A 45,834-nucleotide genomic window follows, 5' to 3' on the forward strand; every position below is an offset into this window, starting at 1 on the left:
GAGGCTAGGACTTTTGTCCCAGCCTCTTTTAGAATGTAAACAAACTGTTTTTTACATAAAACAAGCTAAGTGATGCAGAATAATTAAAACTGATACATACCAATAGTCTCATTCAAACATGCACTGAAACTTTCCGCAGTGAGAAAAGTGCTAGAAATAGGATTGTTTCTAGCTCTCGGGAGTTTTGAAACTTTAGGTTCAAAACTAAGTCATGGAACTTCTTCGAAGTTCGCTGACGTCCGTACTCACCTAAGGAAAGTTTCTAAGATGACTTTGTCTTCAATCTGAAAACGAAAACCTTGTCTTAGTTCTTTTATTTTCTCAATTCTTGTAAGAGTGTTTGTGCCTTTTCTAAATTAAAGGATTTGTTTTCAAGGAGTTGGCTGACCAATCGGGGAACTTCCTCTTCCTTAGCTCCTGCTAGAAGGGCTAGGGAGCGTGCTTGGAGTTTCATATGTCCTGCTTGGATCCCTGTGGTGACAAGGGCTTTGAGGGCCGCGAAATTCTGCGCCAAACCGAGCGAAGCAATGATACCTGCTAATTCAATAGCAGAAGGCTCTCCTAGCAAACGGTGGCTGACTTGAACCGTTGGGTTGAGGCCAATCGAGCCTCCTTTTGTCGCAACCGGCATTGGTAGGGTGATCTCTCCATAGAGTTTTTTCTCTTCCGGCTGACTTGTCCAGTGACTCAAACCCTTGTAAGAACCACTTTGTGCAGCATAGGCATGGGCTCCTGCTTCGATGGCCCGCCAGTCATTGCCTGTCGCAAGGACTAGGGCATCAATCCCGTTAAAAATTCCCTTGTTATGAGTGGCTGCACGGTAAGGATCCACTTGGGCCAGTTGGCTAGCTAGCTCCATCCGGTGGGCAATTTCAATAGCTTCATCAGGATTTCGACTCAGTGCTTTAAAATCGATGGCACACCGTGCACTCACTAAAGAGCGAGTAGCCAAGTTGGATAAAATTGCCATCAAGGCCTGACCACCAGAGAGTTCCTGGATGTGATCGGTCAGAGCTTCTAACATGGTATTGAGCATATTGGCCCCCATGGCTTCTTTGGGATCGACAGCCAAGTAGACAATAAGAAAGTCCCCCTTGTTTTCGACCCAAAGATCCCTCGCTCCACCTCCACGCTTAACGATAGAAGGATAGGCTTCATTAGCCAGCTGAAGAAGGGTTTCCTTGTCTTCGAGGATGCGCTTGCTAGCAACTTCCATGTCTTCAACATCCGTCAGAGCAATCTCACCGATCATTTGGCGTTGGTGCACCTGGGTGGTGAAACCGCCTGAACGTTGAATGAGCTTAGCCGCAAAGCTGGCAGCTGCTACCACGGAAGGCTCTTCTGTGACCATGGGAAGGACATAGTCACGACCATTGATCAGGAAATAAGGAGCAAGGCTAAAGGGCAAGTCAAAAGTCGACAAGACATTTTCCGTCAATTGATCTGCAATAGAAAGGGGAAGTCCCTTTTGTTCTTTTAAGATCTGTGCTTCATCCCAAGTTAAGAGGCCTTCCTTCAGTAAGGCCTCTATGCGTTCTGTGGGCGAAAGTTTTGCAAAACCTGGTAATCGTGCCATTATTTTTCTACTTTCTGATAAATGCGTTGGTGTTCCTTGATCTCTGTCAACGCAAAAATTTGATGCGTAGCAGGCTCAAACACTTGATTGCCACTAGGATCTAGATCTACTTCCTCATAAAAGAGTCGTTCGTAGTCAGTAACACTAAGAACCGTACGTTGGTCCAGTCTTTCCATGCGTTTGTGATCTAAGAGTTGCTCAAAACCAGGAACGAGATTGGCGCTAAAGATCTCAGAAACCGCTCCACTTCCATAGCTAAAGAGGGCGATTCGGTCACCAGCTTTGAGTTGGGGGTCATTTTCCAGTAGTGACAGCAAGCCTAGGAAAAGAGATCCAGTGTAGATATTTCCCACGCGTTGGCTGTATAGAATCGATTGATCAAAGTTGTATTGTAATTGATCTTTTTTCTCTTCCGACACCGACTTATCCAGGATTTTTTTCAAGCCCTTGAGAGCTAATTTCGGATAAGGCAAGTGGAAGCAGACGGCCGCAAAGTCTGTTAAGACAAGGCCAGTTCGTTTCTGGTATTCCGCCCAGGTTGTTTTCAGAGAATCTAGATATTGTTGCGTTGAATAAATCCCATTCACGAAGGGAGTTGTCGCATAATTTGGACGCCAAAAATCCATGACATCGCGTGTTTGGGCAACATTGTCATCGTTAAAAGATAGAATACGAGGATTTTGGCTGATCAGCATAGCAACCGCTCCAGCCCCCTGTGTTGGTTCTCCAGGAGTTCCGATTCCGTATTTAGCAATGTCACTGGCAATGACCAAGACCTTACTTTGAGGGAATTTTTCAACATGGAGTTTAGCATAATCCAAGGCAGCAGTCGCAGCATAGCAAGCTTCTTTCATTTCAAAAGAGCGAGCGAAAGGCTGGATGTCTAGTAAGCCATGGACAAACACAGCAGCAGCCTTACTCTGGTCAATTCCAGATTCTGTCGCAAGAATCACCATGTCGATCGCTTCTTTATCTTCGTCTGTTAAAATATCATCTGCTGCAGTAGCAGCCAATGTGACGATGTCTTCTGTGATCGGTGCAACACTTTGTTCTTTTAAGAGAAGACCCTTGCTCAGTTTTTCGGGATCAGTATCACGAGCAGCAGCCAAATCTTCTAAACGCAAGACATAAGGGCTCGTCGCAAAACCAATCTTATCAATCCCAATTGTCATTCTTAACCTCTTTTTTATTTGATATCTACTAGTATATTTCGTTACTATTTTACCATATTTAAGGGTAAAACTCCCTTGAAAAAGCTAGATCAGCAAGGAAATCATTCTCGGGACCGATTTTGCAATGTTTCAAAGAAAAAATAGAAAATCTATAAAAAAAGCCATCCTCAGATGACTTTTCAAATCTTATGTTTAGCTATCTTTTTTAGGGTTGCTCATGATTCGTATGAAGAGTTCTTTGCATTTGTCTCTTAGAACTTTTTCGTAGAAGACGAGTATAGCGATGTTCACAATCATAAAGTTCAAGGTCAGATAGAACAAGTCAAATGAATTGCGGGCATAATCAGTCGCTAATAGATAGGAGGAGAGGGCTCCTAGAATCATATAAGGAAGATACTTGATATACTTGTTTATCATCCTACAGCACCTCGCATACTCTAAAGGATTTGTTTTTTCACTTTTATTGTAGTCCTTTTAAGTAAAAATGCAAGCAAGGACACTTATAAAAATTGAACAACCAATGCTAGTTGGCATTGGTCATTTTTCTTTTTTGATGGCGTTGATAAGAATGGTAAAGTTTCAAGACAACAGAGCCACTAGCCATCCCGATGGAGATCACCAAGGCCAGAATAACCACCAGGGTCACGCTGGTCACTGCCTGGCGATATTGGCCACTGACAAAGAAGGAAGTGGTCCGATAGGAAATATATCCAGGAACCAAGGGCGCGAGAATGGACAACATAAAGACCACGACAGGCGTCTTGAGGACGATACTTAAAATCTGACTGATACAGGAGCCGACAATGGCTGCGATGAAGGTTGCAACGATGACATTGGTAGGCCCTTTCAGGATATAGTAAAGTAGCCAGATGCCCATACCTAGGATTCCTCCAGGAATCAACATGGAGCGCTGCACATTTAGGACGATTAAAAAGGTGATGATGGCAATCAAACTGGCCACCGCTTGGATTAAAAATTCAGTTAGGTTCATCATTTTATTTCATAAGGACGAGGGCGACCGTTGTACCGGCACCAAGTGCAAGAGTAATGAGGAGAGTCTCAAAGAGTTTGCTCATCCCAGAGTTGAGGTGGTAATTCATCAGATCTCGGACGGCATTGGTCATAGCGATTCCAGGAACGAAGGGCATGACACAGCCTGCGATAATGAGATCGGTATTGGAAGGAAAACCACTATAGCGCGTCCAGATATGGGCCAAAAAACCAAAGACAAAGGCGGCCGCAAAGGCAGTGACAAAAGGAATGCGAACGTATTTCTCAACGACAAGAGAAAAAGCAAAGGCAAAGACAGTCGCAATACCCGCTCCAATCGCATCATAGAAATTTCCTCCAAACATGATGGAGAAGAAAGGCGCACTGAGGGTTGCCGCAATGGTCAACTGGAGATTGGTATAAGGAACGCGCTTCATTTTCAACTCGCTCAGGGCTTGGTAGGCTTGCTCGAGATCGATCTCTCCAGAGACAAGTTGACGAGAGATCTGATTGACGTCACAGACCTTTTCGATATTGTAATTGGTCCTCAAGATCCGTTTCATGCGCGTGACATTGGCATTCTCAATTGAAAAGAAAATAGCGACTGGCATCGCTAAAACATTGCAATCGACGATTCCCTGTGAATGGGCGATCCGGATCATGGTATCTTCGACCCGGTGAATCTCAGAACCGCTCTCGATCAGGAGGGTTCCAGCTAACATCAGGACGTCGATCACTTGGTTGATCTGTTTTGACTCTTCCATAATTTCCTTCTTACTAAATAATCTGTTTCTATTATAGCAAAAAAGGACCAGAGACAGAACTAAAATCTGACAATTCTAGTTTGTTTCTTATCCTTTCTGAATTCGTTTAGAATATCTATTGTTTAGGCTTATCATTCGTTAACTCGGGTGGTGGTGCTGCACGGTGCTATCCTGGACGAGAAGGGTTGCTAAAAAGATCAGTGCAATCAGGATAAAGAGCCAAATAATAGCGAAAATAAATGTTAAAAACATAGGATCACCCCTTCTATCTTATTTACAGCTCTACTATAACACTTGGAGAAAGCGCTGTCAAACTCTATATAGTAGGCTCTTAAACTCTTTCAAAATTCAGAATACTCTTGCGATGGGGATGAAAAAACCAGCCGTTTCCGACTGGCTTTTAAGACCTATTTGAATCTTAGTTCAAGGCATCATCCATTGAAAGAACTTCGTGGAAGACACGTTGTGTCAATTCAGTTTTTTGTTCTGGAGTGAGGTATTTAGTGTTTACACAGTATCCAGAGATACGAACGATAACGTCTTCACCTGACATGATCTTTTCGTAAACATCGTTCAAGTCCATAACGTTCAAGTTACAGTGTTGTCCACCGTTTTCGAAGTATCCATCAAGGATGGTTACCAAGTTATCAACTTGTTCGTCACGAGTTTTACCAAGAGCACGTGGTGATACTTGAGTAGTGAGTGAGATACCATCAGCTGCGTAACCAAAGTCAAGGCTAGCAAGTGAGTTCAAGTTTTGCAACCATCCACCTTTAGCTTTGTTAGATGGGTTAGCACCTGGTGAGAAGAATTCAAGTTTAGACAAGTTCACAGAACCATCTTCGTTAAGATATACCCCTTTGTGGACTGGAGAGTTACCAGTTTGTTTAGAGTAAGCAACGTTAGAAGTGATGGTAAGAAGTGAAACAGTTGCCTCAGCGTTCTTGTAAAGTTTGTGGCTACGAAGACGAGTAGTGTAAGCTTCGATCAACCATTCTGCCAATTCGTTAGAACGTGGGTCATCTTCACCCCAACGTGGGTATTCACCGATTGTTTCGTAGTCGTAGATGTAGCCATCTTCGTCACGGATTGGTTTAACAGTAGCATATTTGATTGCTGACAATGTATCAACAGTATTGGCAAATCCACAGATACCGAATCCCATGTTTGCGCGTTGGTGAGTTGGCAAGAAGGCCATTTGAACAGCTTCGTAGTTGTACTTATCAGTCATGTAGTGGATGATGTTCAAAGCATCTACGTAAGTGTCTGTCAACCAGTCAAGAGATTTTTCGAAGTTTGCTTTAACAGATTCGAATTCAAGAACTTCGTCACGGATTGGATCGATGTCAAATACTTTATAGTCTTTATGAACATCGTCGTAACCACCGTTCAAACCAGTAAGAAGAGCTTTAAGAACGTTAACACGAGCACCGAAGTATTGGATGTTGTGGCGTTGTTCTTCGTTTTCTGGGTCAAGTGGAGATACACAACATGAGATACAGCTCATTTCACCGTATCCGTCTTTGGCCATTGTTGTTACACCTTCGTATTGGATAGAAGAGTGTTTATGGCTCATGTGCATACAGTAGCGACGGAAGTTGTATGGCAATTTGTCAGTCCAAAGAACTGTCAAGTTTGGTTCTGGAGAGTTACCGATGTTGTCCAAAGTGTTCAAGAAACGGTAGTCCATCTTAGTAACACGGTGACGACCGTCGTTACCCATACCAGCCATTGATGTTGTGATGAAGGTTGGGTCACCTGAGTACAATTCGTCGTAAGCTTTTGTACGAGCAAATTTAACAGTACGCAATTTCATAACGAAATCATCAACGAATTCTTGGATTTCTGATTCAGTGTAAGTACCACGAGCCAAGTCACGTTCAGCGTAGATATCCAAAACGATTGGCACACGTCCAAGAGAAGTAGCAGCACCGTTGATCACACGGCAGACAGCCATGAAGGCGATGTTTGTCCATTGGATCGCTTCTTTTGTATCGAAGGCAGGACGACGTACGTCTACACCATAAAGGTCACCCAATTTAACAACTTCTTGAAGTGCTTGGTATTGAAGGTTTACTTCTTCACGAAGACGGATTGATTCTTCATCGATTTCAGTAATAGAGTTCCAGTCGTTTGCTTTTTCAGCCATCAAGTAGTCAGCACCGTAAAGAGCCAAACGAGCATAAACCCCGATGATACGTCCACGAGAGTAAGCGTCTGGAAGACCAGTTACAGTGTGAGCGTGACGAGCACGACGGATGTTAGAAGTGTAAGCGCGGAAGATACCGTCGTTTACAGTTGTAACGTATTTTGTGAAGATTTCATGAACTGCAGGATCTGGTTCGTATCCATTTTCTTTCAAAGTAGTTTCCGCCATACGGATACCACCACGAGGCATGAAGTTCAATTTGAACAATTCATCATTTTGGATACCGAAGATGACTTCGTTTTCTTTGTCGATATATCCAGCTGCGATATCAGCGATAGATGTTGGACGGTTATCGTATGGGAAACGAGTTTCTTCGTAATGAGCTTTTGTTTCTTCAACAATCTTCTTGATGTGAAGAGAACGTTCAGTTGGACCAGCTAGGAAGCTTTCATCTCCATCATAAGGTGTGTAGTTAGCTTGAACGAAGCGAGAAACGCTTGCTTTTTCTTTCCAATCTTCACCTTTGAAGCCTTCCCAGGCTTTGTCAAAAATATCTTGTGCTTCAACGACTGTTTTAACAACCATTTTTATTTTCCTCTATTGTCTTTCTAGCAACTATATCTGTTGCACTTACAATAGTAGTATACCATACAGAAACCGATTACACAAAGACAAATTGCGAAAAATAGCAGATTCTTTTATAATACAGTTTCAACTCTTCTGCGATACTGTACTACATTTTTGTAAATGAACACGAATTTCCATCAATTTTCATGTTTTTAGGAGGGGCCGATTTTTGCAATTCTAAAATTTTCTTCTTATAATAGAAAAAAGGAGGGTGAAAAATGCTGATATTTCCATTGGTGAATGATACGAGTCGCAAGATTATTCATATTGATATGGATGCATTTTTTGCTGCGGTCGAAGAAAGAGATAACCCTAGTTTAAAGGGGAAGCCTGTCGTAATTGGCCAGGACCCTCGTCAATCAGGAGGGAGAGGTGTGGTCTCGACCTGTAACTATGAAGCAAGGAAATATGGCATTCATTCGGCGATGAGTTCTAAAGAAGCACTAGATCTTTGTCCCCAAGCGATCTTTATCTCTGGAAATTATGAAAAATACCGAGAAGTGGGCGAACAGGTTCGTGAGATTTTCAAGCGCTATACAGATCTGATCGAGCCTATGAGTATTGATGAAGCCTATCTAGATGTGACGGAAAATAAAATCCAGAGCAAATCAGCTGTCAAAATCGCTCGCTTGATTCAGCATGCGATCTGGGAAGAGTTGCATCTCACAGCTTCAGCAGGTGTCTCTTATAATAAGTTTTTGGCCAAGATGGCAAGTGACTATCAGAAACCCCATGGCCTAACGGTGGTCTTGCCGGAGGATGCCGAGGATTTCCTTAGCAAGATGGACATTGCCAAATTTCATGGGGTAGGAAAGAAGACAGTCGAGCGCCTGCATGAGATGGGTGTCTATACTGGAGCGGATCTTTTAGCCATCCCGGAGATGACCTTGATCGATCGATTTGGGCGCTTTGGCTATGATCTCTTTCGTAAGGCGCGAGGCATTCACAATAGCCCTGTCAAGAGCCATCGTATCCGCAAGTCGATCGGAAAAGAGCGGACCTACCGCAAGCTCCTCTATGCTGAAGATGATATTTTAGAAGAAATTGCCAATCTGTCCAGTAAGGTAGCCAAATCGCTGGAAAAACATGGCAAGCAAGGAAAGACCTTGGTTTTAAAAGTGCGCTATGGAGACTTCACCACCCTGACCAAGCGGATGACATTGACGGAGCCAACACGAGAGGCTGAGCGGATCAATCGTTCCGCTCGCCAAATTTTTCAAGAAATCGAATCGACAAATACTGGAATCCGCCTCTTGGGTGTCACCATGACCAATTTCGTGGATCATACCGAATTGCCTTTGGTGGAAGAAAAAGAAAACGACTAGTTTGTTCACTAGTCGTATTTTTTGATGTCAAAAAAGGCTGCAATCTCTTCTTCTGTCAGTCCGATCATAGGAGAGATGGTGTGGAGATTGTCTTCTGTCAGTCGATAGACAGTCGGTTCATCAGGCTCAGTCTTCCTTTCAACAGTTTCTTCCTTGCTTCGTGCGGATTCGACTGTAGCAGAAGCCGTGGCAACGGCTGAAGAAGAGGCTTTGGTGACCTCGCTTCCATCCAGGTCCTTGAAGCGCTCCACCAAGTAGGTCTTGCGCGCAGTACCGGTATTTTTAGTGGCGTAATCAAAGGCGCTGTATTCTCCTAAGAGGATCAGTTTGCTCTTAGAGCGCGTGATGGCAGTATAGATCAAATTGCGCTGCAACATCCGGTGGCTTTGATTGGTAATGGGTAGAATCACCACCGGAAACTCGCTTCCTTGCGATTTGTGAATACTCATTGCATAGGCTAAGCGAATCTTGTACCATTCATTGCGCGGGTAGACGATTTCATTGCCATCAAATTGGATGGTCAATTCATCTTGCTTGGATTCTGTATATTTTCCTGGGAGAAGATCGGTGATGTAGCCAATATCTCCGTTAAAGACATTGCTTTCTGCATCATTGACCAGATGGATGACCTTGTCTCCATCGCGGTATTGGCAGTCTGGCGTGTCAAAAACAACCTGATCTTTGACAGCTGGATTGAGAAGGTCTTGCATGAGCGTATTGATATTGTCAATGCCGGCCTGGCCCTTGTACATGGGTGCCAAGACTTGGATATCTCGAGCAGGGATTTGACTACGAAGGGCAGCAGAAGTGATTTGTTCGATCATCTTAGGGATGTGTTCGCTTCCAGCTTCAAAATAAGAGCGGTCAGCTTTTCGTTCTGTGAAATCTTGAGGAAGCTTGCCCTGGCGAATATCTCCTGCTAGTGAGACAATGGTCGAGTCCTCACTCTGACGGAAAATATGTTCGAGTTTGGTCTGAGGGATGCTTGGGATCTGCAAGAGATCAGCCAAGACCTGACCAGGGCTGACGGAAGGTAATTGGTCGGCATCCCCCACAATCAAGAGTTTCGTATCTGTTGCGATGTTGCTAAGTAATTGATTGGCCAGCCAGGTATCAACCATGGAAAATTCGTCCACAATGATAAAGTCTGCATCCAGATAGTCCTCTAAGTGGCTGGTGTCATCATCCCCAGTCATCCCCAAATGGCGGTGGATAGTGGCGCTCGGAAGTCCTGTCAGCTCATTCATGCGCCTAGCTGCTCGTCCCGTTGGGGCAGCCAGCAGGATCGGCAGGTCTTTTTTCTTCCGAAGATCCAGCTGGTGGAGTTGGGCATAGACGCTGATCATCCCATTGATAACGGTAGTCTTTCCTGTCCCTGGTCCCCCGGTGAGGATAAAGACCTTGTTTTGGATAGCTTGGTGAATCGCCTCTTTTTGAATCGCATCGTAGCGAATCCCCAAATCTTTTTCAACATCCTCAATCGCCTGGTTGATTTTCTCAGGGTCAAACGAAGCTTTTTTACCCTTCTCCAGCAATCGGCCAATATGACTACAAATCCCTTCCTCCGCAAAGAAGAGGCTGTTGTCAAAGATCTTGGTGTCCACGTTTTGGACCTTGTCTTCCTCGATGAGGCGTCCTAATTCTTGGGCGACAGTAGAAGGATCCAATTCTACTGGACGAGCTGATTCTAAAAGGTCAATGGTATAGCGCAGGAGGTCCTTGGCTTCGATGTAGGTATTTCCAGTCTCGATAGAGTAGCTAAAAAGGCTGTGGATCAGACCCGCGCGGAAACGCTCAGGGGCGTCACTTGCAATGCCCAATTCTTCGGCTAGTTGGTCCGCAATTTTAAAGCCCATACCTTGGATATCTTCCACCAATCGGTAGGGCTGTTGCTCCACGATCTGGAGGGTTTCTTCTTTATAAAAATCTTGGATCTGAAAGGCCAATTTATTGGGAATGCCATAGTTGGCTAGTTGGGCGAGAATGCGCTCCGTTCCGTAATTCTGACGGAGTTTTTCCACAAAAGTCAGGCGGTTTTTCTTGGAGAGACCTGTGATTTCTTCTAATTTTTCAGGGGCCTCCAAAATTTTGTCAATGGTATCGTCCCCATAGAGGTCCACGATTTTTTGGGCTGTTTTGAGACCAATTCCTTTGAAGTGATCGCTGGAAAAATATTTCACCAAGCCCTTGCTAGAGGGTTTGGCACGTTCATAGCGACTGATTTTGAGCTGCTCTCCGTATTTAGGATGATGGACCAGCTCCCCCCAGAAGGTGTAGTCTTCGCCTTCCATGATATCTGCCATAGTGCCCGTCACAATAATCTCAAAATCATCAAAGTCTTCGGCATCTGTATCGCTGATGTCGAGCAAGAGGATTCGAAAAAAGCTGCTAGGATTTTCAAAAATAATACGCTCAATAGTACCAGAAAAATAATATTCCATCATTTCTTTCCTTTTTATAAAGCGAGGCTGGGACATACTTGTCTCAGCCTCAGTCTGTTAATCTATACTAATAAGTTTTGAAAGGGTAGATCGGCCATAGTCTAAAGACGGCTTGTCCTTTGATTTGTTCTTTCTTGAAAGCTCCGACTTGACGGCTATCTTTTGAAACGATCCGGTCATCTCCAAGTAGGAGGTATTCATCGTCGAGCAACTTCAAGGTAAATTTAGGATTGCCATCCTTGTCTACTGTATAAGCTTGGGCTGTATTGGCCAATTGGCGGAAGAGTTCTCCGTTTTCTTCGAACCCTTTTCCAGTGTAGGTCGATTGCAATTTATCTTTTTTGAAACGAGCGATGTAGTCTTTCAAATAGGGCTCATTGGTCTTTTTCCCATTGATGTAGAGGGTATCGTTGTCGTACTGAATGGTATCTCCAGGAAGACCGATGACCCGCTTGACGATGTCCTTGGTTTTGCCGTCGTCGTCTTTTTCATTGGCAACGACAATGTCGAAACGATCAATTGAGAGGTGGTTGACCACAAGGAGATACTCGCTATCTGCTAGGGTTGGATCCATCGAATGGCCGTCCACCTTGACCGGAGCCCAGAGGTAGATGCGAGAGGCGATAATGAGACCAACAATAATACTGAAGAGGCCCCATTCTTTAAGGAATCTCACCACTGGTGAGCTAGATGACTGTTTTGAACTTCTTTTTGACATAACTTATCTTTCTAGTAATTTCTTTGCTTTTTCTGTGTTTTTAAAATGGAGTTTGGCACAATAATCCAGAGCCTTCATCCCGTAGGTCTGAAGCAATTTAGCAGCGACTTGGTCTGACTTCGCTCCTGCTCCACTAGGGAGATTAAAGCCCAGTTCCTTGCCCAGATCTTCCAGATTTTGAAGGAAGAGATTGCGGGCGATGATGGAACTAACTGCAACCGCTAAATATTTACCTTCTGCTTTTTCTTCCAACTCAATGGCTTGGGTGACCTGATTTTTTTCAGCTTTCACGTATTTTTGGTAGTTTTTAGCCGTCGTAAAGGCATCGATCACAATTCGCTCTGCTTGGACTCCTTTATTTAATAGAAGATAGATGGCCTGATTGTGCAGGGCCACTTTGACCGAAACAGCATTGTAGCCAGAAGCAATGACTTCATTGTACTTCTTTGGAGACAATAAGAGCGCTTGATGGTGGATGTTTTCCTCAAGGAGAGGAGCCAATTGCTGAATTTTTCGATCATCCAAGGTTTTTGAATCTCCAACACCGAGCTTTTTGAGCCAGTCGTGCTGGTCAGGTGTGACAAAGGATGCAACGACGGTGAGTCCACCAAAATAAGAGCCGTTTCCAACCTCGTCGGTTCCGATCATGGCTAAATCTTGTCCTGCAGATGAAGTAGTAGAACCTTTAGGGTTCCCGACATCTTGCCCGAAAAAGGCCAGGTAAGGAGTAAGGTCATTGCCCTGAAGCAAGACTTTTCCAGACTTGTAGATCGAAACGGTCGCTCCCTCTAGTCGAAAGAAATAATCCATATGAGGGTTCTTGCTTTGAGAGAGAGAACTGCGATAGGTATGGACAAAATCAAGGATTTGCTCCTGTGTTGGAGTGAGTGTCATACTTTCCATAACCACTATTGTACCACAAATTCAGAGAGAGGGAGCAAAAAGAAAGAAAGAATCCACTGGAAAATCCCTGTGAAGAGGGGCTTTGCTACTGACAAAGCTAGCCTTTTTTGGTATAATACCGTGAGGTGATTTTTATGGCGAGCTTAAATAGATATAAATTTACATTTGGAAACAAAGCGCTCACTTTAACAACCAACCATGATAATTTGTTTATGGAAGAAGTCGAACGTGTTGCGAAAGAAAAATACCAAGCAATTAAGGAACAAATGCCAGAGGCAGATGATGAAACCATCGCGATCTTATTGGCAGTAAATAGTTTGTCCATGCAGCTGAATCGCGAGATTGAGTTTGACGACAAAGAAAAAGAATTAGATGATTTTCGTCGCAAGGCTTTAGACGACTTAAAGGATAAATCATCCAAATAAGAGGAGATACATGTTAACTTTCTTAATCTTATTGATTTTGGCATGGAGCTTTTATATTGGCTATGCAAGAGGGATTATCCTCCAGTCCTATTATTTTCTAGTGACCTTAGTGGCCCTCTTGATTGCAGGTGGTAGCTACAAGGGGCTGGCAAAGATTTTGTCTCTATGGGTTCCTTTTTCGAGTCCTACTCGGCAATCGGTGAATTATTTTTATGCCAACCGCTACCTATTTCAATTAGATGACATCTTTTATGCAGGTTTAGCTTATGTATTGATTTTTGCGATAGTCTATCTGATTGGTCGTGTGATCGGGATCTTTATGCACTTGGTACCCCAGCCAGAAAAACTGGAGGATCGCAAGTATCAAATTGTAGCGGGTGTGATCGCCGTCGTGATAACTCTCTTGGTCATCCAGATGGGCTTGACTGTCCTCTCAACGGTTCCCATGGCTTCCATCCAAAATAGACTAAATGCAAGTGGATTGATCCGCTTTATCATCCTTCATACCCCGATCAGTTCCAGTCTGTTCCACAACTTGTGGGTGACTGCGATTATCGGAGCTTAAGGAGCAAAAATGAAGAAAGGAGTGAGACAAGTCCGATTCAAGGAAGGACGCTCACTTTTTTTGTAGGAGAAACATGAATAAAAAAATCTTAGATATTCTGGAGTTTGACAAGGTCAAGCAACTCTTTGAACCCTATCTACAGACAGAACAAGGGGAGATGGAGCTAGCAGCCCTTACTCCAACTGATAAAAAAGAAAGCATAGAAACGACCTTTATGGAGCTAGAAGATATGGAACAGATCCTCTTGGAAGAGCCTCGCTTTGCCGTGTCGACCATTCAAGATGTCCGTCCAGTGGCCAAGCGTTTGGAGATGGAGGCATCCCTCAATATCGATGAATTACTAGCGCTAAAAGCTGTCCTTCGGGTGACACATGAGCTTAAGGATTTCTACGACAACTTGGAAAATGTCCGTCTGGAAAGGCTCAATCGCCTCTTTGACAACTTGGTGGATTTACCACGCCTACAAGGTGGGCTTCAAGCTATCAACGAAGGAGGCTTTGTCGAGTCTTTTGCCAGTGAAAAATTGGCCAAAATCCGCCGTCGAATCCAGGAAAATGAACACCAGGTCAGAGAGATTCTCCAAGACCTGCTGAAAAGCAAGGCCGATATGTTAGCGGATGCTGTGATTGCTAGTCGGAATGGCCGCAATGTTCTACCAGTAAAAAACACCTATCGTAACCGGATTGCAGGGGTGGTCCACGATATCTCAGCCAGCGGGAATACCGTTTATATCGAGCCTCGAGCAGTCGTCAATCTTAATGAAGAAATTGCCAACCATCGAGCCGATGAACGGTATGAAATCATTCAGATTCTGGAGGAATTGTCTGACACCCTCCGCCCTCACGCAGCAGAGATTGCAAATAACGCTTGGATTATTGGTCACTTAGACTTGATCAAGGCCAAGTATCGGTTTATGCGCGATTGTAAGGCAGTGGTACCAGAGGTAAGTAGCAATCGTTCCATTCAGCTCTTGCAACTACGTCATCCCTTGATTGAAAATGCCGTCGCGAATGACCTGCATTTTACCGAGGACTTGACAGAAATCGTGATTACCGGTCCCAATACAGGGGGGAAAACCATCATGCTAAAAACGCTGGGACTAGCGCAAATTATGGCCCAGTCTGGTCTTCCCATCCTAGCGGATCCAGGTAGTCGTGTGGGCATCTTCTCACAAGTCTTTGCAGATATTGGAGATGAACAATCGATCGAGCAGAGCTTGTCGACCTTCTCCAGTCATATGACCAATATCGTATCTATCTTGAATCAAGTAGATACTGCTTCCTTGATCCTTCTGGATGAGTTGGGGGCTGGAACCGATCCCCAAGAGGGGGCTGGCCTTGCTATTGCCATCCTAGAAGACCTGCGCTTACGCGGGATTAAGACCATGGCAACAACCCACTATCCAGAGCTAAAGGCCTACGGGATTGAGACTGCAGGAGTGCAAAATGCCAGTATGGAATTTGACACAGCGAGTCTACGTCCGACCTATCGTTTCATGCAAGGAGTTCCTGGCCGCTCCAATGCCTTTGAAATCGCCCGCCGTTTGGGCTTATCTGAGACCATTATCCAGGATGCCATGAAGATGACCAATACGGATAACGATGTCAATCAGATTATTGAAAAATTGGAGGCACAGACCTTAGAAAGTCGCAAGCGCTTGGATACCATTCAAGAGGTCGAGCAAGAAAATCTCAAATTCAATCGCGCTCTTCGAAAACTCTATAACGAATTGACCAGAGAGAGAGAAACAGAGCTCAATAAGGCGAGAGAAGAAGCCAAGGAAATTGTGGACATGGCCCTCTCAGAGAGTGACCGCATCCTTCAAGGCATTCACGCCAAATCCCAGTTGAAACCACATGAAATTATTGAGGCCAAGGCTCAGTTGAAAAAACTAGCTCCTGAGACCGTCGACCTTTCTAAAAACAAGGTCTTGAAAAAAGCCAAAAAGGCGCGTGCTCCTAAGGTGGGAGACGAAATCTTGGTTATCAGTTATGGCCAACGCGGAACCCTGGTCAAGCAACTCAAAGATGGCCGCTGGGAGGCGCAAGTCGGCTTGATCAAGATGACCTTGGAAGAAAAAGAATTCAACCTCATCAAGGCTGAAAAAGAAGCAGCTCAACCTAAGAAACGCCAGGTGAATGTCGTCAAACGCTCGAACACGAGTGGGCCGAGAGCGCGTCTGGACCTCCGTGGGAAACGCTATGAAGAGGCTATGCAAGAGCTAGATGGCTTTATCGATCAGGCCCTGCTCAACAACATGGCCCAAGTCGATATCATCCACGGGATCGGGACGGGTGTCATCCGTGAAGGGGTGACCAAATACCTCCGCCGCAACAAACATGTCAAAAGTTTTGAATATGCCCCCCAAAATGCAGGTGGTAGTGGCGCGACTATTGTTACGTTTAAAGGATAATCGAATCCTAGCTGTTTATCAGCTAGGGTTTTTAAAATTTTATAAAATGAAAATGATTGAAAGTTGTTGAAAAGGATTCGCTTTTAAATCTGATTTTCAGTAGGTCCTCCTTTTTAAAAGTGCTATAATAGAGGCAATGAATGATTTGGGAGGATACGCATGCGTAAACGTGAAAGTGCTGATTCGTGTACAACGATTCTAGTCGGAAAAAATGCTAGCTATGATGGTTCGACCATTGTAGCAAGAACAGAGGATTCTCAAAATGGCGTTTTTACGCCCAAGAAATTGATCGTGGTCAAACCGGAAGATCAACCGCGTCATTACAAGTCAGTATTATCAACTTTTGAAATCGACTTACCAGATAATCCAGTTCGCTATACATCGGTTCCAGATGCGATTCCTAAGGACGGGATCTGGGGAGAAGCTGGGATCAATATCTACAATGTAGCTATGAGTGAGACAGAGACCATTACGACCAATAGCCGTGTGCTAGGGGCAGATCCTCTTGTAGAGAGTGGCATCGGTGAGGAAGACATGCTGACCTTGGTCTTGCCTTATGTCAAGACAGCCCGCGAAGGGGTCTTGCGTCTCGGGAAGATTTTAGAAGAGTATGGAACTTATGAATCCAACGGGATCGCCATTTCAGATGTGAATGAAATCTGGTGGTTGGAGACCGTCGGAGGTCACCACTGGATGGCGCGCCGTGTCCCTGACGATGCCTATGTGACCAACCCGAACCAACTGGGAAGTGATTATTTTGAATTTAGCAATCCCGATGAGTTTCTTTGTGACCCAGATCTTGAACGTTTTGTCACAGAGCACCATTTGATTTTAGATCAAGAAGGGAAAGGTTTTAATCCACGCTATGCCTTTGGTAGCCAAAAAGACAAGGACCGACACTACAATACACCGCGGGCTTGGGCCATCCAGCATTTCCTCAATCCTGAAATCGAGCAGGATCCACGGAGCTTTGAGATTCCTTGGTGTCAAAAACCTTATCGCAAGGTGACGATTGAAGATGTCAAATATGTCTTGAGCAACCACTACCAAGACACTATCTACGATCCTTATGGTCCTGAAGGAGATCACGTGAGTCAACGGACCTTCCGGACGATCGGGATCAACCGGACTAGCCAGACAGCGATTCTGCAATTGCGTCCCAATAAACCACAAGAAACGACAGGCATCCAATGGATTTCTTATGGCTCCATGCCTTACAATACAGCCGTTCCTTTCTTTACCCAAGTGGATACAACACCAGACTACTTTGCCAATACGACGGCTAAGGTAACAACGGATTCCTTCTACTGGGCCAACCGGATTATTGCAGGACTAGCAGATCCTCACTATGCTCACCATGTTGGTGATTTGGACAATTACCAAGAAACGACAATGGCCTGGGGACATGCGCGCATCAATAAGGTCGATCGTGCACTTGCAGCAGGTGAAACCGTTGATTTTGAGGCGGAAAACCAAGCCATGAGTGATCAAATCCAGGAAGCGACAGATCAACTCTTGGACAAGATTTTGCTCGATGCTAGCAACCTCATGACCAATCACTTCTCCTTGAGCGATTAAAAATTTTGTATTTTCAGGTAATTTACAAGATATTTTCAGAAACGATTGACAAACTTTTGAAAATCGATTAAAATAGAGAAAATTACATACGACCGAATGAAGTTTGCAGGAGCGTGAGTGACTGTGAATGGACGGAACTCTGGAGAGACCAGAAATGGCACCGAAGGGGCAAGGTAGAGGATGCATCTACTCAAACTCTCAGGTAAAAGGACAGAGCGAACGATAGGGGAAGTTCCCTATTTTAAGCAGGACCAGAGTACATGTTTGACATGTGCTCTTTCTTTTTCTCTTTTCTGTCGAGCGGTCGATGAAAAAGGAGACAGAAAATGGATCATGTATTGCAGTTTTTTCAGCAGCTCGATAATCTAGTGTGGGGCGCCCCACTTTTAGTGCTTTTAGTAGGGACAGGGATCTACCTGACCCTTCGCTTGGGTTTGCTTCAGATCCGCTACCTTCCAAAAGCTTTTCGCTTGATCTTTACAGAAGATGAGGGACACGGGGATATCTCGAGTTTCGGAGCCCTTGCGACAGCCCTAGCAGCTACTGTAGGGACGGGGAATATTGTAGGGGTAGCTACAGCGATTCAGACAGGTGGCCCAGGTGCCCTCTTTTGGATGTGGATGGCAGCCTTCTTTGGAATGGCGACCAAGTATGCAGAAGGGCTCTTAGCCATTCGTTATCGGACCAAGGATGACAACGGTCATATCTCAGGTGGTCCGATGTACTACATTCTTCACGGGATGGGAGAGAAGTGGCGACCACTGGCTATTTTCTTTGCGGTTGCAGGAGTGCTGGTAGCCCTCTTTGGGATCGGAACCATGACCCAGGTTAATTCCATTACGGGATCCCTTCAAGCCAGTTTTGGAACAGCTCCAGAAGTGGCTAGTGTAGTAATTGCTCTGGTGGTTTCAACCATCATCTTTGGAGGGATTCACTGGATTTCCAAAGTCTCTGAAAAAGTGGTTCCTTTTATGGCTGCTGCCTATATCTTTGCGACTGTCACGATCATTGCCTTACATCTGGACCAATTGCTTCCAGCCTTAAAAGCAGTCTTTTCTGGTGCTTTTACAGGAACTGCAGCCATGGGAGGTTTTGCAGGAGCAACGGTCAAAATGGCTATCCAAAAAGGGGTGGCGCGTGGAGTTTTCTCCAATGAATCTGGTCTCGGATCTGCACCCATTGCAGCAGCGGCGGCGAAGACCAATGAGCCAGTCGAGCAGGGATTGATCTCCATGACAGGAACCTTTATTGATACCATTATCATCTGTAGTTTGACAGGACTCTCGCTCTTGGTTTCAGGTGAGTGGATGGCAAAGGGCAGCACTAGTACCTTGACTCAGGATACGTTTACAGGCGTCTTTGGCCCAGTCGGAGGAATCATTCTGACGTTATGCTTGGTGCTTTTTGCGACCACGACTATTCTTGGATGGTCTTATTACGGAGAGCGGTGTTTTGAATTCCTATTTGGTGTTAAACATATCAACCTCTATCGGACCTTCTTTGTTTTTATGGTTGGACTAGGAGGCTTCCTTAAGCTGGATCTGGTCTGGGTAATCGCGGATATTGTGAATGGACTCATGGCTTTGCCCAACCTGATCGCCCTTTTAGCTCTCTCCCCTGTCATCATCAAAGAAAGTAAAGGCTACTTTAAGAAATAAGAAAAACCAGATCGCAAGGTCTGGGTTTTCTTGTCTATTTGAGATAGGATCATTTAATAGCGTTTTTCTTTTGGCCAGCTACTCATTTCGGCGATGGCGGTGAAGAGCACATCTGTCGAAGAGTTGAGGGCTGTTTCGCAAGAGTCTTGGATGACCCCGATGATAAAACCGACGCTGACGACTTGCATGGCCAAATCATTGGTGATCCCAAAGAGGCTACAAGCAACAGGGATGAGAAGGAGAGATCCTCCCGCAACTCCAGATGCTCCACAAGCAGAGATAGCCGCTACAACACTTAGAATGAGCGCCGTTCCAAAGTCAACCTGAATGTGCAAGGTATTGGCAGCAGCTAGCGTCAAAATATTGATCGTCACGGCTGCGCCTGCCATGTTTACAGTTGAACCAAGTGGAATGGAGACAGAATAGGTGTCTGGATTCAGCCCCAATTCTTCACAGAGACGCATATTGACAGGGATGTTGGCTGCAGAGCTTCTGGTGAAGAAGGCTGTTACCCCACTGATACGGAGGCATTTAAAAACAAGGGGATAAGGGTTCTTGCGGATCATGAAAAAGACGATCAATGGATTGATGACCAGGGCTACAAAAGCCATGGTACCAACCAAAACAAGCAAGAGAATCCCGTAGTTACTAAGGGCACTGAGTCCTTGGCCAGCGATGGTCGTGAAGACCAAGCCTAAGATCCCAAATGGAGCTAGGTTGATAATCCACTCAACGATTTTTGAAGTGATGTCTGCTAGAGTTTGGAGGAGGTCTTTACTATGTTCACTCGCCTCTCTCATGGCGATCCCAAAGACAGTAGCCCAAGACAGGATTCCAATGTAGTTGGCTTGCTGCAAGGCGTTGACCGGGTTGTCGACGATCTTGAGCAAGAGGTTACTAATCACTTCGCCAATCCCGTTTGGAGAGGATCCTTCAGCGGCCTTTCCAGTCAGGGTAATGGTGATCGGGAAGATGTAATTGACCAAAACAGCAACGAAGGCAGCAGCAAAGGTTCCTAGGAGATAGAGGACGATGACTTTTTTCATATTAGTCTCTGTCCCTTTTTGGTGTTGGGAGAGGGCATTTGCGACGAGTGCAAAGACCAAAAGAGGTGCGATCGCACGGAGCCCCCCAACAAAGAACTCTCCTAAGAGTCCAATGCCAGTTGCTTTCGGAAAGAGAAGTGCTAGGATGACTCCAAGTACAATCCCGATTGCGATCCTTTTCATAAGGTTGGTTTTATTCCAAGTGGTAATCAATCGATGAATCATGTAAGACCTCCTTAAAAAATAATTAAGGAATATTATACGATAGTGAGGGGGGAAAAGCAATGAGATTTTTAAAAAATAGCCTTATTTCCGAATATTTGATATAATCATACTATTCTTTGGTAGAAAGGCCCGAATAAATGAGTCAAGCTTTCCAACGTTATTTCAGTAAAATAGACTGGACGAAGATTTTTGATGATCTGATATCAAAATGTATCTCTCTGATTTTTGTCTTTCTCTTATTTTTTATCGCTAAAAAGGCCATCCATAGCCTGGTCAAGCGGATCTTAACCCCTTCCTTTAAGTATACGGTGCAGGATGAAGCCCGTAAAAAAACGATTCTCCGTTTGGTTGAGAGCCTCTTAAACTATTGTTTGTATTTCATCTTGATCTACTGGATTTTGTCGATTCTGGGTCTTCCGGTCTCTAGTCTCTTGGCTGGTGCTGGGATTGCTGGGGTGGCGATTGGGATGGGAGCCCAGGGTTTTCTTTCCGATTTGGTCAATGGTTTCTTCATCCTTTTAGAACGCCAGCTGGACGTGGGAGACAATGTTCGTCTCACGAATGGGTCTATTAATATTGCCGGAATCGTCAGTAGTGTCGGGATTCGCACGACCCAGGTGCGGGATTTTGATGGAACTCTCCACTTTGTTCCGAATCGCAATATTACCGTCGTCAGCAATCTCTCACGTGGCGATATGCGCGTGCTAATCGATATTCCACTAGATGCAAATACCGATCTCGACAAGATTTATCAGGTGATTGCTCAGGTCAATCAGTCTGAACAAGATAAACACCCAGAGGTGTTGACAGGTCCTACGATTTTAGGCCCACAGATTGAAAAAAATGGCCGTTATTCCTTCCGCATTGCGATGACTGCGCAAAATGGAACCCAGACGACTGTCTATCATACCTACTATAAACTCTACCATGATGCCTTGATGGAAGCAGGGATTAGCCTACCGACAGGAAAGAATGGGATCATGTAATAAGAAAAGCTCAGAAATTAGAATGTAGATAAGATCCTCTTAGAAACTTTCCTTAGGTGAGAACGGACGTCAGCGACCTTCTAAGAAGTTCCATGACTTAGTTTTGAGCCTAAGGTCTCAAAACTCCCGAGTGCCTGAAACGTTATTGTTTCAGGCACTTTTCTCACAGCGGAAAGTTTAAGTAGACGATTGAATCATTCTATCGAATAAATTAATTTATGAACCAATTTTTTATATTTTTTAACACAAAAAAGAGGCTGGGACAAAAGTCCTAGCCTCTCAATTATCTTTGAATTGTCGAGCAAGACGCAGTGGTTGAGTGGGCTCTACTACGCTGATTTCATCAGTTTTTACAGCCCTACTCAACTGTTCGGAGGTGGGACGACGAAATCGAATTCTAACGAATTACCGATTTCTGTCCCACTCTCTTTTTTGCTCTATTTTAAGTGGCAGTATTTGAAATCCAGCTTTTTAATCTGGTCCCAATTTTTTCGAGCTTCTGGTGGCAAGACGATGAGTTGCTGGCGCAACATAGTCGTGATTTCAAGATTTAAGGATTCGATGGGGAGGGCAATGGCTACGGAACTTTTTGCCCTTTGGATCTTGTCCATGCAATATTCAATATGATGGCAAGCTGCACCGGTCTGTGATTGACGGCTAGATGCGATTTCTTGTCGCATATTGGAGAGTAATTGGACCAATTCAGACTTAAGGAATTTGATCGTATCTGATTTTTCTTGAGCTAAAAGAAACATAAGCACACCTCCTTTTGCTATAGTTTAATACTAATTTATTAAAAATGCAAGGGGGTAAAGTAAAAAAAATAAAATTTTTTTAGAAAAAGATACAGAAAAAGAGAGGGCTTACATCTCCCCACTACAGAAGGTTGAACCCCTTGTCTTAAAAATGGCTTTTCTCCCTTGGTCGGGTTGACTTGATAGAGGTCGGTAGCTGCAAAAAAACTCCTGAAACATACTGGTTTCAGGAGTTGAGAGGCTTTGACCCGAAGGTCTCAAAGAAAAATATCGATTGATTATACAAGACCTTGTGCAATCATCGCGTTTGCGACATTTTCAAAGGCAGCGATGTTGGCACCTGCAAGGTAATCTTTACCAAGACCGTAAGTTTCTGCAGTTGTTTTAGCAGTGTTGAAGATGTTGGTCATGATGTCTTTCAAACGTCCGTCCACTTCTTCGCGTGTCCATGAAAGACGTTGGCTGTTTTGGCTCATTTCAAGAGCAGATACAGCAACCCCACCAGCATTGGCTGCTTTAGCAGGTCCGTAAAGAATACCATTTTCTTTGTATACGTTGATGGCATCGATGTTACTTGGCATGTTTGCTCCTTCAGAGACAACTTTCACACCTTGAGCGACCAAACGTTTTGCAGCATCGCCATCGATTTCGTTTTGAGTTGCACATGGAAGAGCGATGTCATAGTTACCAGCATAAGTCCATACAGAACCTTCGTAGTAAGTAGCAGTTGGTTTTTCAGCAGCGTATTCAGTCAAACGTGCACGACGTTTTTCTTTGACGTCTGTAAGAAGGTCGAAGTCAATACCGTTTTCGTCGATCACGTAACCGTTTGAGTCAGATACAGAGATAACAGTTGCACCAAGTTCAGTTGCTTTTTGAAGAGCGTATTGAGCAACGTTACCAGAACCTGAGATCACGACTTTCTTACCAGCAAAGCTGTCGCCGTTGGCTTTGAGCATTTCTTCAGTGTAGTAAACCAAACCATAACCAGTTGCTTCTGGACGAATCAAGCTTCCACCGAAACCAAGAGGTTTACCAGTCAAGACACCAGCATCAAATTGGCGAAGGCGTTTGTATTGACCGTAAAGGTATCCGATTTCACGTCCACCAACCCCGATATCACCAGCTGGGACATCAAGAGAAGGACCGATGTGTTTTTGCAATTCAGTCATGAAGCTTTGGCAGAAACGCATCACTTCAGCGTCTGTTTTTCCTTTAGGATCGAAGTCAGATCCACCTTTACCACCACCGATAGGAAGACCAGTCAAGACGTTTTTGAAGATTTGTTCGAAACCGAGGAATTTCAAGATCCCTTGGTTAACAGTTGGGTGGAAACGAAGACCACCTTTGTAAGGACCTACAGCAGAGTTGAATTGAACACGGTAACCACGGTTTACTTGGATGTTTCCTTCACGGTCAACCCAAGGAACACGGAAAGAAATTACGCGTTCAGGTTCTGTAATACGAGCCAAGATGTTTTCTTCGATGTATTCAGGATGTTTTTCAAAAACAGGTTCCAAAGTGCTGAGGAACTCTTCAACAGCTTGAAGGAATTCAGCTTCGTGGCCGTTACGAGCTTTTACAGTTTCGAAAGTGCTTTGTATATATTCTTTAGCAGTTGTCATGTTAATTCTCCTTTGTGAATGAAACGAAAACCAGCAAACCCGCTAGGGGAGTGGCTTTGAGACAGTTGACAAACAATGTCATGTTTTATTACATGGATCATTATAGCAGACTTTTTTTGGCTTGTAAAGAAAAAAGTTGAATTTTCTGAAAATTTTATCGCGACTAGGAAAGTCCGAATGTTTGGAAGAATTTTTAGCTTTGATTGTCCGGAAGCTTCTAAGTGATGGTATAATGAAAGAAGAAAATAGAGAGCATCCCGAACGATTCTGTTGGTGGTGTTTCAAAAAAGGAGTACAAGATGGTATCGACAAAAACGCAAATTGCTGGTTTTGAATTTGACAACTGCTTGATGAATGCGGCAGGTGTAGCCTGTATGACCACTGAGGAATTAGAAGAAGTGAAGAACTCAGCTGCGGGGACCTTTGTGACCAAGACCGCGACCTTAGAATTCCGTGCTGGTAATCCAGAGCCACGCTACCAAGATGTGCCGCTTGGTTCGATCAATTCGATGGGACTACCTAACCAAGGGTTGGACTATTATTTGAATTACTTATTGGAGTTGCAAGAAACGGATCCTGACCGGACCTTCTTCTTATCTCTCGTCGGCATGTCTCCTGAAGAAACTCATACCATCTTGAAAAAGGTGCAAGACAGTGATTTTAAAGGCTTGACAGAGTTGAACCTATCTTGTCCCAATGTCCCTGGGAAACCTCAGATCGCCTATGATTTTGATACGACAGATCGGATCTTATCTGAGGTCTTTGCCTATTTCACCAAACCTCTAGGGATCAAGTTGCCACCTTATTTTGATATCGTTCATTTTGATCAAGCAGCAGCGATCTTTAACAAATACCCGCTTAAGTTTGTCAATTGCGTCAATTCGATCGGAAATGGCCTCTACATTGAGGATGAATCCGTAGTAATCCGTCCGAAGAACGGCTTTGGTGGGATCGGTGGCGAATACATCAAACCGACTGCTCTAGCTAATGTCCATGCCTTTTACAAACGTCTGAATCCAGAAATTCAGATTGTGGGGACAGGTGGCGTCTTGACTGGTCGCGATGCCTTTGAACATATCCTTTGTGGGGCTAGTATGGTGCAAATTGGAACCACGCTTCATAAAGAAGGAGTAGGGGCTTTTGACCGCATCACTGCGGAGCTCAAAGCCATCATGGAAGAAAGAGGCTACCAAAGCTTGGAAGATTTCCGTGGGAAATTGCGCTATATGGATTAAGTTAGGATGATGAGAAGAACCCCTCACGTTACTAAGACCGGAGGGGTTCTTTTTAGCTTTTCTTAAACTGCAAAGAGTGACAAAAAACTGGTCCTGGTTTCAGTTGTTTTGCAACTATATTTTGCTCAGATAGGAGTGAAATGGTGTATAATGAAGATGAAAAGATTTAGGTGAAGATTGAGTTTGTTTCTTTTTTGGTAAGTTCGGAAAGGAAGGTGATTCTCATGGGAGCTGGTGACTTTATTCAGGAAGCCTTGCTTACTATTCAAGCTATTGAGGACTCCTTTTTGGCTTATTCCCAGACCATTCCAGACGCAGTCCGATTTCAGGAAAATCTGGACTATATCCTTCGCTATTTAAAAAAGGCAGAGCGTGTGGACAATCGTGTCTTAATGGAGCTAGAGAAGTTTTATCAAAGAGCGAGCTTCTTGATTGGTTTGAGTGCCCTGCACTTGGATGAAGCAACGTTTCAAGCTTGGAGAGTGTATGATTGCTTTCATTATGACAGGGTGAAGTCTCAGTTACAGGTCTATGGACCGACGGTGGTTTTATAGTTGATGTGCCTTGAGTTTGTCCACAGATATTCAGAGGAGGTGTTGGTCATGCTAGTCCTTCATGATTTTCTACATCAGTTAACCCTATCGTTTTGGAACTTCTATTACTCGCTCTTTTTCTTATTTGAAAAATAAGAAGGATTGAATCCCTTTTACATATAGTAGAAGGGATTTTTGATGCAGAATCCTTGAAAATCGGAGGCTCTTGGATTATGATGGAGCTAATAGTAAGAAGCGTTCCTTGTGGGGAATGCAGGAAGCGAGGAAAAAAGATGGCAGAGATTTATCTAGCAGGTGGCTGTTTTTGGGGCTTAGAGGAATATTTTTCACGGATCCCCGGTGTAGAAGAGACGACGGTGGGCTATGCCAATGGCCAGGTAGAAACGACCAACTACCAACTGATCAAGGAAACGGATCACGCAGAGACTGTACAAGTCATCTACGATCCAGATAAAATCACCCTACGAGCGATTCTGCTATACTATTTCCGGGTGATTGATCCCTTATCCATTAACAAGCAGGGAAATGATCGAGGCCGCCAATATCGAACCGGTGTCTATTATACAGACGAGGCAGATCGTGAAGTGATCGCCCAAGTGTTTGCGGAAGAAGAGAAGCAACTGGGCAGTAAAATAGCGGTTGAATTAGAGCCTTTGCGCCACTACATCCTAGCTGAGGACTACCACCAAGACTACCTCAAGAAGAATCCCGGAGGCTATTGCCATATCGATGTGACGGATGCTGACCAGCCCTTGATTGATCCGTCAGCCTATCAGAAGCCAGATCAAGAAACCCTAAAAGCGAAACTGACAGCAGAACAGTATCAAGTCACCCAAGAAAGTGCGACGGAACGCCCTTTCCAGAATGCCTATGATCAGACCTTCGAAGAGGGCATCTATGTGGATATTACGACTGGAGAGCCTCTCTTCTTTGCCAAGGATAAGTTTGCTTCTGGCTGTGGCTGGCCAAGTTTCTCCCGTCCCATTGCCAAAGATGTGGTTCATTATTACCAGGATCATAGCCACGGGATGGAGCGGATCGAGGTCCGTTCCCGCTCAGGCAATGCCCATCTCGGCCATGTCTTCACCGACGGACCAAAAGACCAAGGTGGCCTACGCTATTGTATCAATTCGGCCTCTCTGCGCTTTATTCCAAAAGATGAAATGGAGCAAGAAGGTTATGGATATTTGTTAAAGGCTTTGAAATAAGAGGGCCTTTCTAGTAGATCAAAAAACGGAGTTAATGATGAAAAAAAGAAATTTGTGGCGAATGATTTTTACGCTTTCGGCTATGGTAACTCTGATTGGATTAGGATTTACTGCCTATAATCATTTTGTATTCCATCAACCTTTTATGAATCGGACGACAAAAGGGTTGCTCTCGGCCTTTTTCCTAAGTCTTGTCATGGTTGCAATCAGCTTAGCCAAATCAAACGATAAGAAGTGATGATCGATCATTTACATGAATTAATCAACTGTGCAGGAGCAGAATGATGAAGCGTTTCTAAACAATGGCGCTTCTGTCCTGCTCTCTTTTTTCTCTTCTTAAAAATTGTGATACAATGAAGAGAAAGTATTTCAATGACAGCTCAATTTGTTGGCGGATCATTGGAGAAACTAGGTACGAAGAAGAGGTAGGAATGTTAGAGAAGTGGGAGAGTGTGAAAGGAACCATCAAAACGATGGGAAAAGATCTATCGGCGGCCTTTGACTGGGCTTTTGATCGTCTCTTTTCAAAGATTCGGCTGACCAATGAACAGTTTGTCTATGTGCTCTTGTCTGTTGTTTTTATCGTGGCCAATGCCATTTTGTGGGTGCAAAAGTTCCAAGGCTTTCCGATTACTGCAACCGAACGGCCAGAGGTTGTGTACAAGGCAACAACACCGGCTGATCAGATTCCTCATACAGCGCGGATCATGGCCAATGGAGATCAGCTCTATCATGATTTGGTCTATATGAGCGCGCAAAAAGAAGATGGGACCTATGATTTTCATGAAAATTATGAGTATGTCAAACCCTGGCTACAAAAGGCGGATCTGGCCTTGGGCGATTTTGAGGGAACCATTAACCCCAATTACTATTTGTCAGGTTATCCCCTCTTTAATGCGCCGAGCGAAGTCGTACCAGCCATCAAGGATGCTGGTTATGATGTCATGGATTTGGGACACAACCACATCCTGGATTCAGGCCTAGAAGGGGTCTATTCGACAGCCAAGGCCTTTGAAGATGCAGGCATCACCCCTGTCGGTGTTTACACGCATGAAAAGAGAGGCCAGGCCCCCTTAGTGATCAAGGAAGTGAATGGCATCAAGATTGCTATTCTAGCCTACGCTTACGGCTTTAATGGAATGGAAACGACCCTTACTCCAGAAGAGCAAGCAGATGTCTTGTCTGATCTGGATGAAGAGCGGATGAAGGCGGAGATCCAAAAGGCAGAGCAAGAGGCAGATATTACTATTGTCATGCCTCAGATGGGAATCGAGTACCAGTTGGAGCCGACAGAAGAACAAAAAGAGCTCTATCACAAGATGGTTTCTTGGGGAGCTGATATTGTCTTTGGCGGACATCCCCATGTTGTTGAGCCTGCTGAAGTGGTCAATAAAGATGGTCAAAACAAGCTCATCATCTACTCAATGGGGAATTTCCTGTCCAATCAGCGTCTGGAAACGATGGGGGATGTGGAGACTGCCCAATGGACAGAGCGAGGGGTCTTGATGGATGTGACCATCGAAAAGGTTGGTCGCAAGACACGGATTAAGACGGCTACTGCTCATCCAACCTGGGTCAGTCGGACTCCGAAAGGAACCTATTCTCCTGAAGGCTATGACTTGTACAAGTACCAGACCTATATTTTGGAAGATTTTATCCAGGGTGGCAAATACCGCGACAAGCTGGATGAGGAGACCAAGGAGAGAGTGGACACGGCCTACCGAGAAATGAAGGAACATGTTCACTTGGACTGGCCTCAGAGTGGAAAGGAATAGAGCATGGAAGGAAATGTGAACTGGATCCCGCTTGGGATCCTAGGATTGATAGTGGTGATTTGGGCAACCAAATTTCTTACAGCCATCCGCCTCAAGCAAAAGCTGAAGAAGGCTTGGGATGGGGCGCCTTTCTTTCGCAAGAAAGACACAGAAGAAAGTTTGATAGATAGTCTGACTTATCCAGCTAAGGGAAGGACGATCGATAGCCAAGTGGATGATCAGACCTGGCATGATTTGGCTCTGGATGCGGTCTTTGATCAACTCAACTATACCCAATCGAGCCTTGGAGCAGAGGCTCTCTATCAAAAGATGCGCCTGCTGGAATTCCAGCCTCAGGACCAGCTTCATGACTTAGAAGCCTTCTTTGAAGAGCATCCTGATTTGCGCCTCAAGGTCCAGGTCATTTTCAACCAACTGGGCAAGAAAAACCACAACATGGCGCGGAGCATTGTCGCAAATCCCGGCAAGCATTATGCAGGTTTACCCCTCTATCTAGCCTTGGCCTGTCTTCCTATTGTCTGTCTCTTTGCCATCCCCTTTGAGCCAGTCGGGGCCATTACCCTCTTGGTGATCAGTGTGGTCTTTAATATTGTCTTTTCGAGTTTGCGCAATTGGTCCAATAAAATCCGTCTGGACAATGTTAGCTATCTGGTCCGCATCTTTGCTTCGGCAGAACGCTTGAGCCATCTAGCCTTGCCACAACAAGAAGAACTAAAGCAGGCAGTCAAACCCTTTAAGAAAACGCGGATCCTTGCCAGTGTCTTGCAGAGTCCAACGGGGACTTCGGAAATGGAAATTATTCTCCTCTACCTCAATGTCCTCTTTTTACTCCCGCAGATCGCTCAGGTTTATATTTACAATCAGGTGAAGGCTCATCAAAAAGAGGCCCAGAAGCTTCTGGATCTCCTTGGAGAGATGGAAGTTGCTATTAGTCTCTTGCGCCATAAGCGGAATCTAGAAGTGGTCTGTCAGCCAGTCTTTATAGAGACGGGTGGGATTGAAGGTGAGACGCTCTATCATCCCTTGCTGTCTAATCCGATTGCGAATGATGTGCATTTTCAAAAAAATATGGTCATCAGTGGGGACAATGCTTCCGGGAAATCGACCTATTTGAAAACTGTCGCTATCAATGCTATTCTGGCTCAAGGATTAGGCTTTGCCTATGGAGAAAGATTGGCCCTTCCTTATGGTCATGTCCTAACAGCTATGGATGTGAGCGATGACATTGAAGTTGGAGATAGCTACTTTATCACTGAGAGTAAAGCTATTTTACGTATGATTCAGCATCTGAAAGAGCTAGGTTTTCACTACTTCTTTATTGACGAGCTCTTTAAGGGGACCAATACCATTGAGCGGATCGGATCAGGCCTTGGGATTGTCCGCTGGTTGGCTGCCCAAAACTGCCTCTACATGATCTCCAGCCATGATATTGAGCTGGTCGCAGCCTCCGGTGAAGTCAATGATAATTACCATTTTGACAGTCGCTATGTGGATGGCAAGATCGTCTTTGACTACCAGATTAAGCCAGGGTCAGCTGTGACTAAGAATGCGGTCAATACGCTAGAAAGTCTGCATTATCCAGAGGAGATTACGCAAACAGCCAAGGAATTGATTGACCAGTATGAAGAGACGGGACACTGGTCTTTGAAAGAAATTGAAAAAGAATGAAAATGAACGAAGGAGTTTGTCAATGATCGGTTTAGGGACCTTCTATAATGCCTTAGGGGTCGTGTTTGGTGGGCTATTAGGATTGCTCATCGGTCAACGTTTGTCAGAAGATTTTCATGAGACCCTTCTGAAAGTGACAGGAGTTGCTGTTTTTGTCTTAGGCATCGCAGGGACCTTGGAAAAGATGCTGGTGGTGCATGGAAGTCATGTGGAAAGTCACGGCAGTATGATGTTGATTCTGAGTCTAGTAATCGGGACCGTTATCGGGGAACTCTTGAAGATTGAGGAGGGCTTTGAGCGCCTGGGAACTTGGCTAAAGGAAAAGACGGGCAACCAAGGCGATACTAGTTTTGTTGATGCCTTTATGACCACGGCCTTGACTATTTGTATTGGGGCTATGGCGGTGGTCGGAGCCGTCCAGGATGGCCTGACAGGCGGCACCTCGACCTTGTTGGCCAAGGCTATTCTCGATATGGTTATCGTTCTGGTCTTGACCGTTTCAAAAGGAAAGGGTGCGATCTTTGCGGTGGTTCCACTCGTGATCTTTCAAGGTTTGATCACGCTATTGGCCCATTTGATCGCACCGATCATGACTCCACAAGCCCTTTCGAATCTGTCGCTAGTCGGCTCCAGCCTCATTCTCTGTGTAGGGATCAATCTCATCTGGGGCAAACGAATCAAGGTCGCTAATCTCCTGCCAGCAGTGCTGATTGCCATTATTTGGGCCTTTGTTGGCTAAAAAAGAGAAGCTAACCAGGAGCTTCAGATTTAAGACAAAGTCATATCAAAAACTTTCCTTAGGTGAGTACGGACGTCAGCGACCTTCTTCGAAGTTCCATGACTAAGTTTTGAGCCCCTTCGCTCTTTAATTTCTGGGCTCAGGCTAAAACAGTTTCCCAAACTGTTTTACTCTCAATAATTCCGAGTGCCTGAAACGTATTGTTTCAGGCACTTTTCTCACAGCGGAAAGTTTTTATATTTTCTTGATTCATTCTAAAAATAGGAACTCATTTTTACTTACTTTTAGAATCGATTAACTTATTTTACTTTAAAATAGTTTGTCTCATTCTAAAGCTAAGCGGTAAAGAATGGTTAGCTTTTTTGCTTGCCTTTGTAGTCTTGTTAGAAAAATGAAGGTGCTCCGATAAAGGGGGGTATTTTCTTTTTGCAAATACGGGAATTCATTTATGGAAAACCTGATTTTTGGTATGATAGTCGTAATTTCGAATAGGGAGGTTGGAGTCGCCATGAGTGATCTGAATCAGACAGTTGAATTTATTAAAGAAATCGAGAAATTAAAGTCAGTAACAAGGTTTAATAGAACCCTTGATGGACGGTTTGAAAATAGTGCCGAGCATTCTTGGCAGGGTGCGATAGCTGCGATGGTTCTGCAAGATTATTATCCTGAAAAATTGAATATGGAAAAGGTGATTTCTATGTTACTGATCCATGATTTAGGTGAGATTTATGCCGGAGATACTTGGGTGTTTGATGATGAAAAAAAGCTTCATGCTCATGATAGAGAGCTAGCATCTATAGAAAAAACAATGAGCCTCCTTCCAGAAGCAACATATTTGAATATGAAAAAATCGTGGTTGGAGTTTGAAAAAGGGCAGAGTCCTGAGGCAAGATATGCAAGAGTGATTGACGCATTGGTACCACTGATCAATCACTTGGAAGTGTCAGATGTCAATTATAATCCCGATCATATCCGTTCAGAGATGGTATTAGAAAAGAAAAAGTTCATAAAAAGTGAATCGGAAGAATTATGGAAACTGACGGAAGAGTTGGTTCAGGAAAGTGTGGAAAAGGGCTTATATTTATAAGATCAATTGGCCTTTAGTAGCAATTTTCAGCCCAAGAGGATACCACCTGTTTTCACGGGTGGTTTTGACTTGCTTGATCTGTGGTATAATGGGATCAGATAATTTGCACCCTTTGAAAGGGAAAAGGTTAGATTGTATGATTAAGTTGATTGCAACAGATATGGATGGGACCTTATTAGATGAGCGAGGAGAGGTGGATCTCCCGCGCCTGGAAAGGCTATTGGACCACTTGGATCAAAAAGGGATTCGCTTTGTCATTGCGACGGGAAATGAAATCCATCGCATGCGCCAGCTCTTGGGTCCTTTGGTCAAACGGGTGACCCTAGTCGTGGCCAATGGAGCTCGGATTTTTGAGGATGACCAGATGATTCTAGGAAAATTCTGGGATCGAGAACTAGTAGAGGCAGTTCTTGCTTATTTTAAGGGGCGGGAAATTTCGGACCAGCTGGTTGTGTCAGCTGTTAATGGTGGCTTTGCTAAGGAAGGCACGGTCTTTACAGAAGTTGAGAAATTCATGCAGCCGGAAGTGATTGAAGCCTTGTACAAACGGATGAAGTTTGTCCCCGAATTGACAGCAGATCTATTTGATCAGGTGCTTAAAATGAGCTTGGTGGTTGGCTTGGATCGTCTTGATCAAGTGCGTCGAGAAGTCCAGCAAGCTTTTGGAGATCAGCTCATGGCGGTTTCGAGCGGTTTTGGCAGCATGGATCTCTTACAAGCCGGCATTCACAAGGCTTGGGGTCTGGCTCAATTAATGGAGAAGTGGCAACTTCATGCCAGCCAGGTCATGGCCTTTGGGGATAGCGGAAACGACATCGAAATGCTTGAAATGGCTGCTCACTCCTATGCTGTAGCCAATGCAGAAGAAGCTGTCAAGGCTGTTGCCAAACACCTAGCACCGAGCCATCAGGAAGGTGGTGTCTACCAGGTGATCGAAGAGTATCTAGGATTGACCCTCTGGGAACAAGTGAAAGGAAAGAATTAGATGGCGGTACAACTGTTAGAAGACTGGCTCTTAAAGGAGCAGGAGAAAATCATAACAACCTATCGGGAACTCAATCAATCCCCTCTGAAGGAGCCTGGTTTGATCTTTATCGGAGACTCCATCGTGGAGTATTTTCCCATTCATGAACTATTACAAAGTCCGAAACACATGGTCAATCGAGGAGTGCGAGGCTATAAGACGGATCTTCTTCGTGAGCATCTAGACGCCCATGTCTTTGGAACGGCGGTGGATCAGATCTTTCTCTTGATCGGGACCAATGATATCGGAAAAGAAATTCCTCAAAAGGAAACCTTGGACAATGTAGAAGCGGTCTTACAAGCAATTATGCGAGATTTTCCGCTGACCTACATCAACCTGATCTCGGTTCTACCGGTGAGTCGAGATGAGCGCTATAAACAAAAGATCTATGTGCGGACCAATGAAAAAATTCAGGCCCTCAATCAAGCCTATCAAGAATTGGCCCAGGCCTACCACCAGGTCAGCTATGTCGATGTGTATTCGTCTTTATTGGATGAAAAGGGGCAGTTGGCAGAAGCCTATACGACAGATGGTCTCCATTTAAGTGTGGCTGGTTACCGAGTTCTAGCCCAAGCTCTGCAGGAGACATTATAGAGACAAAAATAGGGAGCGAAAAAAGCCCAACTAGACAAATCTTCAAAGGAAGATTTGTTTTTTTAAAATATTTTGGTTGACAAATGTAAATCTTAGGAGTAGAATAGCATCATAAGATTTACAAATGTAGATTTTGAAAGGAGAGGTCATGCAAATTTCCAATGCGGAATGGCGTATCATGAAGATTATCTGGATGGAAGGCAAGCAGACCAGCACGGATTTGATCGCAGTCTTGTCTGAGCGCTTTGACTGGTCGAAGTCGACCATCAAGACTCTCTTGACGCGCTTGGTTGAAAAGGGCTGTCTGACCAGAGAAAAATCTGGTAAAGCCTTTGTCTACTCGGCACTATTGACGCAGGACCAGAGTTTAGACTTGGTCGTTGAGGATGTGAAGGACAAGGTTTGTTCAAAAAGGATTGTCCAGGTGCTTGAAAACTTGATTCAGGCGAGTGACTTTACGCTAGCAGATCTTAATCAGCTACAACAAGTCCTCGAAGAAAAGAAAGCAGAGGCTGTCGAAACAGTCCCTTGCAATTGTATGTAATAGAAAGAAGGAAATTCTATGTTTGGATTGGTGATTAGTATTGTTTGTTTACTTGTGGTTGTCTTTATTGCTTGGTGGTTCTTTGCAGAACATGAAAAGATGAGTGACCACGCTCGTCAAAAATCAGGTTATCAAGAAATTGAAGTCGAAGTCATGGGGGGCTATTCGCCTGAAACCATTGTCCTGAAAAAGAATGTTCCAGCCCGGATCATCTTTAACCGCAAGGATCCCTCTTCATGTCTTGACCAAGTGGTCTTTCCAGACTTTGGGGTGCATGAAGATTTGCCTTTGGGTGAAAAACATGTCATTGAAATTACGCCAGAAAATGCGGGCGAATATGGGTATTCATGTGGTATGAATATGATGCATGGTCACATGATTGTGGAATAAAGGAGTAGGTATGGCAGAAAAACAAAAAGCAGTTGTGGAAAACGGAGTGCAAAAGATCCGTATTACAGCAGAAAAGGGCTATAGTCCCAAAGAATTTCAACTCCAAAAAGGGGTTCCTGCTGAAATCACCTTCCATCGGGTCAATCCATCCGGCTGTTACAAGGAGATTTTGTTTGAAGATCAGGGAATTTTAGAACCTTTGGAAGTTGGTGTGGATAAGGTCATTTCTTTTACCCCGACAGAAACAGGGGACTTTGAGTTCTCTTGTGGAATGAAGATGCAAAAGGGTTCCTACACAGTTGTGGAAAAACGCCGTCGTGTCTTAAGTTTGCTGGATCGCTTTTGGATTACCAGTATCTTTACCCTTCCCTTATTGATCTTGATGATCGGGATGGTGGCAGGCTTTGTATCCCATCCAGTCAGTCACTGGGGGACCTTTCTAGCGACAACGCCGATCATGCTAGTGGCAGGTGTGCCCTTTATCAAGAGTGCCTGGGCTTCTTTTAAGAAACACCATGCCAATATGGATACCTTGGTAGCTCTGGGAACCCTGGTAGCCTATGTCTATAGCGTATTTGCCCTTTTTGCTGGTCAACCAGTATACTTTGAAAGTGCGGGCTTTATCCTCTTCTTTGTTCTTTTAGGGCAAGTCTTTGAGGAACGGATGCGTAAAAATGCCTCCAAGGCTGTGGAAAAGTTGTTGGATTTGCAGGCAAAAACAGCCCAAGTTCTCCGTGATGGGGACTATGTCGAAGTGGCGGCTGAAGATATCCACATTGGTGACTTGATTCGGGTCCGTCCTGGGGAAAAGATCGCGGTCGATGGGACTATTGTGGAAGGAAGCACGACCATTGATGAGTCGATGGTGACAGGTGAAAGCCTGCCTGTGGAAAAATCAGTTGGTGATGCCGTCATTGGTTCCACCATCAACAGCAATGGGACCATTCTCTTCAAGGCTGAAAAAGTCGGTAGTGAGACCCTCTTATCTCAAATTGTCGCCTTTGTTAAAATGGCCCAATCCAGTCGTGCTCCAATTCAAGATCTGACGGATAAGATTTCAGGTATCTTTGTTCCAGCAGTGACGATTTTGGCCATTGCGACTTTCTGGGTTTGGTCCGTGCTTTTGGGAGCATCGCTTCAAGAGGCCATGCTCTATGCAGTCTCTGTCCTCATTATTGCCTGTCCTTGTGCCCTTGGTTTGGCGACGCCAACAGCCCTTATGGTCGGAACTGGTCGCAGTGCTAAGATGGGGGTTTTGATCAAAAACGGAACCGTCCTTCAAGAAGTTCAAAAAATTCAAACTGTTGTGTTTGATAAGACAGGGACCATCACCATTGGCCAACCCCTTGTAACCGATGTGGTAGGAGATGAAGCGCGTGTTTTGACACTGGCTGCTAGTCTTGAAACTTTTTCAGAACATCCCCTTGCGCAAGCGGTCTTATCACGGGCAGAAGAAAAAGGTTTGGTGCTATCCCCTGTGGAAAACTTCCAAGCGATCGAAGGAAAAGGGGTCCAAGGTCAGATCGATCAGCAGTTGGTGACCTTGGGAAATGGCAAACTCCATGATGGAACAGCGATGGATCCTGAGCTCGAAAAACGGATGGTAGACTTGCAAAAGCAGGCCAAGACAGTCATCAGTTTGGCTGTGGATGGTCAAGTGATTGGCTTGATTGCCATTCAGGATGCACCAAAGGCCAGCTCAAAAGAAGCTATCCGTAAGCTCAAAGAACGGGGCTTAAAGACTGTTATGTTAACGGGGGATAACGAACGGGTAGCCCAGGCCATTGCCGATCAAGTAGGAATTGATACCGTCATTGCCGATGTCCTCCCTCAAGAAAAGGCCAGCGCCATCCAAAAACTGCAAGAAAGCAGTAAGGTAGCCTTTGTGGGAGATGGGATCAATGATGCTCCAGCTCTTTCGATTGCAGATGTTGGAATTGCCATGGGATCTGGTACGGATATTGCGATCGAGTCTGGTGGCATCGTGCTCACGCAAAATGATTTGCTTGGCGTTGTTCGTGCCTTTGATATGAGTCAAAAGACCTTCCGTCGGATCTTGCTCAATCTTTTCTGGGCCTTTATCTACAATGTCATTGGGATTCCAATTGCTGCCGGAGTCTTTGCGGGTCTAGGATTGACCCTCAATCCAGAACTAGCAGGTCTCGCCATGGCCTTCAGTTCTGTATCTGTTTTGACCAGCTCGCTGCTCCTCAATGTCGCAAAGATTGATTAAAGGGAACAAAAAGTGATACACATATCACGTAGAGTGAAAATAAAATCTTTCCTGAGATTTTCCTTAGGTGAGTACGGACGTCAGCGAACTTCTACGAAGTTCCATGACTTAGTTTTGAACCTAAAGTTTCAAAACTCCCGAGTGCTAGAAACAACAGTGTTTCTAGCACTTTTCTCACGGCGGAAATTCTCAGGATATATTTAAATAATGAAAACAATAGAGAAGTCCTTTTATTTTTACAGAGTTTTCTTATGTTATTTTATATAAAAAATTATTTTTATATGTTCGGAGTGCTACAGCATGCTGTAGCACTTTTTTCTCTTTTCCATACAGCTCTAAGGGAAAAGGACAGGTAAGAAAATATAGTATAAAACCCTATTGTAGGATAGTTTGTGAAAATTTCTCAAAAAGAGCATCTGTTATGGAATAGGGATTGAGCATCTCTGAGCAGATCCTTATACATGTGAATCTCTTTGTGATAAATTAATACTGTAATCGTTTTGTAAATCGTTTTCATGAGAAAAGTCAGAAAAAACTCATTTTCAAGGCGAGATGATCGCAAAGATGAAGTAGAAGCGCTATGCTGCATTTTAAGGGATCAAAATAGAATTAAAGGAGAGTTAGAATGACTCAAGGAAAAATTACTGCATCTGCAGCAATGCTTAATGTATTGAAAACATGGGGCGTAGATACGATCTACGGTATCCCATCTGGAACACTTAGCTCACTTATGGACGCTTTGGCTGAAGACAAAGATATCCGTTTCTTGCAAGTTCGTCACGAAGAAACTGGTGCTCTTGCAGCGGTAATGCAAGCTAAATTTGGTGGCTCTATCGGGGTTGCAGTTGGTTCAGGTGGACCTGGTGCAACTCACTTGATCAACGGTGTTTACGATGCAGCTATGGATAACACTCCATTCCTTGCTATCCTTGGATCACGTCCAGTTAACGAATTGAACTTGGATGCCTTCCAAGAATTGAACCAAAACCCAATGTACAACGGTATCGCTGTTTACAACAAACGTGTAGCTTACGCAGAACAATTACCAAAAGTAATCGACGAAGCTTGCCGTGCTGCCGTTTCTAAAAAAGGTCCAGCCGTTGTTGAAATTCCAGTAAACTTTGGTTTCCAAGAAATCGACGAAAACTCTTACTACGGATCAGGTTCTTATGAACGTCACTTTATCGCTCCTGCCTTGAACGAAGTGGAAATCGATAAAGCTGTTGAAATCTTGAACAATGCTGAACGCCCAGTGATCTACGCTGGTTTCGGTGGAGTTGGTGCGGGTGATGTGATCACTGAATTGTCTCGTAAAATTAAAGCACCAATCATTACGACTGGTAAAAACTTCGAAGCGTTTGAATGGGACTACGAAGGGTTGACAGGTTCTGCTTACCGTGTTGGTTGGAAACCAGCCAACGAAGTGGTCTTTGAAGCAGACACAGTTCTTTTCCTTGGTTCAAACTTCCCATTTGCTGAAGTATACGAAGCATTTAAGAACACTGAAAAATTCATCCAAGTGGATATCGACCCTTACAAACTTGGTAAACGTCATGCCCTAGACGCTTCAATCCTTGGTGATGCAGGTCAAGCAGCCAAAGCAATCCTTGATAAAGTGAATCCAGTTGAGTCTACTCCATGGTGGCGTGCAAACGTGAAGAACAACCAAAACTGGCGTGATTACATGAACAAACTCGAAGGTAAAACTGAGGGTGAATTGCAATTGTATCAAGTTTACAATGCAATCAACAAACATGCTGATCAAGACGCTATCTACTCAATCGACGTAGGTGACACTACTCAAACATCTACTCGTCACCTTCACATGACACCTAAGAACATGTGGCGTACATCTCCACTCTTTGCGACAATGGGTATTGCCCTTCCTGGTGGTATCGCTGCTAAGAAAGACAATCCAGATCGCCAAGTATGGAACATCATGGGTGACGGAGCCTTCAACATGTGCTACCCAGACGTTATCACAAACGTTCAATACGACCTTCCAGTTATCAACGTTGTCTTCTCAAATGGTAAATATGCCTTCATCAAGGACAAATACGAAGACACAAACAAACACTTGTTTGGTTGTGACTTCCCTAATGCTGACTATGCGAAAATCGCTGAAGCTCAAGGAGCTATTGGATTTACAGTTGACCGTATCGAAGATATTGATGCTGTTGTTGCAGAAGCTGTTAAATTGAACAAAGAAGGTAAGACAGTTGTCATCGATGCTCGCATCACTCCACATCGTCCACTTCCAGTAGAAGTTCTTGAGTTGGATCCAAAACAACACTCAGAAGAAGCGATCAAAGCCTTCAAGGAAAAATACGAAGCAGAAGAACTCGTACCATTCCGCCTCTTCTTGGAAGAAGAAGGGTTGCAATCACGCGCAATCAAATAATTTCTCTCGTGGAAAATCAAATGTAAACTGCGTTATCTTCACCTTGCCGTACTCCAGTACTGTCTGCGGTTCGATGCCTTGTTTATTCTTTGATTTTCTTAGAGCAGAACTTAAAAAGATCGGAGCAATCCGGTCTTTTTATGGAGGATAGATAGTAAATGAATTTAAATCAATTAGATATTATCGTTTCAGATGTTACCCAAGTTTGTGCTAGCTTGGAGCGTATTTTGGATAAAAAAGCCGATTATGTTGACGACAGTTTTGCTCAGTTCACGATTGGCAGTTACTGTCTCATGTTGTCTCAAAATCATTTGGTTCCTTTAGAAAACTTTCAGTCAGGAATCATTCTTCATATCGAGGTTGAGGATGTAGAGCAGAACTACAAACGGTTGAAAGAGCTTGGTATCCAGGTTTTAAACGGTCCAGTTGTAACCGATTGGGGAACCGAAAGCCTGTTAGTTGAAGGCCCTTCCGGACTAGTGCTTGATTTTTATCGTATGAAGTAGGTAATTCTATCATCAAATTTTTCATCAAAAAATTAAAACGTTCTTGGAGTGGAACTTAAAAAGATCGGAGTTATCCGGTCTTTTTGTGTTGCGCGTTAACAAAAACAATCTTAGAATAGTATCAGTTTTTCATAGGATCTTGTAGGATTTTTTGGAAAGAGAAGGGTATAATAGAACTATCAAATCAAGTGAGGTAGAGAGATGATCGACAAACTTCAATTTCCAGATGGTTTCCTTTGGGGTGGGGCGACGGCTGCCAACCAATGTGAAGGAGCTTATAATGAAGATGGCCGTGGCTTGGCCAATGTGGATGTGGTGCCGATTGGGCCTGATCGGCACGCCATTATTACAGGTAAGAGAAAAATGTTCGACTTTGAAGAGGGCTATTTTTATCCGGCTAAGGATGGCATTGATATGTACCATCGCTACAAGGAAGACATTGCTCTCTTTGGGGAAATGGGCTTTAAAACCTATCGCTTGTCCATTGCTTGGTCTCGGATCTTCCCTAAAGGAGATGAACTGGAGCCAAACGAAGCGGGTCTCCAGTTCTATGAAGACCTCTTTAAGGAGTGCCACAAGTATGGCATTGAACCCTTGGTGACCATTACCCACTTTGACTGTCCCATGCATTTGATTACCGAGTATGGAGGTTGGCGCAGTCGCAAGATGTTGGAATGTTATGAACGTCTCTGCCGGACCCTCTTCACTCGCTACAAGGGCTTGGTCAAATACTGGCTAACCTTTAATGAAATTAATATGATCCTTCATGCGCCTTTTATGGGAGCGGGTCTCTGCTTTGAAGAAGGGGAGAATGAGGAGCAAGTCAAATACCAGGCAGCTCACCATGAGTTGGTCGCTTCAGCCATTGCTACCAAGCTAGCCCATGAGATTGATCCTAACAATAAGGTTGGCTGTATGTTGGCAGCTGGGCAAAACTATCCACATACCTGTGCTCCGCGAGATGTCTGGGCTGGTCTAGAAGAAGACCGCAAGAACTATTTCTTCATCGATGTGCAGGCGCGTGGGGAATACCCAAACTATGCTAAGAAAGAGTGGGAGCGTCAGGGAATCACGGTTGAGATGACCGAGCAGGACCTTCAATTATTGAAAGAGCATACGGTGGACTTTATTTCCTTCTCCTACTATGCTAGTCGGGTCGCTTCAGGTGATCCAGCTGAAAGGGAGAAAACAGCGGGTAATATCTTTGCCTCTCTGAAGAACCCCTACCTAGAAAGTTCGGAATGGGGGTGGCAGATTGACCCTCTTGGTCTCCGCATTACCCTCAATACCATCTGGGATCGTTATCAAAAGCCGATGTTTATCGTGGAAAATGGACTAGGCGCCGTTGATACCCCAAATGAAGCCGGGGAGATTGAAGATGACTACCGGATTGACTACCTGGCTGCCCATGTCAAGGCCATGCGAGATGCCATTAACGAAGATGGTGTTGTCCTCTGGGGCTATACGACTTGGGGCTGTATTGACTTAGTCTCTGCCGGGACTGGAGAAATGAAGAAGCGCTACGGTTTTATCTATGTCGACCGGGATAACGAAGGTAAGGGAAGCTTAGCCCGCTCACGTAAGAAATCCTTCTATTGGTACAAAGAAGTTATTGCGACCAATGGAGCTTCTGTTGAATAAAAGTTTTCGGTACTTGCTGGCCGACTCTCTCCTATAAACGAAAAAGCTTAGAATCCCAACCACAAGCTGGGGTCCTAAGCTTTTTGTATGTAGTTTAGCCAAGTCCTTACGGATTTACTGGTCGTAATCTAAGACATTGTTCTCGATGACAAACTTAGATTCAGCGGAAATGTTGGCTGCTCCTAGTTGCAACTGTGAACTTCCGTCTGGCTTCATGATGTGCCACTGACCATCCTTGTGGGCAAAGATAGCCTGAAATGTGACGTTATTGCTCTTGTCTCGAATGGGTAGAACAAATGCTTGATCTGTATTCTCTAAGAGAATCTCTTCTTTTTTTTTCAAAGTTATAAATATAAAATTGCCCAGTTCTTTGTCCCAAACCATGAAGTTCATCGACTTTTTGCCAGTTCTCAAATTTTGTCCGAACAAGGGATTCATTATAAATCTTGTTGAAGGTTTCGTTGCGTTTCTTCGTTTCTTCCTCGTCTAGTGTTTTCTGAAACTCTGCAACCTTTTTAGTCGTTTGAATGGTTTGTTTGTTTTGCTCCCTGATTTGGTGTCGGTGGATGACTCGCAACATTCTTGCAGCAACGCCCAGGATGACAAGGATGGATACAAGACTGATTTTAGTTTTAGCATTATTTTTCATAGATGAGTCTCCCTATTGTGTCATTGGTCCTATTATACCCTTTGAAAGAAAGGATCGTCAAGTTCATCTTGTGATGACCTAACATGCAGATCTACCTGGGTACAATAGAATTTTATCAGATTTTCATTGACGAAGGTCCCTTTATTTGATAGGCTAGGGGAATAGAACTGATTTCACAAGAAAAGAAAAAAGGAGCGAGGCAAGTGGCACGGATTTTATTAATCGAGGATAATAATGATATCCAAGAAATTTTATACAGTCTATTAAGTGAAGATCATGAGGTCCTTCAAGCTTTTTCAGGTACAGAAGGGCTGCGGCTCTTCCAGCAAGAAGCTGTTGATTTGGTCCTTCTGGATATCATGCTTCCAGGGAAAAATGGGGACCAGGTCCTTGATGAGATCCGTTTGCAGAGTCAGACACCGGTTATCATGATGACCGCTCTTGGGGATAAACACCTCATTAGCCAGTACCTCCTTGCAGGTGCCAATGATTATATTGTCAAACCCTTTAATCTGGATGAAGTAGCGGCTCGGGTGACGGTGCAGTTGCGAAATCAACCGACGGTAGCACAGGAAGCTCAAGCGTCGCAAAAGCTCTCCTTTAAGAATTTGGTCCTGAATCCAGAAACCTTTGAACTGGAGTCTGGAGACCAGACGCTTCGCTTGGGCAAAAAAGAATTTCAAATTTTTGAGACCTTGCTGGCGCATCCAAAGAAGATTTTCACCAAGGAAGAATTGTATGAGGCGGTCTGGGAAGAAGTTTATCTGCCTGGTGACAATACCCTCAATGCCCAACTGAGCAATCTCCGAAAGAAAATTGCCCAGCTTGATCCAGATGAGGACTATATTGAAACGGTCTGGGGCTTGGGTGTTCGTTTGAAAGGAGACAAGTAATGTGGGTTTTAGTTCTAATTCTTGTCGTCCTTGTCCTTTTCTTGGGTTTGGGCTATGCTCGCTTGCTTTCTGCCTTAAAGGATTTGCAGGAGCAGATTCAACAGAAGCTCCAAAGCGGAAGTGGGGTACGGCTGACCTCTCAGGTCTCAAAAAAAGAATTGGTCGCCTTGACCAAGCAGGTCAGTGATCTCTTTGATCAGATCGAGCGGACCAATCGGATTGCCTTTCAAGAAAAGAAGACCTTGGATATGGCCATCAGTAATATTGCTCACGATATCCGGACGCCTTTGACCATTGCGTCGGGCTATACCCAACAAATCATCAAAGGTGGGACGCAGGAAGAGGAAAAGCTGAAGAAAATTGCTTCCAATCTTCAAGTCGTCTCAAAACGTTTGGAATCTCTCTTGGAATACAGACGCTTGATGGAGGGAGCCATTCAGCCTCGGCTTTCAGATGTTAATCTCAGCCAAGTCCTGACCCAGCAGTTGTTCCAGTATTATGATAGCTTGTCTGAGGCGGGGATTGCCTTAGAGGTAGAGATAGAAGAGCATCTTCATTATGCTACTGATCCTGAGCTTTGGGAGCGCCTCTTGCAAAATATGCTCAGCAATGTCCTCAAGCATGGGAAGGATCAGGCGCGTTTGACCTTGACCTCGGACGCGGACACGATTCGGGTAGAGCTGCGCAATATTGTGCAACAACCGATCCAACATTTAGACCAACTGGCTAGTCGATTCTACTCTGAAAATCTGTCGGATACAGAAGAGTCTTCTGGCTTGGGTCTCTACATTATTCAAAATTTTGTAGAGATCTTAGGCGGCGACTTGCAACTGGCAACGGAGGCAGATTGGTTTATCTTGACCATTACACTAAGAAAAAAGGCTTGAGCACCGCTCAAGCCTTTTTGTTATAAATCTTTGTGTTTGAAAGTAGCGAGTCCTAGGAAGCCGAAAACAAGGATGAATCCAAGAGCAATCGAGAGGGTGTTGTTCGTTGCTGTGGTGCTTTGGACCATGGAATATTGGAATTCCAAGTTTAGATAGTGGAGAATATCAATATCTTTAAAGAAAAGCGCAGGAAGATTTAAGAGGATATTTCCAACGAAGTAGCCAACGAAGGCCAAGGTGATGGATTGGCTAGCGTAAAGAAGGAAGGAAATGATGCTGACCCAAGCCAGGGTGGAAAGGAACTGAATCAGCACGGTCAGACCAAAATGAGCAAGGAAGTGCTCTGGCATGGTGCCAAGTCCATTGTAGAGGGTCGCGATCAAGAAGACGAGACCATAAGAAACGAGAAATTGGAAGAGGGCAATGGTCAGGACAACGGCGCTTTTGGCAAAGTAGTAGCTGGTGCGCGAAACCCCATAGGCCAGATTATTCTTGTATAAGTTTTGCGTTAAGTCTGTTCCTAGAACCAAGGTGATGACAATAATGGTAAAGAGGATAGTCACACTGATGCTGGAAGAGTAGTTGGTCAAGGCTTTAAAGCCCGTCCAAACTTCGGTTGCTTGGGGTAATTTGGATTCCGTATTGACGCCGACGTGGCCGGTAGCTCCAAAGATGACTCCAGACAGGATGTTGAGAACGAGAATGGCTTCTGTAATCCAAAAACCTTTAGAGCGAAAAAGTCTGTAAAAATCTGCTTGAATGGTATGCAACATGATAAATCTCCTAAATGAAATATGTGGGATAAGTAATGCAAGACGGTGGGTTGACTAGTCTACCAAGTCCGTAAAGAATTTTTCCAGATCTTGGCGGGCATAGTAGATTTCATCCACGTCAATATCTGCTTGAACGAGGGCTTTGACAATGACTTTAATATCGTGAGTCTGGCCGAATATATGGATTTCTCCATCCTTATCGATGACTTTGATACGGTGATGGAGTTGATCCTGGATCAGTTGACTGGCAAGGGCTAGCTGGCTAGTCTTGAGGATGATGTAATCTTCTCCTTGTTCTTCGAATTCAGCCTTGCTAATTTCTTTAATCAGGCGTCCTTGGTCGACAATACCAAAACGATTGGCAACCAGATAAAGTTCGGACAGGATGTGACTGGAAATGAGGATGGTCATGCCGAGTTCATCGTTGAGGCGCTTGATCATCTGACGGAATTCCTTGATTCCGACAGGATCGAGACCATTGATGGGTTCGTCCAAAATGAGGAAGTCGGGCTTGGCAATGAGCGCAATCGCAATTCCCAACCGTTGTTTCATCCCGAGTGAAAAATCGCGGAATTTCTTCTTACCCGTATTATTCAGGCCGACATAGTTCAAGGTTTCTTTGATGACCTGATCAGGGTTGGGGATATGGCGAGCCTTGCAATAGTAGACCAGGTTTTGATAAGCAGTCATATGCTTGTGGGCCACGGGACTCTCAATGACGGATCCGACCCGTTTCAGGGCTTGCGTCCACTGGGAGCGACTTGTAGAAGCAAAGAGAGAGACGCTTCCGTCAGTTTCCTGAATTAGTTGGGTGATGACCTTGATGAGGGTGGTTTTCCCAGCCCCGTTCTTACCGATCAGGCCATAAACGTCGCCTTTGCGAATGGTGAGATTCACATCATTTAAGGCGTATTGATGACCAAATTTTTTACTCAAATGGGAAATTTCTAATACTTTTTCCATGGTTTTCTCCTTCGTCCAAATGACTAGTTGTTTTCTTTACACTCTTAGTATACAGCTTGCTTTTCAAATAACTATCAAGCAATTCTCAAATATTTCTAAAAAAAGAGAGTGGGACAGAAATCGGTAATT

The 45,834-nt window shown here is 44.4% G+C and carries 40 protein-coding genes and 1 riboswitch; of the genes, 25 read left to right on the forward strand and 15 right to left on the reverse strand.

The features are described from left to right. Positions 1–313: 313 nt before the first annotated feature. From HMPREF2904_RS00840 to pflB, 6 genes are all read right to left on the reverse strand, one after another. Positions 314–1,576, reverse strand: a complete 1,263-nt coding sequence (locus HMPREF2904_RS00840; RefSeq protein WP_070659415.1) for a hydroxymethylglutaryl-CoA reductase, degradative — start codon at positions 1,574–1,576, stop codon at positions 314–316. Then, positions 1,576–2,748, reverse strand: a complete 1,173-nt coding sequence (locus tag HMPREF2904_RS00845) for a hydroxymethylglutaryl-CoA synthase (RefSeq protein ID WP_070659417.1) — start codon at positions 2,746–2,748, stop codon at positions 1,576–1,578. Before HMPREF2904_RS00845 ends, HMPREF2904_RS00840 begins: the two co-directional genes overlap by 1 nt. A gap of 192 nt (positions 2,749–2,940) precedes the next feature. Further along, on the reverse strand, positions 2,941–3,165 hold the full coding sequence (locus HMPREF2904_RS00850) for a hypothetical protein (protein WP_070659419.1): 225 nt from the start codon (positions 3,163–3,165) through the stop codon (positions 2,941–2,943). Between the two features lie 106 nt (positions 3,166–3,271). Further along, positions 3,272–3,739: a threonine/serine exporter family protein gene (locus tag HMPREF2904_RS00855; protein ID WP_070659478.1), complete on the reverse strand. Its 468-nt coding sequence runs from the start codon at positions 3,737–3,739 to the stop codon at positions 3,272–3,274. A 4-nt stretch (positions 3,740–3,743) separates the two neighbouring features. Then, positions 3,744–4,502 carry a threonine/serine exporter family protein gene (locus tag HMPREF2904_RS00860; RefSeq protein WP_021153883.1) on the reverse strand — a complete coding sequence of 253 codons (759 nt, stop codon included), beginning with the start codon at positions 4,500–4,502 and terminating at the stop codon, positions 3,744–3,746. Positions 4,503–4,920: 418 nt separating this feature from the next. Next, complete coding sequence (gene pflB, locus HMPREF2904_RS00865) at positions 4,921–7,236, reverse strand: formate C-acetyltransferase (protein ID WP_003005386.1); 2,316 nt, start codon at positions 7,234–7,236, stop codon at positions 4,921–4,923. Between the two features lie 260 nt (positions 7,237–7,496). Here pflB and dinB point away from each other — a divergent pair, with 260 nt between their 5' ends. Beyond that, complete coding sequence (gene dinB, locus HMPREF2904_RS00870) at positions 7,497–8,603, forward strand: DNA polymerase IV (protein WP_070659421.1); 1,107 nt, start codon at positions 7,497–7,499, stop codon at positions 8,601–8,603. An 8-nt stretch (positions 8,604–8,611) separates the two neighbouring features. Here the strand turns inward: dinB and HMPREF2904_RS00875 are convergent, their stop codons facing one another. The 3 genes from HMPREF2904_RS00875 to rnhC form a co-directional block, all read right to left on the reverse strand. Beyond that, on the reverse strand, positions 8,612–11,044 hold the full coding sequence (locus tag HMPREF2904_RS00875; protein WP_070659423.1) for an SF1B family DNA helicase RecD2: 2,433 nt from the start codon (positions 11,042–11,044) through the stop codon (positions 8,612–8,614). A 67-nt stretch (positions 11,045–11,111) separates the two neighbouring features. Next, positions 11,112–11,762, reverse strand: a complete 651-nt coding sequence (lepB, locus tag HMPREF2904_RS00880) for a signal peptidase I (protein ID WP_070659425.1) — start codon at positions 11,760–11,762, stop codon at positions 11,112–11,114. A gap of 3 nt (positions 11,763–11,765) precedes the next feature. Beyond that, on the reverse strand, positions 11,766–12,665 hold the full coding sequence (gene rnhC / locus HMPREF2904_RS00885; RefSeq protein WP_070659426.1) for a ribonuclease HIII: 900 nt from the start codon (positions 12,663–12,665) through the stop codon (positions 11,766–11,768). Between the two features lie 134 nt (positions 12,666–12,799). Between rnhC and HMPREF2904_RS00890 the strand changes: the two genes are divergently transcribed. From HMPREF2904_RS00890 to HMPREF2904_RS00910, 5 genes are all read left to right on the forward strand, one after another. Further along, positions 12,800–13,090 carry a hypothetical protein gene (locus HMPREF2904_RS00890; protein ID WP_003005477.1) on the forward strand — a complete coding sequence of 97 codons (291 nt, stop codon included), beginning with the start codon at positions 12,800–12,802 and terminating at the stop codon, positions 13,088–13,090. Between the two features lie 10 nt (positions 13,091–13,100). After that, the gene (locus tag HMPREF2904_RS00895) at positions 13,101–13,655 is read left to right on the forward strand and encodes a CvpA family protein (RefSeq protein WP_070659428.1); all 555 of its coding nucleotides are present in this window, start codon (positions 13,101–13,103) and stop codon (positions 13,653–13,655) included. Between the two features lie 73 nt (positions 13,656–13,728). Further along, positions 13,729–16,068 (forward strand): endonuclease MutS2, encoded by a 2,340-nt coding sequence (locus tag HMPREF2904_RS00900; RefSeq protein ID WP_070659430.1) that lies wholly within the window; start codon positions 13,729–13,731, stop codon positions 16,066–16,068. A 159-nt stretch (positions 16,069–16,227) separates the two neighbouring features. Continuing rightward, positions 16,228–17,646 (forward strand): C69 family dipeptidase, encoded by a 1,419-nt coding sequence (locus HMPREF2904_RS00905; protein WP_070659432.1) that lies wholly within the window; start codon positions 16,228–16,230, stop codon positions 17,644–17,646. A gap of 129 nt (positions 17,647–17,775) precedes the next feature. Continuing rightward, positions 17,776–17,870, forward strand: a riboswitch (glycine riboswitch). A gap of 102 nt (positions 17,871–17,972) precedes the next feature. Continuing rightward, positions 17,973–19,304 (forward strand): alanine/glycine:cation symporter family protein, encoded by a 1,332-nt coding sequence (locus HMPREF2904_RS00910; protein ID WP_070659433.1) that lies wholly within the window; start codon positions 17,973–17,975, stop codon positions 19,302–19,304. Between the two features lie 53 nt (positions 19,305–19,357). Here the strand turns inward: HMPREF2904_RS00910 and sstT are convergent, their stop codons facing one another. Continuing rightward, positions 19,358–20,575 (reverse strand): serine/threonine transporter SstT, encoded by a 1,218-nt coding sequence (gene sstT, locus HMPREF2904_RS00915; protein ID WP_070659436.1) that lies wholly within the window; start codon positions 20,573–20,575, stop codon positions 19,358–19,360. A 137-nt stretch (positions 20,576–20,712) separates the two neighbouring features. Between sstT and HMPREF2904_RS00920 the strand changes: the two genes are divergently transcribed. Next, a complete protein-coding gene (locus HMPREF2904_RS00920; protein WP_003018216.1) occupies positions 20,713–21,561 on the forward strand; it encodes a mechanosensitive ion channel family protein in 849 nt (282 codons plus the stop codon). A gap of 437 nt (positions 21,562–21,998) precedes the next feature. Here HMPREF2904_RS00920 and HMPREF2904_RS00925 read toward each other — a convergent pair whose 3' ends face one another. Both HMPREF2904_RS00925 and gdhA read right to left on the reverse strand, forming a co-directional pair. Further along, positions 21,999–22,316, reverse strand: coding sequence for a hypothetical protein (locus HMPREF2904_RS00925; RefSeq protein WP_070659438.1), 318 nt, complete (start codon positions 22,314–22,316; stop codon positions 21,999–22,001). Positions 22,317–22,594: 278 nt separating this feature from the next. Continuing rightward, a complete protein-coding gene (gene gdhA, locus HMPREF2904_RS00930; protein ID WP_003004977.1) occupies positions 22,595–23,941 on the reverse strand; it encodes an NADP-specific glutamate dehydrogenase in 1,347 nt (448 codons plus the stop codon). Positions 23,942–24,240: 299 nt separating this feature from the next. On the opposite strand from gdhA, the gene HMPREF2904_RS00935 reads away from it, so the two are divergent. From HMPREF2904_RS00935 to HMPREF2904_RS01010, 16 genes are all read left to right on the forward strand, one after another. Then, positions 24,241–25,176 (forward strand): dihydroorotate oxidase, encoded by a 936-nt coding sequence (locus HMPREF2904_RS00935; RefSeq protein ID WP_070659440.1) that lies wholly within the window; start codon positions 24,241–24,243, stop codon positions 25,174–25,176. Between the two features lie 224 nt (positions 25,177–25,400). Next, positions 25,401–25,730 (forward strand): helicase BlpT, encoded by a 330-nt coding sequence (locus HMPREF2904_RS00940; RefSeq protein WP_070659442.1) that lies wholly within the window; start codon positions 25,401–25,403, stop codon positions 25,728–25,730. 272 nt (positions 25,731–26,002) lie between these two features. Beyond that, complete coding sequence (gene msrB / locus HMPREF2904_RS00945; protein ID WP_070659444.1) at positions 26,003–26,938, forward strand: peptide-methionine (R)-S-oxide reductase MsrB; 936 nt, start codon at positions 26,003–26,005, stop codon at positions 26,936–26,938. 37 nt (positions 26,939–26,975) lie between these two features. Further along, the gene (locus tag HMPREF2904_RS11805) at positions 26,976–27,176 is read left to right on the forward strand and encodes a hypothetical protein (protein ID WP_070659480.1); all 201 of its coding nucleotides are present in this window, start codon (positions 26,976–26,978) and stop codon (positions 27,174–27,176) included. 193 nt (positions 27,177–27,369) lie between these two features. Then, complete coding sequence (locus HMPREF2904_RS00955) at positions 27,370–28,713, forward strand: CapA family protein (RefSeq protein WP_070659446.1); 1,344 nt, start codon at positions 27,370–27,372, stop codon at positions 28,711–28,713. A 3-nt stretch (positions 28,714–28,716) separates the two neighbouring features. Then, the gene (locus HMPREF2904_RS00960) at positions 28,717–30,381 is read left to right on the forward strand and encodes a MutS-related protein (RefSeq protein ID WP_070659448.1); all 1,665 of its coding nucleotides are present in this window, start codon (positions 28,717–28,719) and stop codon (positions 30,379–30,381) included. Between the two features lie 22 nt (positions 30,382–30,403). Continuing rightward, positions 30,404–31,120, forward strand: a complete 717-nt coding sequence (locus HMPREF2904_RS00965) for a DUF554 domain-containing protein (protein ID WP_070659450.1) — start codon at positions 30,404–30,406, stop codon at positions 31,118–31,120. Positions 31,121–31,628: 508 nt separating this feature from the next. Continuing rightward, positions 31,629–32,207 (forward strand): HD domain-containing protein, encoded by a 579-nt coding sequence (locus HMPREF2904_RS00970; protein ID WP_070659482.1) that lies wholly within the window; start codon positions 31,629–31,631, stop codon positions 32,205–32,207. A 136-nt stretch (positions 32,208–32,343) separates the two neighbouring features. Beyond that, a complete protein-coding gene (locus HMPREF2904_RS00975) occupies positions 32,344–33,192 on the forward strand; it encodes a Cof-type HAD-IIB family hydrolase (protein ID WP_070659451.1) in 849 nt (282 codons plus the stop codon). Continuing rightward, complete coding sequence (locus tag HMPREF2904_RS00980) at positions 33,193–33,825, forward strand: SGNH/GDSL hydrolase family protein (protein WP_070659453.1); 633 nt, start codon at positions 33,193–33,195, stop codon at positions 33,823–33,825. A 148-nt stretch (positions 33,826–33,973) separates the two neighbouring features. Then, complete coding sequence (locus HMPREF2904_RS00985; RefSeq protein ID WP_070659455.1) at positions 33,974–34,369, forward strand: CopY/TcrY family copper transport repressor; 396 nt, start codon at positions 33,974–33,976, stop codon at positions 34,367–34,369. Positions 34,370–34,387: 18 nt separating this feature from the next. Beyond that, positions 34,388–34,759 (forward strand): cupredoxin domain-containing protein, encoded by a 372-nt coding sequence (locus tag HMPREF2904_RS00990; protein ID WP_070659457.1) that lies wholly within the window; start codon positions 34,388–34,390, stop codon positions 34,757–34,759. 10 nt (positions 34,760–34,769) lie between these two features. Further along, the gene (locus tag HMPREF2904_RS00995) at positions 34,770–36,992 is read left to right on the forward strand and encodes a heavy metal translocating P-type ATPase (RefSeq protein ID WP_070659459.1); all 2,223 of its coding nucleotides are present in this window, start codon (positions 34,770–34,772) and stop codon (positions 36,990–36,992) included. 625 nt (positions 36,993–37,617) lie between these two features. Beyond that, positions 37,618–39,393 (forward strand): pyruvate oxidase, encoded by a 1,776-nt coding sequence (spxB, locus tag HMPREF2904_RS01000; protein ID WP_070659461.1) that lies wholly within the window; start codon positions 37,618–37,620, stop codon positions 39,391–39,393. A 158-nt stretch (positions 39,394–39,551) separates the two neighbouring features. Continuing rightward, positions 39,552–39,899: a VOC family protein gene (locus tag HMPREF2904_RS01005; RefSeq protein WP_070659462.1), complete on the forward strand. Its 348-nt coding sequence runs from the start codon at positions 39,552–39,554 to the stop codon at positions 39,897–39,899. A 201-nt stretch (positions 39,900–40,100) separates the two neighbouring features. Then, positions 40,101–41,540 (forward strand): 6-phospho-beta-glucosidase, encoded by a 1,440-nt coding sequence (locus HMPREF2904_RS01010; RefSeq protein WP_070659464.1) that lies wholly within the window; start codon positions 40,101–40,103, stop codon positions 41,538–41,540. Positions 41,541–41,805: 265 nt separating this feature from the next. Here HMPREF2904_RS01010 and HMPREF2904_RS01015 read toward each other — a convergent pair whose 3' ends face one another. Continuing rightward, positions 41,806–42,189 (reverse strand): hypothetical protein, encoded by a 384-nt coding sequence (locus HMPREF2904_RS01015; protein WP_256263220.1) that lies wholly within the window; start codon positions 42,187–42,189, stop codon positions 41,806–41,808. 203 nt (positions 42,190–42,392) lie between these two features. Here HMPREF2904_RS01015 and HMPREF2904_RS01020 point away from each other — a divergent pair, with 203 nt between their 5' ends. Together HMPREF2904_RS01020 and HMPREF2904_RS01025 are read left to right on the forward strand one after the other, a co-directional pair. Beyond that, positions 42,393–43,082: a response regulator transcription factor gene (locus HMPREF2904_RS01020; protein WP_070659466.1), complete on the forward strand. Its 690-nt coding sequence runs from the start codon at positions 42,393–42,395 to the stop codon at positions 43,080–43,082. Further along, a complete protein-coding gene (locus tag HMPREF2904_RS01025) occupies positions 43,082–43,969 on the forward strand; it encodes a sensor histidine kinase (protein WP_070659467.1) in 888 nt (295 codons plus the stop codon). The genes HMPREF2904_RS01020 and HMPREF2904_RS01025 overlap by 1 nt, the downstream gene beginning before the upstream one ends. Positions 43,970–43,989: 20 nt before the next feature. On the opposite strand, the gene HMPREF2904_RS01030 is transcribed toward HMPREF2904_RS01025, so the two are convergent. Both HMPREF2904_RS01030 and HMPREF2904_RS01035 read right to left on the reverse strand, forming a co-directional pair. Continuing rightward, positions 43,990–44,742, reverse strand: coding sequence for an ABC transporter permease (locus HMPREF2904_RS01030; RefSeq protein WP_070659469.1), 753 nt, complete (start codon positions 44,740–44,742; stop codon positions 43,990–43,992). A 54-nt stretch (positions 44,743–44,796) separates the two neighbouring features. Further along, positions 44,797–45,705: an ABC transporter ATP-binding protein gene (locus HMPREF2904_RS01035; RefSeq protein WP_023919084.1), complete on the reverse strand. Its 909-nt coding sequence runs from the start codon at positions 45,703–45,705 to the stop codon at positions 44,797–44,799. Positions 45,706–45,834: the final 129 nt, after the last annotated feature.

The organism is Streptococcus sp. HMSC072G04 (genome assembly GCF_001813295.1).
GTDB lineage: Bacteria > Bacillota > Bacilli > Lactobacillales > Streptococcaceae > Streptococcus.

Excerpts from the sequence above, each read along its gene's own strand:
- HMPREF2904_RS00840 (WP_070659415.1), bottom strand. The coding sequence starts at position 1,576 with ATGGCACGATTACCAGGTTTTGCAAAACTTTCGCCCACAGAACGCATA.
- HMPREF2904_RS00845 (WP_070659417.1), bottom strand. The coding sequence starts at position 2,748 with ATGACAATTGGGATTGATAAGATTGGTTTTGCGACGAGCCCTTATGTC.
- HMPREF2904_RS00850 (WP_070659419.1), bottom strand. The coding sequence starts at position 3,165 with ATGATAAACAAGTATATCAAGTATCTTCCTTATATGATTCTAGGAGCC.
- HMPREF2904_RS00855 (WP_070659478.1), bottom strand. The coding sequence starts at position 3,739 with ATGAACCTAACTGAATTTTTAATCCAAGCGGTGGCCAGTTTGATTGCC.
- HMPREF2904_RS00860 (WP_021153883.1), bottom strand. The coding sequence starts at position 4,502 with ATGGAAGAGTCAAAACAGATCAACCAAGTGATCGACGTCCTGATGTTA.
- pflB (WP_003005386.1), bottom strand. The coding sequence starts at position 7,236 with ATGGTTGTTAAAACAGTCGTTGAAGCACAAGATATTTTTGACAAAGCC.
- dinB (WP_070659421.1), top strand. The coding sequence starts at position 7,497 with ATGCTGATATTTCCATTGGTGAATGATACGAGTCGCAAGATTATTCAT.
- HMPREF2904_RS00875 (WP_070659423.1), bottom strand. The coding sequence starts at position 11,044 with ATGGAATATTATTTTTCTGGTACTATTGAGCGTATTATTTTTGAAAAT.
- lepB (WP_070659425.1), bottom strand. The coding sequence starts at position 11,762 with ATGTCAAAAAGAAGTTCAAAACAGTCATCTAGCTCACCAGTGGTGAGA.
- rnhC (WP_070659426.1), bottom strand. The coding sequence starts at position 12,665 with ATGGAAAGTATGACACTCACTCCAACACAGGAGCAAATCCTTGATTTT.
- HMPREF2904_RS00890 (WP_003005477.1), top strand. The coding sequence starts at position 12,800 with ATGGCGAGCTTAAATAGATATAAATTTACATTTGGAAACAAAGCGCTC.
- HMPREF2904_RS00895 (WP_070659428.1), top strand. The coding sequence starts at position 13,101 with ATGTTAACTTTCTTAATCTTATTGATTTTGGCATGGAGCTTTTATATT.
- HMPREF2904_RS00900 (WP_070659430.1), top strand. The coding sequence starts at position 13,729 with ATGAATAAAAAAATCTTAGATATTCTGGAGTTTGACAAGGTCAAGCAA.
- HMPREF2904_RS00905 (WP_070659432.1), top strand. The coding sequence starts at position 16,228 with ATGCGTAAACGTGAAAGTGCTGATTCGTGTACAACGATTCTAGTCGGA.
- HMPREF2904_RS00910 (WP_070659433.1), top strand. The coding sequence starts at position 17,973 with ATGGATCATGTATTGCAGTTTTTTCAGCAGCTCGATAATCTAGTGTGG.
- sstT (WP_070659436.1), bottom strand. The coding sequence starts at position 20,575 with ATGATTCATCGATTGATTACCACTTGGAATAAAACCAACCTTATGAAA.
- HMPREF2904_RS00920 (WP_003018216.1), top strand. The coding sequence starts at position 20,713 with ATGAGTCAAGCTTTCCAACGTTATTTCAGTAAAATAGACTGGACGAAG.
- HMPREF2904_RS00925 (WP_070659438.1), bottom strand. The coding sequence starts at position 22,316 with ATGTTTCTTTTAGCTCAAGAAAAATCAGATACGATCAAATTCCTTAAG.
- gdhA (WP_003004977.1), bottom strand. The coding sequence starts at position 23,941 with ATGACAACTGCTAAAGAATATATACAAAGCACTTTCGAAACTGTAAAA.
- HMPREF2904_RS00935 (WP_070659440.1), top strand. The coding sequence starts at position 24,241 with ATGGTATCGACAAAAACGCAAATTGCTGGTTTTGAATTTGACAACTGC.
- HMPREF2904_RS00940 (WP_070659442.1), top strand. The coding sequence starts at position 25,401 with ATGGGAGCTGGTGACTTTATTCAGGAAGCCTTGCTTACTATTCAAGCT.
- msrB (WP_070659444.1), top strand. The coding sequence starts at position 26,003 with ATGGCAGAGATTTATCTAGCAGGTGGCTGTTTTTGGGGCTTAGAGGAA.
- HMPREF2904_RS11805 (WP_070659480.1), top strand. The coding sequence starts at position 26,976 with ATGAAAAAAAGAAATTTGTGGCGAATGATTTTTACGCTTTCGGCTATG.
- HMPREF2904_RS00955 (WP_070659446.1), top strand. The coding sequence starts at position 27,370 with ATGTTAGAGAAGTGGGAGAGTGTGAAAGGAACCATCAAAACGATGGGA.
- HMPREF2904_RS00960 (WP_070659448.1), top strand. The coding sequence starts at position 28,717 with ATGGAAGGAAATGTGAACTGGATCCCGCTTGGGATCCTAGGATTGATA.
- HMPREF2904_RS00965 (WP_070659450.1), top strand. The coding sequence starts at position 30,404 with ATGATCGGTTTAGGGACCTTCTATAATGCCTTAGGGGTCGTGTTTGGT.
- HMPREF2904_RS00970 (WP_070659482.1), top strand. The coding sequence starts at position 31,629 with ATGAGTGATCTGAATCAGACAGTTGAATTTATTAAAGAAATCGAGAAA.
- HMPREF2904_RS00975 (WP_070659451.1), top strand. The coding sequence starts at position 32,344 with ATGATTAAGTTGATTGCAACAGATATGGATGGGACCTTATTAGATGAG.
- HMPREF2904_RS00980 (WP_070659453.1), top strand. The coding sequence starts at position 33,193 with ATGGCGGTACAACTGTTAGAAGACTGGCTCTTAAAGGAGCAGGAGAAA.
- HMPREF2904_RS00985 (WP_070659455.1), top strand. The coding sequence starts at position 33,974 with ATGCAAATTTCCAATGCGGAATGGCGTATCATGAAGATTATCTGGATG.
- HMPREF2904_RS00990 (WP_070659457.1), top strand. The coding sequence starts at position 34,388 with ATGTTTGGATTGGTGATTAGTATTGTTTGTTTACTTGTGGTTGTCTTT.
- HMPREF2904_RS00995 (WP_070659459.1), top strand. The coding sequence starts at position 34,770 with ATGGCAGAAAAACAAAAAGCAGTTGTGGAAAACGGAGTGCAAAAGATC.
- spxB (WP_070659461.1), top strand. The coding sequence starts at position 37,618 with ATGACTCAAGGAAAAATTACTGCATCTGCAGCAATGCTTAATGTATTG.
- HMPREF2904_RS01005 (WP_070659462.1), top strand. The coding sequence starts at position 39,552 with ATGAATTTAAATCAATTAGATATTATCGTTTCAGATGTTACCCAAGTT.
- HMPREF2904_RS01010 (WP_070659464.1), top strand. The coding sequence starts at position 40,101 with ATGATCGACAAACTTCAATTTCCAGATGGTTTCCTTTGGGGTGGGGCG.
- HMPREF2904_RS01015 (WP_256263220.1), bottom strand. The coding sequence starts at position 42,189 with ATGAAAAATAATGCTAAAACTAAAATCAGTCTTGTATCCATCCTTGTC.
- HMPREF2904_RS01025 (WP_070659467.1), top strand. The coding sequence starts at position 43,082 with ATGTGGGTTTTAGTTCTAATTCTTGTCGTCCTTGTCCTTTTCTTGGGT.
- HMPREF2904_RS01030 (WP_070659469.1), bottom strand. The coding sequence starts at position 44,742 with ATGTTGCATACCATTCAAGCAGATTTTTACAGACTTTTTCGCTCTAAA.
- HMPREF2904_RS01035 (WP_023919084.1), bottom strand. The coding sequence starts at position 45,705 with ATGGAAAAAGTATTAGAAATTTCCCATTTGAGTAAAAAATTTGGTCAT.